Consider the following 55467-nt stretch of genomic DNA (forward strand, 5'->3'; position numbering starts at 1 on the left):
CTCACGTGGTCGACGCGCAGGATCTCTTCGCCGAGACGCGGCGGCTGGGGCGGCTGGGACGTCTGGACAGGGGCGTTGACAACAGTCGAATTTTGCATCGCGCTTACTCTCAATCGAGACGGAGCCGGGATTCCGCATAGGCGTACATCGGACGCCACAGCAGACGGTTGAACAAGGTGACGAACCGGGACATCACGGCGATGCCCAGGATGATCTTCGGGAAATCGCCGGCAGCGGTAGTCTGCGCGATGTACGCGCCGAGGCCGTGCGCGGCGACCTTCGTGTCGCCCCACTGGACGAACTCGGACACGATGCTCGCGTTCCACGCGCCGCCCGACGCGGTGATCGCGCCGGTCACGTAGTACGGGAAGATGCCGGGCAGCATCGCCTGCCGCCACCACTGCCAACCGCGAATCCGGAAATTCCTCGTCGCTTCCTTGTAGTCGTTCGGATAGGACATCGCGCCGGCAATCACGTTGAACAGGATGTACCACTGCGTACCGAGCACGATCAGCGGCGACAGCCAGATATCCGCGTTCAGATGGAAGCGGACGATCACGATCACGAACGCCGGAAACAGCAGGTTGGCCGGGAATGCGGCGAGGAACTGCGCGAGCGGCTGGATCTTCTCGGCCAGTGCGGGACGCAGCCCGATCAGCACGCCGACCGGCACCCAGATCACCGACGCGATCGCGATCAGCACCACCACGCGCAGCAACGTGATCAGCCCGAGCACCAGCACGTGAGCGACCTCGCCCATCGTCACGCCGGTCGCGACGAAGCTGACGACGCGCCACGCGACGTACGCAGTCAGCACGATCACGAATGCGCCCCACACGATGTCGCCGATGCGCGACGAACCACCGCCCGATGCGCCATGCGCGCCACTGCCGCCGAACGACGGCACGCGCAGCGGAATGCGCGCGGCCTGCGACAGCAGCCAGCCGGCCGGCACCAGCAGCTGATGAATCAACTGCGTGCGGCGCATCATGTCGAGCAGCCACGATTGCGGCGCGTCGCCCGACGCGGTGTTCTCCATCCGGAACTTGTCGGCCCACGCGACGAGCGGACGGAACAGCAGCTGATCGTACGCGAGAATCACGACCGACATCGCGACGATCACCCAGCCTACCGCGCCGAGGTTCTTGTCGGAGATCGCCTGCGCGAGATACGCGCCGATCCCCGGCAGCGTGATCGTCTGATTGCCGACGGTGATCGCCTCCGACGCGACGACGAAAAACCAGCCACCCGACATCGACATCATCATGTTCCAGATCAGCCCCGGCATCGAGAACGGCACCTCGAGCTTCCAGAACCGCTGCCACGACGTCAGGTGAAAGCCGCGCGACACCTCGCTCAGGTCGCGCGGCACCGTGCGCAGCGACTGGTAGAAGCTGAACGTCATGTTCCACGCCTGGCTCGTGAAGATCGCGAAGATCGCGGCCAGCTCCGCGCCGAGCACGCGCCCCGGGAACAGCGCGACGAAAAACGTGACCGTAAACGAGATGTAGCCGAGCACCGGCACCGACTGCAGGATGTCGAGGACCGGAATCAGCACCATGCCTGCGCGGCGGCTCTTGGCCGCGAGTGTGCCGTACACGAGCGTGAACACGAGCGACGCGATCATCGCGGCGAGCATCCGCAGCGTGGTGCGCAGCGCGTATTCGGGCAGATTCGACGGAGCGAGCGAGATCTTCTGCGTCTGCAGCACGGCGATCGGCGCCATCGTTTCGTGAAAGCCGACGAACACCATCGCCAGGATGCCGATGATCAGCGGAAACGCGACCGCGTCCCAGCGGTTAGGGAGCACACGCCACGCGGACGCGTTGGCCGTGCGGTTCGGATTGAAGAAACTGATGTCCATCGGTAGCGTCTTGGTCGAATTGAAAGTCGATGGGGCCGGCCGCGTGCCGATCGGCGCGTCAGCGGATGTGGGCCGTAACACGCGGCCGCGCGTGGGATGAACGATCGCCGCCAATCGGAAAAGGCAGCGCGACGCCGATGGCGTGCGCGCGATGACCGGCCGCACCGCGGGTTTCCGTTGCCGCGCGATTCGGCATGAGGGGCTCCGGACACATGATTCGGTGTCGCAGGCTATCTGGCGGGCATGACGCAAATGTGTCGTGTCACTTACAGGACATTGACGGGCCATCCGCCCGCGATCGTCGTCGCGCCGCCGCTCGCGCCCAGCCCGATACGGCGCCGCACCACCCGGAACGGGAATAAAACCCCGCCCGCACCGGTATCGCATGCGAAGGCGCCGGCTTATTCCCGGACGATCCGGCCGTCCGGTTCCGTCATACCAATGCGAGGCTCACATGTCTTCATCGAATCCCACTCGCCCGTCGCGCCGCAAGGCCCTGCAATGCATGGCGTTCGGCGGCCTCGGCACGCTGTTCGCGCTGTCGGGCGGCATCCTCACGCCATTCGATCTCGCGCTCGCGCAAAGCGGCTCCGCACTTCCCGTGAACGCGGGCCGGCCGCTGTTCGTGCAGATCAGCGACACGCACATCGGCTTCAACAAGGACGCGAATCCCGACGTCGCGGGCACGCTGCGGCAGACGATCGATCTCGTCAACGCGATGCCGGCGATGCCCGCGCTCGCGATCCATACCGGCGACATCACGCACCTGTCGAAGGCCGAGGAGTTCGACCATGCGTCGCAATTGCTGTCCGGCCTGCGCGTGCCGGAACTGCACACGGTGCCCGGCGAACACGATCTGACCGACGGTTCGGGCGCCGAATACTTCAGCCGGTTCGGCAAGGCCTCCGACAACCGCGGCTACTACAGCTTCGATCATGCAGGCGTGCACTTCGTCGCGCTCGTCAACGTGATGCACTTCAAGCCGAACGGGCTCGGCAGCTTCGGCGACGAACAGCTCGCGTGGCTCGCGCAGGATCTGAAGGGCCGGTCGTCGAGCACGCCGATCGTCGTGTTTTCGCACATGCCGATGTGGACGATCTACGAGCCGTGGGGCTGGGGCACCGGCGACGCGCCGCAGACGATGGCGCTGCTGCGCCGCTTCGGTTCGGTCACGGTGCTCAACGGGCACATCCATCAGATCGTGTCGAAGGTCGAGGGCAACGTGACGTTCCACACCGCGCGCTCGACCGCATTCCCGCAGCCGACCGCCGGCAACGGTCCGGGGCCGGTGCCGCTCACGGTGCCGCGCGACCGTCTGCCCGCGATGCTCGGCGTGACGACCGTCGACTTCGCCGGCCATCCGGTGGCCGCGTCGCTGCACGACACGACGATCGCCTGATTCCGATACGCGAGGACACAGACATGACCTTCCTCAAACTCCCGATGCGCACGGCCGCGCTGCTCGTCTGCGCGGCGGCCGCCGGCGCGCCGCTCGCCGCGTTCGCGCAGACCACGGCCGCCCCGCTGGTGACGATCCGCAACTTCATGTTTTCGCCGATGTCGACGACGATCAAGGCCGGCACGACGGTCACGTGGAAGAATCTCGACGCGGAACCGCACACGATCGTCAACGATGCGGGCGTCTTCCATTCGAAAGCGCTCGACCAGGACGAGACCTACTCGTTCCGCTTCGACAAGCCGGGCGTGTACAAGGTGTTCTGCGGAATCCATCCGTACATGAAGGAAACCATCACGGTGGAATGACGCGGCGCGCCGCACGGCGCGCGACGATCCGGCACCGCCCGGCGCCGATCGCCTACACTGGTTGCAACCGGCCGGCGCCCGCCGGCCGTCACCGACCGTGAGGAAAGCGATGACGGCAAGTCAACCCGCACATCCGAGACTGCCCGGGCAAGTCGTGCTGGTGCTTCAGGGCGGCGGCGCACTGGGTGCGTACCAGCTCGGCGTATTCGAGGCGATGGACGCGTCGGGCATCCAGCCCGACTGGGTCATCGGCACGTCGATCGGCGCGATCAACGCCGCGCTGATCGCCGGCAACGCGCCCGGGCGCCGGGCGCAGCGGATGGCGGAATTCTGGCGTCACGTGACCGAACGCGCCGCCGTCAACATGCCAGGCTTCCCGACGAGCTGGGACAAGATCGGCGCCGAACTCGCGGTCATCAGCGCCGGCATCCCGGGGTTCTTCCGGCCGAATCCGGCCGCATGGCTCGGGCCGCTCGCACGCGTCGGCGTCGAGCGCGCGTCGTACTACGTGGTCGAGCCGCTGCGCGACACGCTGGCGTCGCTGATCGACCTCGACCTGCTGAACGCGGGCCGCCCGCGGCTGACGGTCGGCGCGGTCAATGCGTGCACCGGCGCGATGCGCTATTTCGATTCGCGCGACCGGCCGCTCGGCATCGATCACGTGATGGGCTCGGGCGCGCTGCCGCCCGCGTTCCCGGCCGTGCGGATCGACGGCGCGCCGTACTGGGACGGCGGCATCTTTTCGAACACGCCGGTCGAGGTCGTGCTCGACGATGCGCCGCGCCGCAGCTCGATCATCTTCTCGGTGCAGATGTGGAATCCGGTCGGGCCGGAGCCGCAAAGCATCTGGCAGGTATCGGAGCGGCAAAAGGACATCCAGTACGCGAGCCGCACGGACAGCAACATCGCGCGGCAACAGCAGATTCACCGGCTGCGCCATGTGATCAAGGAACTGGTGATGCGGCTGCCGGAGGCGGAGCGCGCGTCGGCCGACGTGCAGGCGCTCGCCGCGTGGGGCTGCCAGACGACGATGCATGTGATCAAGCTCGCGGCGCCGCGGCTCGACGGCGACGATCAGTGGAAGGACATCGACTTCACGCCGGACGGGATCGCGGCGCGCCGCCAGGCCGGCTTCGACGCGACAATGCAGGCGATCGCCGCGCGGCCTTGGGAGTTGCCGCTCGATCCGACGGAGGGGCTGAGCGTGTGGAGCCCGGAAGAGAACCGGATCGGCGAGCGGCACAACTGAGCCGAACGTGCTTGGCGTTGCGATTCCGTGCCAGCTTACAGCGCACGCACGATGCCGCCGTCGACGCGAATGTTCTGCCCGGTGATGTAGCCGGCGCCTTCCGACAGCAGGAACGTCACGGTCTGCGCGATCTCCTGCGTCTTGCCGAAGCGGCCGACCGGAATGCGGGCGACGATCTCCGGCGTCTCCGGCCAGCTGTCGATGAAGCCGGGCAGCACCGAATTGATGCGGATGTTGTCCTTCGCATAGCGCTCGGCGTACAGGCGCGTGAACGAGCTGAGCGCCGCGCGCAGCGCCGACGACACCGGCATCGGCTGCTCGGGCGCGTCGGCCGCGAAGCTCGAAATGTTGACCACCGCGCCGCCGCCCTGCTTCAGGAACACCGGCGTCACGCGGCGCAGCACGCGCACGACGTTGAGCACGATCAGGTCGAGGCCTGCGTGCCACTTGTCGTCGTCGATCGACAACAGATCGCCCTTCGGCGGATGTCCGGTGTTGTTGACGACCGCATCGATGCGGCCGTACTTCGCGAGCGTCTCGTCCACGAAGCGCGCGATGTCGGCGTCGTCGGTGACGGACCCCGCGATACCGAACCCGCCCAGCTCCTTCGCGAGCTCGGCCGCGCTGCCCGACGGCGACATCAGCGCGACGCGATAACCGTTGTGCGCGAGATCCGTTGCGATCGCGGCGCCCATGCCCTTGCCCGCCGCCGTCACCAATGCCACTTTCTCTACAGTCATGCCGTTCTCCCGGATAGTCGGCCCGACGCCGTGAGCGTCGATCCAAAGCGCTACTGTAGGACTCTATAATCGGCTTGTCGAACGATGATTTCTCCATTCACCCTGTAGGATTTCTACTGCATGAAGGCTCTGTCGCGCACCCGCCGGTTCCCGCCGCTCAATGCGCTTCGCGCGTTCGAAGCCGCCGCGCGGCACCTGAATTTCCGGCTGGCCGCCGACGAACTCGGCGTGACGCAGGGCGCCGTCGCGCAGCAGGTGAGGCACCTGGAGGACGTCGTCGAAGTCCAGCTGTTCCGGCGGCTGCCGAGAGGGCTCGCACTGACGCGCGACGGGCTCGAGTATTTCTCGGCGGTCCAGCGCGCACTGCAGATCATCTCGGATGCGACGGACGCCCTCGGCGAGCGCCCCACGGTCCTTGCCGTCAGCACGACGCCGTCGTTCGCGTCGAAGTGGCTGATTCCGCGCCTGTCCGACTTCGGCCGGCTGCATCCGGACATCGAGGTGCGCGTGATCGCCGACGAACGGCTGGCCACGTTCCGCGCCGATGGCGTCGACATCGCGATCCGGTTGAGCAAGCCGCCGTTTCCGCCGGGCCTCGTCGCGCAGTTACTGTTTCCGCTCGACGTCTTCGCCGTCGCGAGTCCGGCACTGCTCGACGGCGGCTCGCCGATCCGCAAACCGGCGGACCTGTCGAAGCACGTGCTGCTGCACGACGCGCACGATCTGTGGCCGGAATTCATCGAGAAGCTCGGCGGAAAAGGTCGAGCGGACCCGACGAAAGGGCCGCGGTTCAGCCAGTCGCTGCTCGCGATCGATGCCGCGGTCGCCGGTCAGGGCATCGCGCTGACCAGCGAGCCGCTCGTCGAGCGCGACATCGCGGAAGGCCGGCTGCGGCGCGTGTTCGATTTCTCGTTTCCGATGTCGCTCGGGTTTTACGTCGTCTTTCCGCAGGCGAATGCGCATTCGGACGCGCTCGACGCGATGCGGCGGTGGCTGTTCGCGCAGTACGGAAAAGCGTGATCCGGCGAGAACGCAAGCGCTTCGCGCGTCTGATCGCGCCCCATTCAATCGCGGCGTGGTCCCGATGCCGATCGCGATCAACCCCACTCGCGGCAGTGCCATCACCCATATCGTCATTTTCCGATATATGATTCGCTCATCGACGATACCCGTTTGCACCGCTTTTCCGACTGAACACCACGTCTTTCCATGCCGACCGAACTCGACATCGACGCGATCCTGAAAGCGCTCTCGAACCCCGTGCGCCGGGAAATCCTCGTCTGGCTGAAAACGCCGGGCGCGCATTTCCCGGAGCAGACGCTGCCGTATGACCACGGCGTCTGCGCGGGGCAGATCGATGCGCGCTGCGGGCTGTCGCAGTCGACCGTCTCCGCGCACCTCGCCACGCTGCAGCGCGCGGGGCTCGTGACGTCGACGCGGATCGGCCAGTGGGCGTTCTTCCGGCGCAACGAGGCCGTCATCGACGCATTTCTCGACGCACTGCGTCGCGAACTCTGACCCAGGCCATGCGGGCCGAACGCCGCGCACGACGCGACGCCATCCCGCCTTTCGTGAAGAGGTTTTCTGCCATGCCCACCCTGTTCGACCCCGTGACCCTCGGCGACCTGACACTGCCGAACCGCATCGTGATGGCTCCGCTCACCCGTGCCCGCGCCGGCAGCGCGCGGGTGCCGAACGACCTGATGGCCCGTTACTACGCCGAACGCGCGTCGGCCGGCCTGATCATCAGCGAAGCGACGTCGGTCACGCCGCAAGGCGTCGGCTACGCGGACACGCCGGGCATCTGGTCCGACGAGCAGGTCGAAGGCTGGAAGCGCGTGACGCAGGCCGTGCACGCGGCCGGCGGCCGTATCGTGCTGCAGCTGTGGCACGTCGGCCGGATTTCCGACCCGATGTTCCTGAACGGCGACCTGCCGGTCGCGCCGAGCGCGATCGCCGCCGGCGGCCACGTGAGCCTCGTGCGCCCGCAGCGTCCGTACGTGACGCCGCGCGCGCTCGAACTCGATGAAATCCCGGGCATCGTCGCCGCGTACCGCCACGGCGCGGAAAACGCGAAGAAGGCCGGTTTCGACGGCGTCGAGATTCACGGCGCGAACGGCTATCTGCTCGACCAGTTCCTGCAGGACAGCACCAACCATCGCACCGACGCATACGGCGGCCCGATCGAGAACCGCGCTCGCCTGCTGCTCGAAGTGGTCGACGCGGCGATCGGCGTGTGGGGCGCGGGCCGTGTGGGCGTGCACCTCGCGCCGCGCGGCGACGCGCACACGATGGGCGATTCCGACCCGGCCGCGACGTTCGGCTATGTCGCGCGCGAACTGGGCCGCCGCAAGATCGCGTTCATCTTCACGCGCGAAGCCTATTCGGGCGACCAGCTGAGCCCGCGGCTGAAGCAAGCGTTCGGCGGCCCGCTGATCGCGAACGAGCAGTTCACGCTCGAATCGGCGCAGGCCACGCTCGCGAGCGGCGACGCCGATGCGATCGCATGGGGCAAGCTGTTCATCGCGAACCCGGACCTGCCGCGCCGCCTCGAACTCGGCGCACCGCTGAACAAGCCGGTGCCGGAAACGTTCTACGCGGAAGGCGAAACCGGTTATACCGACTACCCGGCGCTCAGCGACGCGGCCTGACGGCCGGCGCCACGTTCATGCGCGCACGTCCGCGCGCATGAACACGCGTTGCGTTTCGTCGAGCCCAAGTGCGACGTGGTGCGCGCGGATCGCGCGCAGCGTGTCGTCGAGCGACGCATCGTCGACGATGTGAAAGCCGAGGCGCGCGTAGTACCGCGCATTCCACGGCACGTCGCGGAACGTCGACAGCACGACCTGTGCAATGCCGTCTTGCGCGGCGCGCGTCATGATCCGCTCGATCAGGCGCGCGCCGATCCGCTGCCCCGCATGCGACGGCGCGACGTCAGTTCTTCCAGATACAGCCGGTGCGCGTCGAGCAGGCGGTAGAACGCGAAGCCGACGCACGTGCCTGCTTCGTCCGTCGCGACATATGCGCGGCCGTCGTCGATGCGCGCGAGCACGGCGGCCGCATCGGTCGGTTCGCCGTCGGCGACGCCGGGCATGCCGACGTCATGAAAGCGCCGGGCGGCGGCCATTTCGACGGCGGCCATCGCGGCCGCGTCTTCCCGCGTGGCGGGACGAATCCGGATCGATACTGTCATCGCGACAAGATAGGCAGGCAGAAACGGCCGTCACTATAATCGAAACTCCAGACCATTCGAACGTCCCGCCCCCGAGGTTCGCCATGACGCTGTCCGCGCTTGCCGTGTTCGCCCTCGCCCTGCTCGTCACCGCCGGCACGCCCGGCCCGAGCGTCGCCGCGCTCGTCGCGCGCGTGCTCACGAACGGCGTGCGAGACGTGCTGCCGTTCCTCGCGGCGATGTGGATCGGCGAAGCGCTGTGGCTCACGCTGGCCGTCGCCGGGCTGTCCGCGTTCGCGCGCACGTTCGAGACGGGCCTGCTCGTGCTGAAGCTGCTCGGCGTCGCGTATTTGCTGTTCCTCGCATGGAAGATGTGGACCGCGCCGACCGACACGCAAGCCGGCGAGCTGCCGCGCGGCCAGTCGCCGTGGCGGATGTTCGTCGCGGGCACGCTCGTGACGCTCGGCAACCCGAAGATCATGCTGTTCTATCTCGCGCTGCTGCCGACCATCGTCGATCTGACGCATGTCGGCATTCTCGCGTGGGCCGAGCTCGTCGGCACGATGCTCGCGATCCTGATCCTCGCCGACTGTTTCTGGTCACTCCTTGCTTCGCGTGCGCGCGCGTTCCTCACTTCGGCACGCGCGAAGCGGATCGCGAATCGCACGAGCGCAACTGCGATGGCGGGCGCGGCAGTGGCGATCGCGACGCGTTGAGTCGGCATCCGGCGCCGACTGGCACGGTCCTACCCGGCTCGGATTCTCCCTAACACCCCACCGACCTGCGCCTGCCGCCCGGCGCAGGCACATGCCGGTTGCACTCGACCAGCGCCCGCACGAGCGCCCAGTCATCGTCGTCGCAGAAATCGAGCAGCATCGCGCCGCACGGCGCACGCTGTTCACGCAACCGCTCCGCGAGCCGTGCATGAATCCCTTGCACCCGGCCATCGCCGCGCGCGACCACCGACGGATTCGCGCCCATCCCGGTCCCGCTGCAGAAATTGATCGCCCAGCGGCCGCTGTCCGGCGACGGCATGCCGGTCAGCAGCGCATCGATCACCCGCCACTTATAGTGAATCGAACCGGCGACGGGCACCCGGTACTCATCCTGGATCACGAATGCCGCATCGGGGTGATCGATCGTGAACGTCGCGTTATCGGGCCACGCGGTCAGATCGATACCGCGCGGCCGGCTGCTGCGGAAACGGCGCAGCAGCACCACCGCGCCGCGCACGTCGCCGAGCGCCGGCAGCGCACTGCCCGCATGCCAGCGCAGCCGCGGATGCCGCGCGCAGTGCGCATCGAACGTCGCGGCGAAACCGCGCGTGCATGCGTGCGCGGGCCATTCATCCTTCACGGACATCACGATGCATTCGCGCGGATGCGCATCGAGAAAGGCCGTGCAATCCGCGAGCACGTCGTCGAACGTCATGCCGAGCGCGATCCCGCCGTGATGAATGTCGAACGTATCGCTCCGGTGCCGGCAGCGAATGTCGAGCAGCCGCACGCCGTGCGCGAGCTGTGCCGCGAGCGGCGCGTGCTGCGTGCGCACGAGCGGATCGTCGACGGTATACGCACAGGTGTCATGGCTGCCCGGTAGGGTCAGCGTATGCAGCAGCCGCGCGTCGTCGAGCGCCGACATCCAGTCGGCCAGCGGCGCGGGTTCTTCGTGTCGCGAAGGGTTCATGTATCGATGACTGACAAGGAAAGAAAAACATGGGTGACCGCGTCGGATGTCGCGGCGCGGGCCGGCGTGTCGCGCTCCGCGGTGTCGCGCGCATTCTCGCCGACCGCGAGTATCGCGCCCGAAACGCGCGAACGCGTGATGGCGGCCGCGCACGCACTCGGCTATCAGGTCAACCTGATCGCGCGCGACATGATTACGCAGCGCAGCAGCATGATCGGCGTCGTGACGGCCGGCTTCGAGAATCCGTTCCGCGCGCGGCTGCTGTCGGACCTGATGGCCGCGCTCGGCCAGCGCGCGTTCACGCCGCTCGTGACCAACGCGGACGATCCGCATCAGGTTCGGCAATCGCTCGAGCGGCTGCTCAGCTACCGGATCGCGGGCCTCGTGATGACGTCGGCGTCGCCGCCGCTGTCGGTCGCACGGCAGTATCTCGACCACCGGATTCCGGTCGTGATGATCAATCGTGACGCGAACCTGCCCGGCGCGGACGTCGTGGTCAGCGACAACGCGGCGGGCGCCGCCGCCGCCGCGCAACGGCTGGTGCGGGCCGGCGCGCGCCGGCTCGCGTTCGTCGGGCCGCGTACCGCGAGCTACAGCGCCCGCTCGCGCGCGGTGGCGTTCGAGCGCGCACTGCAACGCGGCGACGCGTTCGGCGCGACGCTCGTCCGTTCGATCGATACGCGGTCCGACACGCACGCGTGCGGAATCGATGCCGCGCGGCAACTGTTCGCGGCGGACGAGCGTCCGGACGGCGTGTTCTGCTCGTCCGACCTGCTCGCGCTCGGTGTGATCGATGCCGCACGCGATGCATTCGGCCTGCGCGTGCCTGACGACCTGCGCGTGATCGGCTTCGACGACATCCCAGCCGCCGACTACCACGCATATCGGCTGACGACGCTGCGCCAGGACACGCAAGGGCTCGCGCGCGCGGCCGTCGATCTGCTCGCCGACCGCATCCATACGTTCGGCGGCGCGTCGCGCACGACGATCGTGCCGGTCACGCACGTGGTACGGCATAGCTGCGCGTGACGTGTCGCGTCACTTCAGCCCGCCGGCGAACCCGCGCAGCAGATAACGCTGCACGTAGCCGGCGACGGCGAGCGTGGGCAGCGACGCCAGCAGCCCCGCGCTCATCAGGTCGCCCCAGTCGATGCCGTTCTCGGTCACGTAGCCGGCGATGGCGAGCGGCAGCGTGAAGCGGCTCGGCGTCGACACGAACAACAGCGCGATCAGGAACTCGTTCCATGCGGCGATGAATACGAAGATGGCGGTCGCGATCAACCCCGGCGCGCACAGCGGCAGCACGATCTGCACGAGCCGCCGTGCGAGCCCCGCACCATCGATGCAAGCGGCCTCCTCGTATTCGGCGGGCACGTCGCGCACGAACGCGAGCAGCATCCAGATCGCCATCGGCAGCGCGTAGAGCTGATACGCGAGCGTGAGCCCGAGCGTCGAGTCGAGCAGATGCAACCGCTTCGCGAGCGCGAACAACGGCACCGCGATCGTGATCGGCGGCATCAGCTTCAATGCGAGCACGAGCATCAGGAACAGCAGATCGAGCCGCGCCGGAAAGCGCAACCGCACGAGCGCGTACGCGGCCGGGAACGCGAGTGTCAGCGCGAGCGCCGTCGTGCCGAATCCGACCAGCAGCGAATTGACGAGCGGCGCGCCGAGGCCGTTCGACCATACCGAAGCGAAATGCTCGAGCGTCGGCGCGGCCGGCCAGATTCGCAGTGGATGATCGAGGCGCTCGAGCGTCGGCATGAACGCCGCGCCGGCCATCCACAGGCACGGCAGCAGCAACAGCACGAGCGCGACGATGCGCAGCGTCCACGGCGCCCCGCGACCGAATACCGCGCTCATTCGCACGTGCGCGATGCGTGCCGACCGCGCGGTCATGCGCGCCGCTTGCGAACCGTCTGCCATACGTACCCCGAAACCAGCAGCGCGGACGCCGCGAGCATCAGCACCGATGCGGCACTCGCCGGCCCGACGTTGAAGAAGCGGAAGCCCGTGTCGTAGATGTAGGTCGACAGCGTCTGCGTCGCGTTGCCGGGGCCGCCGCCCGTCAGCGCATAGACCTTGTCGAACAGCTTGAACGTGTCGATCGAGCGCAGCAGCAGCGCGAGGCCGATCTGCGGCGCCGCGAGCGGCAGCGTGATGTCGCGCAGGCACTGCCATTCGCTCGCGCCGTCGGTGCGCGCGGCTTCATACAGCTCCTGCGGAATCGATTGCAGCCCGGCCAGCACGATCAGGAATGCCATCGGCGTCCATTGCCACACGTCGACGAGCGCGAGCGACCACAGCGCCAGATGCGGATCGGACAGCCAGCGCACGCCATCGAGTCCGAACGCGGCCAGCAGCGCATTCAGGAAGCCGTCGAAGTTGAGCCAGTTGCGCCAGATCGCGGAGCACACGAGCGTCGACAGCATCATCGGCAGGATCGCGAGCGGCAACGCGATGCGCCGCCCCGGAAACGCGCGCACGAACAGCAGCGCCAGACCGAAGCCGAGTGCGACCTCGACCAGCGACGCGACGATCGTGAAGCGCAGCGTGTTGCCGAAGCCGGCCGCGAACGCATCGTCGCCGAGCACCGCGCGATAGTTCGCGATCCCGACGAACGCGCGCCGGCCGGCCGCGTAGTCGACACGGCAGAACGAGTCGATCAGCACCTGCGCGACCGGATACAGCGCGAGCGCGGCCAGCACCAGCAACGCGGGCCCGAGCAGCGCGACGAACGGCAGGCTGCGGCCGAGCGCCTTCATGCGCGGAGCCCGGACGATGCGTGACGGCGGCTCTTCACTTGGCGGACGCAGCCATTGCCTGCGAGATCTTCTGCTGCGCCTGGCGAAGCGCGGCGTCCGGGGCGGACTGGCCGGTCAATGCGAGTTGCAGCTGATCGCCGAGAATGCTCTCGACCTGCTGCCAGTCCTTCACGCGCGGCCGCGCCCGGCCGGCCTCCAGCGCCTTCAGTTGATCGGGATACCAGCGGTACTGGCGCACCAGCGCCGGATCGTTGAACACGCTGCGGCGCGTCGGCGGAATGCCGATTCCGGCAAGGCGCGTTTGCGTGTCGCGCGAGCTCAGGTACGCGAGAAAGTCCTGCGCGAGCTTCGCGTGCGGTGCATCCTTCGGAATGCCCATCTGCCAGATGCCGAGCATCGGCGCCGGCCCTGCCGTCTGTCCGGGCGGCGGCTGCAGCGCGATCTGCCCGACCACGCGCGACTGCTTCGGATCGTCGAGCGCCGGAATCCATGCGGGCCACACTTCGATCGACTGCGCGGCGGTGCCGCGCTGCAGCGCGTCGCGCACTTCCGCGGCCCCGTACACGTCGACGTCCTTCGGCGCGTACGCCTTCAGCGCGACGAAGGTTTTCAGCGCGGCTTGCGACTCCCGCGAATCGATCGTCACGTTGCCGGCACGGTCGAATACGTCGCCGCCATACGCCCACAGGATCGGCAGGAAGCCGGTCACGACCGGGTTGCCCTTGGTGCCGCGGAACACGACGCCCGATACGCTCTTGTCCGCGCCGCCGACGGTCTGCGCGATCTTCAGCACGTCGTCCCAGTTGCGCGGCGGTTGCAGCTGGTACTTCGCGAGCAGATCCTTCCGGTACGCGAACATCTCGACGTTGCCGACGATCGGCAGCGCGTACAGCCCGCCCGCCGCGTTGCGGCCGAGCGCGACGGCGGACGGCACGAGATCGGCATCGGCCAGCGACGCGGGCAGCGGCTTCAGCCAGCCGTTGCCGATGAATTCGGGCGCCCACGTGTCGTCCATCATCACGAGGTCGTACGTGCCGGTGCCTTCGCGCATCGACAGCTTCAGCTTCTGGTACAGGTTCGCGTTCGGCAGCTTCAACAGCTCGATGTCGGTGCCCGGATGCAGCTTGGCGAAGCCGGCGACGGCGTCGGCCAGCCCCTTGCCGTAGATGTCGTCGCGGCCCGCGATGACGAGATCCGCCGCGAAGGCGTGCGAGGCGGCAACGGACAGCGCAACGGCGGCGGACAGCGCGCGCAGGCGGCTCAGCAGGGTCATGTGGTCTCTCTCGGTCGGCGTGTGGAGCGGAACGGTCATGCGTTGCACACGTGTGCAACGCCGGCGACACGTCGGGTCGCCTGAAGCGTCGCCATTGTTCACGCAAACCGTGAAGGTATTGTGGCAAGCCTGAAGCCGCGCAAAGTGACGCACGCGTTTCCGTCAATCCACGCCCGTTCAGTCAAGCATACGGACAATTTTTTTCAAGCCTCGCTTTCCCGCGAGCGGCCCGTGCCCCTGCATGCAAAGGCCGCACGCCGGCACACGACCGACTGGCGGGCACGAGCCGCGCCCGGCGCCCACCGTCAAAAGTTCACACGAATCCCGGCCATCACCGCGAGCTGCCGGCTCGAATTGCTGTTCGCGAGCACCGGGATCTGCGCATAGTTCGCCGCGTTGCCGTTCGCGTCGGTGCCGAGCCCCGTGCCGCTCGCGATCTGGCCAATCGCGACCGCGTACAGTGCGGTGCGCTTCGACAGGCTGTAGTTCGTGCCGACGTTCACCTGATGGAAGCGCGTCGTGCCGCGGCCGTCGGTATGCGCGGCGTTGAAGATGTACGCGACACCGCCTTGCAGCGCGGGCGTGAACATGTACGTGACGTTCAGCTCGCCGATGTCGAACGTGAACGCCTGCGTGCGAGGCTGCGCGCCGGTCGAGAAATAGCGGCTGTCGCCGAGGCGCGTGTGCGTGTAGGTGAGCGCGACCGTCGCCGCGCCGAGCGTCACCGAGCCGCCCGCGCCGAACGCACGCATCGCGCCGGCGTCCTGCAGCAGGCAGTACATCGCGCCGGGGTTGCTGCACGCGAAGTCGCCGATATAGCCGTTCGCGCCGCCAAGCGCCGCGTCGAGCGGATGATGCAGATCGAGATAGCCGACCGAGAACGCGACCGGCGCACGCGTGTAGGTCGCGGCGATCGCATAGCCGCGCTTCGCCGAAAAATCGCCGGCCTGGCCGCCGAAGCTGAACGTGCCGCCGAACGTCAGCCCGTTGAAGTCGGCGCTGGTGAACTTCACCGCGTTGTTGAAGTTGAATGCGGCGTTCAGGTTGTCGACGTCGCCGAGATGCGAGCCGTACGGCGTCGCCCAGTTGTTGCTCGACACGTACGCGCCGAGCATGTCCGTATACGAGTCGTACTGCCGGCCGAGACCGAGCGTGCCGATCCCTTCCTGACGCAGCCCGACCCAGGCCTGCCGGCTGAACGCGGTGCCGCCCTGCAGCGCCTGCCCGTTGGCGGACAGGAACTGCTGCTCGAGCGTAAATACCGCATCGAGGCCGCCGCCGAGCGGCTCGGCGCCCTGGAACCCGAAGCGCGACGGCACGAGATTGCCGCCGCCCATCTGCCACGCATGACCGCCGCCCGTGCTGCCGTCGGCGCGCGTGAACTGCTGGTTCGTCGAGTAGAGGATCCCGGTGTCCACCGTGCCGTACAGCGTGACGCTGCCGGCGGTTTGCGCGTGTGCGTGCATGCAACCCAGCGTGGCCGCGGCCGCGGCCAGTCGTCGTCCGATCTTCATGTCCCGCCCCTGTGTTGTCATCGATTCGCACTGCGAATCGACGGGTTGTCGATATGGGTGGCAGGACTTTATCCAGCGAAAATTCCGGACCTCTATCCCAAATCAGCAAACGGTGAAGCGGCGAACGAGCGGTGACGGCGCCGGCCGGCACCGTCGCGGCACGACGACGTCATTCGGGACGCAAGGTTTGCGACGGCAGTTCGCCGAACAGGTCGCGATATTCGCGCGCGAAATAGCCGAGATGCGTGAAGCCCCAGCTCGCGGCGGCCTCGCCGACGCCGAGCTGCTGCGCGGACGTCGTGCGCAGCAGGCGCCGCACCGCATTCAGCCGGATGGTCCGCAGATAGCCGACGGGTGTGACGTCGGCGACGCGCTGGAAGCTCGTCTGCAGCGTGCGGCGGCTGCAGCGCAGCGCACGGCACAGTTCGAGCACGGTGACGGGCTCCTCGGGCCGCTCGCGCAGATGCTTCTCGCAACGGCTGACGATATCGCTGTAGGTGGCGTGCGTGATGTCGCGGCGCTCGGCGCCGATGCCCTGGTCGAGCGCATCGAGGAACATGCCGAGCATCGCGTCGCGGAACATCCTGCGCGTGGCCGCGTATTCCAGGCAGCCGGGATTGCGCTGCGCGTCGTCGATCAGCGAGGACAGCCGCGCGCCGAGCGCTGCGCCCTGCGCATCCGGCAGACGCGTCACGTGCCGCAGCTTGCGTGCGCCGGCCGCGCCGAATTCGGCCTCGCACAGCTCGTCGACCATGTCCGATGCCGCGCTGATCCCGACGAGCCCCATCCCTTCGGGCGTATGGAATTCGAAATCCTCGCCCGCGCGCAGCGCGAGCAGCGCATAGCCGTCGACCGGCTGGCCCTGGAACGTGCCGGCGAGCGGCACCGACAGCGGCACCGCGAGCGACGTGCGCCCGCTCGGCGCGAGGCCGGTTTGCGCGACGCGCCGATTGGTCGTCTCGCGGAAGAAATGGAAATCGTCGTACAGCACCTGCGTGACGGTGCCGCGGAACCGGCCCGGCGTCATCTGGCGGTAGACCTGATGCCAACCCGCGATCGCGAGCCCGTGGTCGTGCACGTCTTCGTGTGAGCGTGACTGGAACAGCATCGGCATCTCCGGTAAAACCCTGAATCCACGTTGCGTACCGCGCGGCGTGCGCAACGGCACAGCTTACCCCCGCAAAATTCCGCGTAGTGCGGTTTCGAAGGCCGCACAGGCCGCCGACAGCGCGGCGGCCTGCTCGCCGGTCAGCCGCACGTAGCGGCGAAACGACGGCATCCGGTTCACGATCTCGCTGCCGCCGAACGGCACGACGGCGAGCATCCAGCGCCCGTCGCGCGCGGCGATCGTGCAGTCTGTCACGTGCAGCGGGCGCAGTGCATCGGCAAGCGCCGGCTGCACGACGATCGCCGACACGGCGCGCACGAACGCGGCGTCGCAGCCGGCCAACGGCTCGGCCGCGATGCCGGTGCGCCGCAGCAAGCCGGTGTGCACGATACGTGCGTGTCCTTGTCCGGCCGGACCCGGCGCCGCGACCGATACCTGCACGCTGACCGTATGCATCAGGAATTGGCGATCGACGCGTTCGGCAATGCGCACGCACGTGCCGTTCGGCAGCGCGGCTGCGGCTGCGGCTGCGCCGGTGCCCCCGTCCGGATCGCGGAGCGCGCCGAGGTCGGCAAGCACGCGCGCGGCGATCGCGCCGGGCCGGTAGCCGGGCGGCGGCGCATCGGGCGCCGCGCGCCACCGCGCGAGCACGGCCTTCACGATGCGACGTGCTCGTTGCGCAGCACGTCCTCGACCGGCACCGGCTTGAACGGATGCCGGCGCTGCACGACGACCGTCCAGAACAGCGCATACAGCGCGGTGAGCCCGAGCATCGCGCCGAACGGCACGTAGATGTCGCGCGCGTTCATGCCGGGCGGCGTGATGTACCAGATCGCGAGCACGATGCCGACGCTCGACACGATCTGCGGCAGCGGGAACCACGGCGAACGGTACGGACGCGGCAGGTCGGGCCGCCGGATGCGCAGCATTACGACGGACGCGGTGACGAGCAGGTACGCGGTGCCCCACGCGCAGGTCGCGGCGAGCACGAGGTGCAGGATGCTGTCGAGGTTGCCGTTGATCAGCCACGCGTGGAAGATCGGCACGATCGCCGACGCGACGATGCCGACCACCGGCGTCTTGAAGCGCGGATGCAGATACGCGAAGCAGCGCGGCAGCGCGCCGTCGATCGCCATCCCGTACAGGATGCGCGGCAGCCCGGCCATCAGCGTGTTGATCGTCGCCGCGCCCGCGCACAGGAACGCGATGCCGAACCAGATCCGGCCGAACGGCCCGAGCACCTGCAGCGCGAACGCGGGAATCGCGCCCGGCGTGTCGAGCAGGTGCGTGAGGCCGTCCGCGCTGACCGGCACGTTCGCGACCTGCCGGCGAATCGCGGCGCCGTACAGGAACATGCAGACCGCGACGCCGACGAGGCCGAGCGCCATCGCGCGCGGAATCGTGCGGCCCGGCGCCTTCATTTCCGGCGCGAGCGGCGTGACGAATTCGCAGCCGACGAACATGAACATCGCCATCCCGACCAGCGACAGCACGGCCGGCACCGTGGTGCCGACTTCCGAGCCGCCGAACCAGCCGTCGAGATGCACGGCGGGCGCGGCCGCGAGGCCGAGGATCCCGAAAATCATCAGCGACAGCCACATGCCGGCCGTCAGCACGATCTCGAGCTTGCTGAACACCTTGATGCCGATGATGTTGGTGATCGCGAACGTGACCACGAGGCCGACGCCGACGAGCCACGCGCTGTTGTGCTTCTCGAACGCGGCGTTCAGCGACTCGAAGTTCACGAGCGCCATGATCCCGCTCAGGATCGTCTCCGCGGTGCCGGCGAACACGTGCACGAGGAAATACGCGGAAATCGTGCCGGTGATCGCCCAGAAGCGGCCGAGCCCGCACGACAGGTAATCGTAAACCGAGCCGGCCGTCGGCAGCATCGCGGCGGCTTCGGAGAACGTCGTCGCCTGCGCCTGCATCATCACGAACGCGATGATCATCGCGACCGCGAACGCCCAGCCGCCCATTCCGAAGCCGGACGTCGCGGTGAGAATCACCGGACTCGCCATGATCAGGCCCACCGCGCTCGCCAGCGCCGTCGGAAAACCGACCGCGCCCGCCTTCAGCACCGTGCCGCCGCCCGCTTCAGCCGGCCCGCCGGCGGGCGTATCGCCCGCGGCGCCGGTCACTCCAGACCAACCCGACATCGTCGTCTCCTTCCTGTATCAGCCGAAGCGGCCACTGCGGTACCGGCCCCGGCGCCATGCTTCACGGTCGGCCAGGGCCGGCGCTCCCGCGCTACGCCACCCGGCCCCTGTCGGTCCAATCCTGCTCCGATGTCGAAAAAATACGCAGGCAAAATAACGCGGTCATAGCGCAAATCGGCAAACCGGCGATGGGCAGCGGGTTATCCCGCCCCACCGCCGGTTCGTCGTCATGCGTTCGCGGCGTCACGCCGTCATGCCGTCACGCGAACGGCACGGCCTCGAAGCCCGCGGCGAGCGCGTCGACGATGCGGTCGAGCTGGTCGCGCTCGATCACGAGCGGCGGCGACAGGATGATCTTCGTGCCGACCGGGCGCACCAGCACGCCATGTTCGCGCGCGACTTCGGCGACCGCGTTCGCATAACCGGACAGCGGATCGATCGGCTCGCGCGTCCGCTTGTTCGCGACGAGGTCGAGCGCGAGCATCAGCCCCTTGCCGCGTACCTCCCCGACCGCCGCGAAGCGTTCCGGGAACGACTGCAGCGCTTCGAGCAGATACGCCCCCTGCTTCGCCGCGTTCGCCGGCAGGTCTTCCTTCACGACGATATCGAGGCTCGCGATCGCGGCCGCGCACGCGACCGGGTGCCCGGCATACGTGTAGCCGTGCATGATCGCGCCGCCGAAATCGGCGTTCGCGACGAAGGCATCCTCGATCCGCGCGTTCACGGCCGTCGCGCCGAGCGGCACGTAGCCGGACGAAATCCCCTTCGCGAGACACATGATGTCCGGGCGCACGCCCCAGCCGCGGCTGCCGAACAGGCTGCCGCTGCGGCCGAAGCCCGTCACGACTTCGTCGGCGATCAGCAGCACGCCGTAGCGATCGCACACCTCGCGCACGAGCGGCCAGTAGTTGGCCGGCGGCACGATCACGCCGCCCGCGCCCTGCACCGGCTCGGCGATGAACGCGGCGACCGTGTCGGGGCTCTGGAACTGGATCTCGCGCTCCAGCATTTCCGCGCAGATGCGGCCGAGTTCCTCCGGATCCTGCGTGAACGGATTGCGATAGAGCCACGGCGTCTCCACGTGGAAGCAGCCGGGCAGGTTCGGCTCGTAGTTGCGGCGGAACACCGTGTTGCCGTTCACCGACGCGCCGCCGAAGTGCGTGCCGTGATAGCCCTGCTTCAGCGAAATGAATTTCGTGCGGTCGGCCTGGCCGCGCACCTTCCAGTACTGGCGCGCGATCTTCAGCGCGGTCTCGATCGAGTCGGAACCGCCGGAGCTGTACAGCACGCGGCGCATCCCTTCGGGCTCCATCATGTCGATCAGCTTCTTCGACAGCTCTTCGGCGCGCGGGTGCGAGATGCCGTCGAACAATTGGAAGTATTCGAGCTCGTCGAGCTGGCGCACGATCGCGTCCTTCACTTCGTGCCGGTTGTGCCCGACGTTGACGTTCCACAGGCCGGCGACGCCGTCGACGAGCCGCTTGCCGGTTTCGTCGAATACGTAGCAGCCGTCGCCGCGCACGATGCGGATCGGCTTGCGCTGTTTCATTTCGTTCGGGTGCAGCATCGGGTGCCAGAACTTCGCTTCGTTGTAGCTCATTGCAATCTCCACTTTCGGATCGGTTTTTGCGGTTTTTGCGGGGACTGGATCCGCCCGCGCATCAGTGCGCGATACACACGGATTTGGTTTCGGTGAAGCCTTCGATCGCGTACTGGCCGAACTCGCGGCCGATGCCCGATTGCTTGTAGCCGCCGAACGGCATCGACGGGTCGAGCGGAATGTGGCAGTTCACCCACACGGTGCCGGCCTCGATCTGCGGCACGAGGTTCATCACGCGCTTCAGGTCGTTACTCCAGATGCTGGCGGCGAGGCCGTACGGCGACGCGTTCGCGAGACGCACCGCGTCGGCCGCATCGTCGAACGGCACGACGACGATCACCGGGCCGAACACTTCGTCGCGCACGATCGCGCTGTCCGGATGCGGATCGGCGATCACGGCCGGCCGCACGTAGTAGCCGGGCAGATCGTCGGCCGGCGTGCCGCCCGCGAGGAACGTGAGGCCCGCGCGGCGCGCGCGCTCGATGTGCTCGACCACCTTGTCGCGATGGTGCGCGGACACCAGCGGGTTGATCTGCGCGGTCGTGTCGAGGCCCGCGCCGAGCTTCATCGACTGCGCGACGCCCGCGAGGCCGTCCGCGAGCTGCGCGAACCGGCTGCGGTGCACGTAGATGCGCGACGCGGCCGCGCACACCTGGCCCTGGTTGAAGAACGCGCCGGCGGCGACGCCGTCGAGCGCCTGCGCGACGTCGACGTCGTCGAGCATCACGATCGGGTTCTTGCCGCCGAGTTCGAGCGAGAAGCGCGTCATGTTCTGCACGGCGGCCGCGCCGACCAGCTTGCCGGTCGCGGTCGAGCCGGTAAACGAGATCTTCGCGATCGACGGATGGCTCGACAATGCAGCGCCGCAGATGCGGCCGCCGGTGACGACGTTGAACACGCCGGGCGGCACGCCGGCTTCGCGTGCGAGTTCGGCGAGGCGCAGTGCGGTCAGCGGCGTTTCCGGCGACGGCTTCAGCACGATCGTGCAGCCGGCCGCGAGCGCCGGAATCAGCTTCCACACCGCGATCATCAGCGGGAAATTCCACGGCACGATCGCCGCGACCACGCCCACCGGTTCCTTGCGCGTATAGGCCGTATAGCGCGCGCCAGGCGGAAACGGAATCGACACATCGAGCGTCTGGCCGGTGATCTTGGTCGCCCAGCCGGCCATGTAGCGCACGTATTCGACGCTCGCGCCGACTTCGATCGCGCGCGACACGTGAATCGACTTGCCCTGGTTCAGCGTTTCGAGCTGCGCGAGCGTTTCGGCGTCGGCTTCGATCAGGTCGGCGAGCTTCAGCAGGATGCGCTCGCGGTCGGCCGGGCGCAGCCCGCTCCATACGCGCGCGTCGAATGCATGCTTCGCGCTCGCGACTGCGCGCTCGACGTCTTCCGCGTCGGCATCCGGAACCGTCGCAAGGCGTTCGCCCGTCGCCGGGTCGTACACGTCGAGTCGAGCAGCCGAGTGCGCGCGCTGCATTTCTCCATCGACGAAAAGGCCGAAATCACGTGCGACGAAGCTGCGCACGGTGTCGCTGACGGCGACGTAGTTCGTGGTGCTCATGGGCGTCTCGATAGTTGTCGTGGCGGGGCCGCGTGCGCTTCGGCATGCGGGTTCCGGACCACTGTATCGACGGGGCGATGCGCGCCGTGAGCGCAAATTGGCAGCGCGTCGGGGACCGGCACGCGGGCGGCACGGATGCAGGGCCGGCCACGGACGAACGCCACGTTATCGTCGGATCAATAACGCGGCGCGAGTGCGGGGTGCGGGAAAAATTACAGGAACAACGCGCCGACCAGTTCGGTGCGATTCGATACGCCGAGCTTGCGGTACATGCGCATCAGGTGCGTCTTGATCGTCGGCTGGCCGAGCGCGAGATCGCGGGCGATTTCCTTGTTCGAGCGGCCGTTGCGCACGAGGCGCGCGATCTGCTCCTCGCGATAGGTCAGCCGCTCTTCGCAATCGATTCGGTGAATCCCGCGCCGCGCGCGCAGCAGCGGCGCCAGCGCGGCTTCGGCGACCGGCTGCAGGCGCGCCAGCGCGTCGATCTCGGCCGGCGCGAAGCGTCCGGCCGTGCCGTTGCGGCCCGCTTCCCCGTTGCCGAAGCGCAGCAGCGAAAACGCGCCGACCGTGCGGCCCGCATCGTCGCGCAGCCAGATTTCGACGACGTCGGCCACGTCGTGGCGGCGCAGGAAACGGGTCCAGTACGCGGACGCGTCGCGCCTTTCGTCAGGCAACTGGGAAGCGAGCGTCACGACCGCGCGTTCGCCCGCCGCGCAACGCGACGGATGCAGCGGATCGAGCATCCGGTAGCGCGCGATGTACGTGCGATGCATCGACTCCGGCATCCCGAACAGCTCGAAATCCGCTGGCTCGCCGCTCTGGTCGAGCCGGTAGAACACGATCGCCGACGGGCTCGCGAACGCGTCCAACGCATCGACGCATGCGCGCAGCGCGCGCTGCCAGTCGGCGGATTCGTGGTCGGCGGAAACGAATGGGGTCGGCATGGCGAAAGCGGCCGGCGGCCGAACGCGTCGAAGTTCGGGCCAGCGTACCCGCGCCGGAGTGGGCCGGTGAGCACAAATCGGCAATTCGTCTTTGGGTCGCGGGTCGTGGATCGCAGGTCGCAGGTCGCAGGTCGCGGGTCGCGGGTCGCGGGTCGCGGATTGCGGGTCGCGGGCTGCCGGCCGCATCGCGACGACGGCTCAGCAGCGTGTGCGCCACCCTCCCGGTCAGGATCCGTATCGGCGCACGTTTGAGCGTACGTTTCAGTGCGCGTTTGCGGCGAACGTGTCGCAGGCGCTCACCTCGCCCGACTCCATCCCGCGCCGCAGCCAGTACACGCGCTGCTCGCTGGAGCCGTGCGTGAAGCTCTCCGGCACGACATAGCCCTGGCCTTGCTGCTGCAGCCGGTCGTCGCCGATCGCGGCCGCCGCCTTCAGCCCCTGCTCGAAATCGCCGGGTTCCATCAGATGCTGATTCGCTCGCTGCGCATTGTTCGCCCACACGCCGGCGAAGCAGTCGGCCTGCAGTTCCATCCGCACCGACAGCGCGTTCGAGCGCGCTTCGCTCGAACGCCGGCGCGCGGCGTCGACCTTGTCGGAAATACCGAGCAGGTTCTGCACGTGATGGCCGACTTCATGCGCGATCACGTACGCCTGCGCGAAGTCACCACCCGCGCCGAACCGCTTGCGCAACTCGTCGTAGAAACCCAGGTCGATGTACACCTTGCGGTCGGCCGGACAGTAGAACGGGCCCATCGCAGTCTGGCCGGTGCCGCAAGCGGTCGGCGTCGAGTTCGTGAACATCACGAGCTTCGGCGGCTCGTACTGCGCGTGCAACTGCGTGTTGAAGACGCCCGACCACGTGCGCTCGATATTGCCGAGCACCTTGCGCGTGAAGACCGCGCCGGGATCGTTCGCCGGCGCGCCCTGGCGTTGCGTCGGCGCGGGCTGTGCCTGCTGCTGCCGGCCTTGCAGCGCCGATGCGCCTTCGAGCACGACGCGCGGGTCGATCCCGAAGAAATACGACGCGGCGAGCGCAACCACGATCGTGCCGATGCCGATGGTCGCGCGCCCGCCGCCGAACCCGCCGCCGCCGCGGCGATCCTCGACGTTCACGCTTTCTCTTTCGTCGTCCAGCCTCATTGCCGGCCCCTCCCTGATCTTGTCGATGGTCCGGCCGCGCGATGCGCAACCGGGCGATCCGCCGCCGCGACGTTCGCCGCCGGCACACGCGCTCGTCCGCGACGGGCGCACGCTCGCGCCGATCTGGCCGCCGGCCGCTCTTCGCTAGCGCGGCGGAATCGTCCGGCTGGCGCGCCGCGCGACGATGCGCGGGCTCGCCCGCGCTATTTTGCCGGGCTTTTCCGACTTATCGCAAAAATACGGAGGATAGAGCGATTCGGCCTCGAACATCGTCAGCCTTTGCAAAATGGAGCGCCGCATTCATCCTTTCGGCGGATACCGGCGCACGCCGGCGGCGCCTAAAGTGACCGGGACCGCCCCTTCCGGAGAACGACATGACGCATCCTCGACCCCGCACGATCGCGATCACCGGCGCAGGCACCGGAATCGGGGCCGCGTGCGCGCGCCGCTTCGCCGCGCGCGGCGACCGCGTCGTGCTGCTCGGCCGGCGGCGGGCGCCGCTCGACGCGCTCGCCGCGGAGCTTGGCGGCCTCGCGCTCGCCGGCGACGCCGCGAGCGCGGCCGACTGGGCCCGCTTCCTGCCTGAGATCGCCGGACGATTCGGCCCCATCGATTCGCTGATCGCTTGCGCGGGCGGCCACGGCCTCGGCCGCGCGGCCGAAACCGGCGACGCGCAATGGCGCGATGCAATGCATGCGAATCTCGACACCGCGTTCGTCAGCGCTCGCGCGTGCCTGCCGGACCTGATCGCGCAGCGCGGCAGCATCGTGCTCGTCGCGTCGATCGCCGCGTTCGCGGCCGGTCCCGGCGTGTGCGGCTATACGGTCGGCAAGCACGCGCTGCTCGGGCTCGCACGGTCGCTCGCCCGCGACTACGGCCCGCACGGCGTACGCGCGAACGCGGTATGCCCGGGCTGGGTCCGCACGCCGATGGCCGATGCGGAAATGGCGCCGCTGATGTCCGCGTACGGCGACACGCTCGACGCCGCGTACGCGCGCGTCAGCGCCGACGTGCCGCTGCGGCGCGCGGCCGATCCCGACGAGATCGCGGCCGTGTGCGCGTTCCTCGCATCGCCGGATGCGTCGTTCGTCACCGGCGCGACGCTCGTCGCCGACGGCGGCGCGACGGTCGTCGACGTGCCGACGCTCGCGTTCGACAAACTATGACCATCATGCCGGCGGGACGACGTATCCGTACGGCGCGTCGTTGCGCGCGATCGCGCGACGTTCGGTGCGTGTCGTCCCGCTGGCCGCTCGCCAGCGCCGGACGTGCGCGCGCTGCGCTATTTTTCCGCCCCGCAAATCCGCTAACATCGACCGATCCCCGCCATCGCGCGGCACCGCCTCACCGTTCGGACTTCGATGAACATCCGGTTTCTTGAAACCTTCGTCTGGCTCGCGAAGCTGGAAAACTTCCGGCTCACCGCCGAGAAACTGCATACGACGCAGGCGGCCGTGTCGAGCCGCATCGCGTCGCTGGAAGAGGCGTTCGACGTGCGGCTGTTCGACCGCAACACGCGCTCGGCCACGCTCACGCCCGCAGGCCGCCGGATGCTCGCGTACGCGGAGCGGATCGTGCGGCTCGACAGCGAGATGCGGCGCGACATCGACGCCGCGAGCGACGCCGGCCTGATCCGGATCGGCGTGATCGAGTCGATCGTACATAGCTGGTTTCCGGCGCTGATGGCGCAACTGCGCGAGCGCTATCCGCGCCTCGACGTCGAGATCACGAGCGACACCACGCTGCATCTCGTCCGCCTGATGAGCACCGACGGCGTCGATCTGATCCTGCAGACCGATCCGGTGCCGGGCCCGGACTTCACGAACCTGCCGCTGTGCGAATTCCCGGTGCGCTGGGTCGCGAGCCCTCGGCTGGGGCTCGGCGGCGAACGGCTCGACGTCGCGCGGCTCGCCGCATACCCGATCATCAGCTTCTCGCGCCATTCGGGGCCGCATGCGACGATCGAGCGGCTGTTCGCGGCCGTCGAGCGGCCGGCCAGCATCAACTGCATCACGTCGGTCGCCGCGATGATCCGGCTCGTGGCCGACGGCTTCGGCGTCGCCGCGCTGCCGCCCGCGATCATCGGCCGCGAGTTGCACGAAGGCGCGCTCGAACTGCTCGACGTCGAACCCGAATTCCCGGCGCTGCCGCTCGTCGCGTCGTATCGCACGCAGGGGCTGCCGGTCGCCGCGCGCATCGCGGAACTGGCGAGCGAAGTCGCGCGCGCGATGTCGGCGGCTAGTCACGCGACGCCCGCGGCGCCAGCAGCGGCCGATGCCGCCGCCATCGACGGCGCGCACGGGCGCCCTGGGACCAAGGCCAAGGCCAAGACCGGAACCAGCACCACGACCGCTGCGGCAAAGCGCTCCGCGACATCCGCACCGCCCGCTGCCGCTGCGAAGCGCCGTCCGCGCCGCTCATAAGAAAACCTGTTCACCGCGAATTTGTTTTCTTGTTGGACGGGCGCGGCCCGTCTTCGGGACACTGCAGTTCCTGACAATCGCGTCGCAAGGAACCCGCAATGACCCGCCCTTCCCTTCCGCACGGCCAGCTCTGCGTCTGGACGGACATCGATCCCGCGCACGAAGCCGATTTCAACGCGTGGTACGACCGCGAGCACATGCAGGAGCGTGTCGCGATTCCCGGCTTCACGCATGCGCGACGGTTTCGCGCGACCGACGGCGGCCCGCGCAAATATCTCGCGCTGTACGTGACCGATACGCTCGACGTGTTCCGCAGCGACGCGTACCGGCGCGCGTTCACGCAGCAGACCGCGTGGTCGCTCGCGAACTTCGAACGGATGACGGGCACGCAGCGGCGCGTCGGCGACCTGACGATCGACGCCGGCGACGGCGAAGGCATCCATCTCGCGCTGTTCGTGCTGCCGCCGGAGCGCATCGACGTGCCGCATCTGCGCGAGCGCTTCGACGTGGCGCTGCGCGAACCGGGCATCCATGCGGCGCGGCTGTTCCGTACCGCGCCTGAACTGTCGGCGCCGATCGGCGCCGATGCGGCCGCACGCCCCGCCGCCGACGCGCTCGTGCTGATCGAAGGCAGCGATGCCGCGGCCACGCGCCGCATCGCGGCCGCGATCGCCGGTCACGACGACGTGCGCACGTTCGACCTGCTGTGGCGCGCGGCCGCGCCGCTGTCCGCGGCCCGTCGCGATGCCGAAGCAAAGCCGGCGGCCTCGGCCGAACTACCCGCCTGAACCGGAACCTGAACCGGCCCGCGCGCCGACCTCGGCCGCCGCGCGACGCCTCCGCATCAGGCGCCGCTCGCCATCCCGTCATCCTTCACGACATGCCCGACACCATGAGTACTCTCGCCCAGCCCGCCGCCCACGCGCCCCGCCGCGTCCGCAACAGCCGACTCGCGACAGCGAGCATGATCGGCACGTCGCTCGAGTGGTACGACTTCACGATCTACAACACGCTCGCCGCGCTGGTCTTCAACCATCTGTTCTTCCCGTCGGTCGATCCGCTGGCCGGCACGATCCTCGCGTTCTCGACGTACGCGGTCGGCTACGTGTCGCGTCCGCTCGGCGGTTTCGTGTTCGGCAATCTCGGCGACCGCATCGGCCGCCGCGCGGTGCTGATGCTCACGCTCGTGCTGATGGGCGTGACGACCGCGCTGATGGGCGCGCTGCCGACCTATGCGCAGGCCGGCATCCTGAGCCCGATCCTGCTCGTCGCGCTGCGCTTCGTGCAGGGCGTCGCGCTCGGCGGCGAATGGGCCGGCGCGGTGTTGCTGTCGGTCGAACACGGCGACCAGAAGCGGCGCGGATTGTCCGCATCGTGGACGCAGATCGGCCCGTCGTTCGGCACGCTGCTCGGCACCGGCTGCATCGCGCTCGTGACGCTGTCCACCACGTCCGGCGACTTCCTGTCGTGGGGCTGGCGCGTGCCGTTCGCAGCGAGCGCGCTGCTCGTCGTGTTCGGTTTCTGGGTGAGGCGCGGCGTCGACGAAACGCCGCAGTTCGAGCAGCTCGCCGAATCGCATGCGACCGCCGACGTGCCCGTCGCCGAAGTGCTGAAGTGCCATTGGCGGCGCCTGCTGATCGCCGGCGGCGCGCGAATCGGCTCCGACGTGCTGTATGCGCTGATCGTGGTGTTCACGCTGACCTACGTGACGACCGTGCTGCACCTGTCGCGCCCCGTCGCGCTGACTGCCGTGATGATCGGCACGGCGTGCAACGCGCTCGCAGTGCCGTTCTTCGGTGCGCTGTCGGACCGCTTCGGGCGACGCCCCGTCTACGTCGCCGGCGCGATCGCCGGCATCGTGTGGGCGTTCGTGTTCTTCGCGCTGCTCGATTCGGCGCGGCCGGCGGCGATCGTCGCCGCGGTGGCGATCGGCCTGGTGATCCATGCGGTGATGTACGGCCCGCAAGGCGCGTTCGTCACCGAGCAATTCCCGACGCGCGTGCGTTACGCGGGCTCGTCGCTGGCGTACACGCTTGCCGGCATCGTCGGCGGCGGCTTCGCGCCGCTCGTGATCGCGACGCTGTTCCGCCAGACCGGAACGACGACGGCCGTGTCGCTGTACGTGAGCGCCGCGCTCGTCGTAACGTCGGTCGCGCTGCTGGCGGCCCGCGAGACCGCGCATCGGCCGCTCGCCGATTGAGCGCTTCCGCGCCGACCGGTCCTCGGTCATTTTCATTTGCACTTCAAACGGATACCTGCATGCAAGCCCTGTCGTTCAACGTGATGTCACTGCAAGGCGCGCCGGCCCATGTCGACGTCGAGGTCGAACGCGTCGTGATCGCCGGCTGGGCGGGCCGCGACCCGGTGGCGATCCGCGCACATATCGACGAACTCGCGGCACTCGGCGTCGCGCCGCCATCGACCACGCCGTGCTTCTATCGCGTGTCGGCTGCGCTGCTCACGCAGGCGCCATCGATCGACGCGCTCGGCGCGCGCTCGGGCGGCGAGATCGAATGCGTGCTGATCGATAGCGCGCTCGGCACGCTGGTCACGATCGGCTCCGATCATACGGATCGGGAAGTCGAGGCCTACGGCGTCGCGGTGTCGAAACAGGTGTGCGCGAAGCCGCTCGGCCGCGATGCGTGGCGCCATGCGGACGTCGCCGGTCACTGGGACGCACTGGAGATGCGTTCGTGGCTGATCAAGCGCGGCGGCGAACGCGTCGCCTATCAGCACGGCGCGGTCAGCGGGCTGCTGGCTCCGGATGCGCTGTGGCAGCGCTTCGATGATCGGCGCACGATGCCCGCACGCTGCGCGATGTTCGGCGGCACCGTTGCCGTGCACGGTGCGATCGCGGCGATGGACGACGGCGACGCGTTCGAAATGGAATTGCACGATCCGGTGCTCGGCCGCAGCCTGCGGCATCGGTATGCGGTCGGCGTGCTGCCCGTCGTGGCGTGACGAACGGCGGCAGGCGCGCGGGCAATCGACGCGATGAACCGCATCCGCACGCGCGGCGCATTTTCGCCGTTCGCGGCACCGCTCGCCGCGCCGTTTGCCGTCACGGCAAGCAACCGAGCCCGACCAGCGTCCGCTCCACCGCCGTATCGAGCGGCGTCAGCGGCTCGCGGCCCAGCACCGCCGTCAATCGCGCGTTGTCCATCCGGAGCGGCTCGCGCCACAGATAGCGCATTTCGAGGATCTCGCGCATCGTCGCGACGAACGGCGCGGCAGCCCACACGAGCCACCACGGGAACCGCCGCAGCGCGGGCCGCAGTCCGTGGCGCTGCGCGATGCGGCGCACGGCTTGCGCCATTTGCATGCCGTCCGCGTCCCAGTGGCCGCGCAGATGGAAACGCGCAAACGGCTCCAGCGTCGCACGCCGCTCGACCAGCTCGACCATCGTGCGCGCAACGTCCGGCAGGTACGCCCATTGGTGGCCGATGCCGGGCCGGCCCGGCACGTTGATGGCCGTAACCGGCCGCCCGGCCTTCACGAGCCCCTGCCCGAACCAGTTGTTGCCCGCGTGCGCGCCGAAGAAATCGCCGGCCCGCACGATGATCGTCCGCACGCCGTGTGCCGTCGCCGCCTGCAATCGCCGCTCCATCTCGACGCGGATCGCGCCCTTGCGCGTCACCGGATGCTGCGGCGCGTCTTCGTGCAACACCGGAAACGCGTCGGGTCCGAAGTTGTAGATTGTCCCGGGCAGCACGACGCTGGCCTGCGACACCGTCGCCGCCGCGATCGTGTTGTCGAGCATCGGCAGCACCTGCGTCGACCAGTTCCGGTAGCCGGGCGGGTTCACCGCATGCACGATCACACTGCAGCCGCACGCCGCGCGCACCACCGCTTCGCGATCGAGCGCGTCGCCGCGTATCCATTCGATGCCGTCGCGCTCGACCGCGTGCGTGTCGAGCCCGCGCTTGAGTGCGCGCACCTGCCAGCCGGCATCGCGCAACTGACGCGCGACCTCGCCGCCGATGCCCCCGCTCGCGCCGAGCACGAGTGCCTGTCGTTGCGTCCCGCCCGCGTTTGCCGCCATTGCCGTTCTCCGTGAATAAACCATTGTCAGCACGCATTGTGGCCGTCGGCGACCTGACAATAAATTGCCGAACACACTTGATCGGCTATACATTTATGTATGACCACCGATCTGAACTGGGAACGCTACCGGACCTTTCTGGCCGTGCTGACGGAAGGCTCGCTGTCGGGCGCCGCGCGCGCGCTCGGCATCACGCAGCCGACGGCCGGCCGCCACATCGCGGCGCTCGAGGCCGCGTTCGGGCAGACGCTATTCACGCGCTCGCCGTCGGGGTTGCTGCCGACCGAGGCGGCCGTTGCGCTGCGCGGCCATGCGGAGGCGCTGCGCAGCGCGGCCGCCGCGTTCGAGCGGGCGGCCGCGAGCCACGGCGCGGGCGTGCGCGGCACCGTGCGGATTTCGGCGAGCGACGTGATCGCGGTCGAGGTGCTGCCGCCGATGCTCACGCAACTGCGGCGCGACCATCCGGGGCTCGTGATCGAGCTCGTACCGACCGACCGCATCCAGGACGTACTCAATCGCGAAGCCGACATCGCGGTGCGGATGGCGCCGCCCGCGCAGGAGGCGCTCGTCGCGCGGCGCGTCGGCGGGATCGGCGTCGGGCTGCATGCGCGCGACGACTATCTCGCGCGCAACGGCACGCCGGCAACCATCGACGAACTCGCGCATCACGCGCTGATCGGTTTCGACACGGTGACGCCGTTCATTCGTTCAGCGGGGCGCGCGATGCCGTTCTGGACGCGCGATGCGTTCGCGCTGCGCACCGACAGCAATCTCGCGCATCTCGCGATGATTCGCGCCGGCTACGGAATCGGCTTCTGCCAGAACCGGCTCGCGCAACGCGATGCGCGGCTCGTGCGCGTGCTGCCGGACGGACCGGCGACGATACTGGAAACGTGGGTCGTCATGCACGAGGATCTGCGCACGAACCCGCGCTGCCGGGCCGTGTTCGATGCGCTGGCAAACGGTCTGCGCGCCTACGCCGACGGGACGGCCGAGTAGGCCGTTCGATCCGCCGCGTACGTCGATCTTCGCGGCGCACGACTCGCACTACTCATAGATCTTGCCGGCGAACAGGATGTCGGCGATGCGGCGCCACGGGTTGTCAGGCAGGTCGTAGCCATGCAGCCCCTCCTCCGACGCTTCGGCCCACTCGACCATTGCGTCCAGAAACGCGCCGATCGTGCGATTTTCCCAGCCGAGCGCGGCAATCGCATGCGGCGACAGCGGTGCGTCGGCCTCGAGCCGGCGCTCCGTGTGCCAGTCGTGACCCAGCACGCGAAGGAAGTGAATCAGCGAGCGCTCGTCGACCACCCGCTCGAGCGCGTGCTGCAGCCGCTCATCCATTTGGGTTTTCAGTTCGTCGTTCATGCGTATCGTCCCCCGCCGGTTCCGCGGACCCGTGCCGACCGCGCGGCACGGCTTCACATCAGCAACTGCCGCGACAGCACCTCGCGCGCCTGCGTGACCGTGTCGCGCTCGCCCGGCATCGGCGGCGTCAGCGAGAACACCGCGTCGGGCAGCGCCGGCAGCCGGTATTTCGCGCCGAGCCGCACGAGGCCGTCGCCGATCGCCGACGCGCACAGGCAGCCGACGCCGAGCCCCGCCGCCAGCATCGATTGCAACCCCGCGACGCCCGACGCGCTGTGCACCAGCACGTACGGCGCATGCTGTTCGTCGAGCGAGCGCACCGCGATCTGATGCATCATGCAGTCGTCCGGCAGCAGCACGAGCGGCAACGGCTCGGGCAGCTGCTCGGCGAGCGCCGGCGACGCGACCCACGACAGCGGCTCGCGCCGCAGCACCCAGCGCGTATCCGCCGACGCGGGCCGGAACGGGCCTCTCGACAGATTCATCACGACGCCGAGATCGATCTGCCCGCGCGCATGCGCGGCTTCGATGTCCGCGCTCTTCATCGCGCTCACGTGCAGGCTCAGTTGCGGGTAGCACTCCCGCAGCCGCGCGAGCAGGCCCGCGACTTCGTGCGTCCGGTAGTAGTCGGTGATCGCGACGCGCAACTCGCCCTTGATCGCCTGCCCGCGCAATTCGTCGAACGCGGCCTCGTTCAGCGCCACGATGCGCCGCGCGTGCTGCAGCAGACGCGCGCCGGCCGGCGTCGGCTCGACGCCGCGCTTGCTGCGCACGAACAGCGGCACGCCGGCGCGCGATTCGAGCTTGCGCACCTGCTCGCTGACCGTCGACTGTGACAGATGCAGCAGCGGCGCGGCCGCCGTCAGGCTGCCCGCATCGGCCACCGCCGCGAACGTGCGTAATTGATCCAGATCGAAACCGCGCATCGCGCCCTCTATCCATCGAATAACCCGATAGATTATACCACTAATTCCAGCTTTTCCGAATCGTCAACGATCCGCACAATATCGGTTCAACCGCCGCCCGGACGCCGTCGCGACCGGGGTCGGCATGCGTTGCCTATGTTGCGACCTCATTCTTTCGGATCTTCGCTCATGACCGACAACACTCTCGCCCGTTGCGCGCCGGCCGGCGCGGCGGCCGCGGCACCGCCGCGCAGCCATCACGGCTGGGCGCTCGTGGTCCTGCTGGTCGGCGCCATTCTGCCGCCGCTCGACTACTTCATCGTGAATCTCGCGCTGCCGGCCATCCGCGACGGCATCGGCGCGCGGCCGGCCGAGCTGCAGCTCGTCGTGTCGGCCTATGCATGCGCGAACGCGGTGGTGCAGATCACCGGCGGCCGCCTCGGCGATCTGTACGGCCGCAAGCGGATGTTCATGGTCGGGATGGCCGGCTTCGTCGTCGCGTCCGCGCTGTGCGGGCTCGCCGGCAGCGGCGCGGTGCTGGTCGGCGGCCGCGTGCTGCAGGGCCTGTTCGCCGCGATCCTCGCGCCGCAGGTGCTCGCGACGATCCGCAGCGTATTCAGCCCGCAGGAACAGGTGCGCGTGATGGGTTTCTACGGCTTCGTGTTCGGGCTCGCGGCCGTGATCGGCCAGCTCGGCGGCGGCGCGCTGATCAGCCTGCATCCGTTCGGGCTCGGCTGGCGCGCGATCTTCCTGGTCAACGTGCCGATCGGCCTGCTCGCGCTGCTCGGCAGCTGGCGCTTCATCCCGGAAAGCCGGCCGCCGCGCGGCCAGCGCATCGACGTGCCCGGAACCGTGCTGCTGTCGCTGTTCCTGCTGATGCTCGTCTACCCGCTCACGCATGGACGCGAGGCCGGCTGGCCGCTGTGGATGGTCGCGTGCGTCGTCGGCGCGCTGCCCGTGCTCGGCGTGCTGCTGGCTGTCGAAGCGCGCCGGCTCGCGGGCGGCCGCGATCCGCTGCTCGACGTGCGGCTGCTGCGCAACCCGGTCGTCGCGCTCGGACTCGCGCTCGCATTCCTGTTCTACATGCTGAGTGCGTTCTTCCTGACCTACGGGATCTATCTGCAGGGCTGCCTGGACTGGTCGCCGCTCGCGTCGGGGCTCGCGATTCTGCCGCTCGGCGTCGGCTTCCTCGCGAGCCCGCTGCTGATGCCGCGCCTCGTCGGCCGCTTTGGCGGCTATCGCGTGCTCACGCTCGGCTTCGCGATGCTCGCGGCCGGCGTCGCGACCGCCGGCGCGCTGGCCGGCGAACACGCGCCCGGCCCGGGCTTCTACGCGGGCATCGCGGCGATCGGTATCGGACAAGGCCTCGTGCTGCCGTCGGTCGTGCGGATCGTGCTCGCGGAAGTCGATGCGGCGCGCGCCGGCGTCGCGTCCGGCATGGTCACTGCGCTGTTGCAGATCGGCGCGGCAGTCGGCGCGGCGACGCTCGGCGGTTTGTTCTTTGCGCGGCTCGGGGCACAGCCGGATGCGCTCGACTACGTGCACGGGTTCCGGACGACGATGGCGGCGCTGACGGCCGTGCTGCTCGTGTGCGTCGCGTTGTCGGCCGCGCTGGGACCGCTGCACCGGCGGATGCGGGCCGGCGTGTGATGCTGCCGGGTTGGAAGCGCATGGGCGGTGGCGTAACCCGGCGGCGTAACAGGAACGGCACATTGAGCGGCCGCTCGCCGGCGGAGGGATTACCTCAGCGATGCCGCGTGCGTTGCGCGTGCCGCGCTTCCCACTCGGCCAGCTCGACGCGATAGCGCGCCAGCGCTTCGTCGTACAGGTCGAACACGCACGGCGAGCAACCGCTGTTGCAGCAGTCTTCCAGTTCGGGTTGTTCGGGCGGGGTCGGACGCGGATCGTCCAGCGGCGTATCGGTGTCCGCGGAGGCAGGCTTGGTCACGGCTTCGGTCACATAATGTCGAATTCCAAGTATACGGTGACGGTCAGCGGCATGCATTCATGCACCTCGCGTCCACCGTCGACCGACCGGAGCCGCATCATGTCCGACGCAGTGAATCCGCCGCAAGTCTGGGCGCCGTTCGGCGCGTTCTCGATGGCCGTGATCCAGGGCGGCGGCCGGATCGTGCATCTGAAGGGGCAGGTCGCGCTCGATCGGGACGGACACGTCGTCGGCCCCGGCGACATGCGAGCGCAGGGTGCGGCAGACGCTCGCCAACATTCGCGACGTGCTCGCCGCGCTCGGCGGACAGATGCAGGACGTGATCTCGCTGGTCCACTACGCGACCGACATCGACGCGTTCATGCAGACCGGCGACGTTCGCAACACGTTCTTCGCCGAACCATATCCCGTGACGACGACCCTGCAGATCGAACGGCTGTACCGTCCCGATCTGCTGATCGAAATCGCGGCAATCGCCGAAATTCCGCTGGCGCGGTTGCGGACGGCTTCGCGTCGCACATGCGCCGGCCGGCGCGCTTTCGTTACCCCACGCGCCCGCTTACCGGAATCGACGCGCCGGTGATCGCCTGCGCGTCGGCCGACAGCAGGAAGCCGATCGTCGCCGCGAGCTGTTCGGGCCGGACCCAGCGCGAGAAGTCCGCATCGGGCATGTCCTTGCGGTTGGGCGGCGTGTCGATGATGCTCGGCAGCAGCGCGTTCACAGTCACGCCGCGGTCGAGCAACTCCGCCGCAAGCGCTTCGGTGAGCCGCGCGACGCCCGCCTTCGCGGCCGCATACGCGCCCATCCCCGCACCGGCCTTGAACGCCGCACCGGCGCCGATGTTGACGATGCGGCCGGCCGGGCTCGCCACCAGATACGGCAGCGCGGCCTTCGACGCGTTCAGCGCCGTCTTCACGTTCAGTTCGTACATGCGGTCCCACGTGGCCGCATCGCCGTCGGCGACCGTCTGCCACACGAATGCGCCCGCGATGTTCAGCAGCGCATCGACCCGGCCGAATTCGCGATTCACCGTGTCGAGCGCGCGCACGGCCGCCTGCGGATCGACCAGATCGATGCCGCCGATGCGTAGCGCATCGGCCGGCACGCCGGGCAGCGCGTGCGCGTCCGGTGCCGCGCCGCGGCCGATCAGCGCGACGCGCGCGCCGCGCTGGCCGAGCCACGCAGCCGTCGCGATGCCGAGATGGCCGAATCCGCCGGTGATCGCGACTGCCTTGCCTTTCAGGTCATGTTCCATCGATATGCTCTCCTGGGTCGAATGGGTACCGGATGATACGGCGTTCGGACGCGGTGCGGCCGCGACACCGACAGACTCGGCCGGCGTTTCGACAGCGTAGCGCCGTTCGCGCATCCGGGCGAACCGCGGCGAACGAGCGGGCCGCCGCGAATCCGGCAAGCCGAGGCACCGGCGCCGCGAGCGAGCCCGCGCCCGTCCGCACGCCGGCGGCAGCGCGGGCATAATGCACGACGCCGCCACGCTGCGCGGCGCAACGGACACCGCGATGTCGCCGGTCTTTCGAATGCGCTGCGCCGGTTGCAAAACGAAACCCGAACCTCAACCCGTCCATCCCATGCAAGTACTCGTCGTAGGCACCGGCAAGCTCGCAACCGAACTGCTCGCCTGTCACCGGCTCGACCCGGCAATCTGTCACGTGGCGGCCTGGCCGGGCCGCGCGGCGGCCGAGGCCGCCGAGGCCGCACATGGCGACGCCGGCCCGCGCGACGCGCGTTCCATCGTCGTGCACGCCGGATCGGGCCGCGAACTGCCCGCCGCGATCGAATTCTGCCGTGCGACGGGTTCGCCGCTCGTCGAGCTGTCCACCGGCTCCGCGCTCGAAACCGGGTCGCACGGCTTTCCCGTCGTGCTGTGTCCGAACACGAACATCCTGATGCTCAAGTTCATGAGCATGCTGGAAACCAGCGGCCATCTGTTTCGCGATTGCCGCATCAGCGTGACGGAGTCGCACCAGGCCGGCAAGAAGTCCGTGCCCGGCACCGCGGTCGGCATCGCCGGTTCGCTCGGCGTGCCGGCGCACGACATTCGCTCCGTACGCGATCCCGCGGAGCAGCGCGACGCGCTGCAGATTCCCGACGATCAGCTCGGCCGCCATGCATTCCACCGGATCCGCATCGAAGACGGCGCATGCAGCCTGCAGTTCGAATCGCGCGTGTATGGCGCGTCGCCCTACGCGGACGGCGTGTCGCGAATCGTCGAAGCCGTGCTGCAGCACGAGCTCGAGCCGCGCCGCTACTCGATCGTCGAGTTCATTCACAACGGCTGGCTGTAGAAGCGACGCGGCGCGGGCCGAACCGCCAACGCGCCGTCACGGGCACTCGCGCGCCCGCCGCCCGTGTGCGCGCCCGCGTCGGCTATCCCGTCACCCGCGGCCCAGCAGGGCGCCGCTCTCCGGCAGCGTCGCGCCGCCGTCGACCACGATCGTCTGCCCGGTGATGTACGCAGCATCGGCCGATGCGAGAAACAGCATTGCATTCGCGATCTCTTCCGGCTCGCCCAACCGCGCGAGCGGAATGTCGCGCGCGATCTGCTCGGCCACGGACGCGTCGCCGAGATTGCCGGCTGCCGGCGTGCGGATCATCCCCGGCTCCACACCGTTGACCGTCACGTTGCGGCGCGCGAGTTCGAGCGCCGCCGCGCGAATGAAGCCGTTCACGCCGGCCTTCGACGCCGCGTAGTGCGCAAGCCCCGGATACGCGACGCGCGGCCCTGTCACCGACGACGTGACGAGCAGCCGCCCCGCCCCCGCGCGCTCGAAAGCCGGCAGCGCCGCCTGCGCGAGCCAGAACGGCGCGGACAGGTTGACGGACAACGTGCGTTCGAGCGTCGGCTCGTCGATCCGCGCGAACGGAGTGAGCGGGAAATACGCGGCGTTATGGACGACGACGTCGAGCCGCCCGCCGTCGCGCTCGACCGCCGCGACGAGCGCGACGAGTTCGTCGCGGCTGGCGGCGTCCACGCGATAGGCGCGCGCGTCGGCGCCCGCACGGGTCAACGCATCCGCTTGCGCGACCGCGGCGTCGCCGTTCAGGTCGGCGATCGCGACGAACGCATCGGATTCCGCGAAACGGCGCGCGATCGCCGCGCCGATTCCCTGCGCAGCGCCCGTGATCAACACGACACGCCCGCTGAAATCCGCGCGCAGCCGTCCGCTGCCCGGCACGGCGTTCATCGTTGCGCCTCGACGCCGAGCGGATACACGGTTTCGTTCAGCATCTGCAGATGCGCGCCGACGGGGAAGTTCGCCAGCGTGCCGAAATCGCCGTCCCGATAGCCGAAAATCTTGCCGTCCGTCTTGCGCTGCGCGAGGTCGATCAGCACGACCCCGAGCGTCGGCACCACCTTCTCGCGCCACACGAACAGATACAGTTGTTCGGCGATCCTGAAGTAATGACAGCGGTCCACGTCGGCCAGCCCGCCTTCGACGCCCTGCAGACACTGCCATGCGTAGAAGTTCTCGTTCAGGTAGACGTGCTCGTAGCATTCGGTCGGGCTGTAGCGGTACATCGTCCGCTTGCCGACCAGTTCGCGCGTGGGCCAGTGCAGCGGCCCGGGCTGCGCATGGCCGCCGAGCGTGCCGTGCCGGAACGTCGCGTCGACGCCCGTCAGCGGCAAGCCGCGCACGACGCGCGTGAACGCGTCGACATGCGTGTCGGCTTCGGTCGGCAGCGTGCCGATCACCGACGTCCACACGCCGTTGCCGACGTCGATCACGAGACTGACCGACGTCGCGCGGGCGGCCGGGTCGAGGTAGTCGACGAAATACAGCCCGTCGCGCAGCCGCGTCACGCGGCACGGCGCATGGCCGACCGTGTCGGTCGTCGCGTCGCGCCATTGCAGCGCGCCCGCGTCGAACGTGTAGACACGCCATGCGCCCGATGCATCGTCGAGGGCGAGCGAGCGCCCCGCGAGCGCGTTCACGGGCGCGAGGATGTTGGCGTCCGGCGCGAAGCCGTCCGCGAGCGCGCCCACCTGAATGAATACCGGATCCTGTCGTTCCACCTGCCGTCTCCCGTGCAGCTTCAGGCCCGGCGGGCCGTGTACGCTGCTCATGTGCACATGGTGCGGGCTGCGCGCGCCGCGCGGTATCGGCCAAACGGATGAAGGGCGCGCGGCGCCGGAAAGCGCTAAAGTGCACGTGATCCGCGCCGCTGCCGGCGCGAGGAGCGCCCATGCATCGTGTCACCCATTACCGACGCACCGACGAAGGGATCGAGGCGATCAGCCTCGAGTCCGATCGCACGTTTCCGCGGCATGCGCACGACGAATTCGGGATCGGCGTGATCGTCAGCGGCGCGCATCGGTCGTGGAGCGGCCGCGGGCAGGTCGACGCGCTGGCCGGCGACGCGATCATGGTCAATCCCGGCGAAATGCACGACGGCATGCCGATCGGCGCGGATACGGTCCGGCGCTGGCGGATGCTGTACCTCGCGCCCGCACTGGTCGCGAGCGTCGCGGCGGAAGAAGGCTTGCGCGGTGTCGAGCTTGCGCATCCGGCCGTGCGCGACGCCCGGCTTGCCGCCGCGTTCGGCCGGCTGCATGCGCGGATCGTCGCGGGACACTCGCCGCCGCTCGCCCGCGACGAGGCGCTGGTGATGCTGGTCGCCGGGCTGCTCGCGCGGCATGCGAACCGCGCGCTACCCGCAGCCGGTGTCGCCCCGGCGATCCGCGCGGCGCGCGAGCGGCTCGATGCGGCGCCCGCCGCGCCCGTTTCGCTCGCGGAACTCGCCGGTCTGAGCGGCGTGAGCCGGTTCCAGCTGCTGCGCGGGTTCGCGCGCGAACTCGGCATTACGCCGCACGCGTATCTGGTGCAGTCGCGCACGCGGCTGGCTCGCGCACTGCTCGCGAGCGGGCGGCCGATCGCGGATGCCGCGGCCGAAGCCGGTTTTGCGGACCAGAGCCACCTGACGCGTGCGTTCGCACGTCAGTTCGGGATCACGCCAGGGCGATTCACGCAGGGCCGCTGACAGGCTGTGCAGTCGCGGCACGGCGCCGGTCGCACGACCGCGACAAGCGTTGCGGATCGACGGTGACGATCGATGATGCCGGCGCACCCGAGCATCGGGAGATACCGGCTGCGGCGCACTTCTGCCCGCTCCACTCGGCCACGCGCCGCTGCAATTTCGTTCAAGACGTCCGCGGCACCGCACCCGATGATGCGGCGTATGAAGACACGACTGATCGGCTATCTCTATCTCGCCGCCGCGATGGCGGGCGTCGGCAGCACCGTCATCGCGAGCCGCCTCGCGGCCGGCGGTCTGCCGCCGTTCGCGGCCACGGCGCTGCGCTTCCTGATCGCGACACCATTGCTGTTCGCGCTGATGCGCGCGCAGCGGATGCGATGGCCGCGCATCTCCGCACGCGACGCAGTGCTGCTGATCGTCCAGGCGGCAGCCGGCGGTCTCGGCTATACGGTGCTGCTGATCAGCGGCACGAAGCTGTCGTCGCCGGTCGATGCGGGCGTGATGCTGGGCACGCTGCCGGCGATGTCGACGCTGATCGCGGCGGTCGTGCTGCGCGAGCGGCAGACGCCTCGCGACTGGGGCGCGGCCGCGCTTGCCACCGCCGGCGTGCTGTTCGTCACGTTCGCGCCCGGCCACGCGATGCCGTCGCTGCGCACGCTCGCCGGCGACGCGCTCGTGCTGGCTGCCGTCGCATGCGAAGCCGTGTTCATCCTGCTGAACCGGCGGCTGTCGGCGCCGTTGCCGCCACTCGCGCTGTCGACCGCGATGTCGGGCCTCGGCTTCATGCTCGCACTGGTGCCCGCCATGTTCGAATGGCACGCAGTCGTGACGGGATGGACCGTCGGCGCCGTATCCGCGATCGCGTACTACGCGCTCGTGCCGACCGTGCTCGGCTACGTGTGCTGGTATGCGGGCTCGGCACGCACGAGCGGCACGGAAGCCGCGCTGTTCACGGCGGTCGCGCCCGTCTCGGCCGTGCTGTTCGCCGTTGCGCTGTTCGGCGAGACACTGGGCGGCACGCGGCTGCTCGGCATCGCGCTCGTCGTCGCGGGCATGCTGATGGGCGCGATGCGCCGCCAGGGGCCGCGGGCGCGCGCAAGCGAAGGAGAGCCGAAGTCGCGCGCGCGGCCGGCGGCGCGGTCGGCCGCTACCGACTGAGACTTTACCGGCCTGGTCTGGCTTAAACGTACAAGCGGCACGAGCGACGACTGTAGGAATGTGTCCGCGCGCGGCAAAACCGTTGCGCACCGTCGTGCAAGATGCAATATTCGCGTGGCCGGGCCATTTGACAACCACCGAACAATAATTCGCATCGCCATGAACAAGAAGGAAGCCAAAACGAGGATCGCGGCGCTGCTGTCCGCGGGCTCCAGGAAAGCCGACGTGCTGGCCGAGCTGGCCGGACAGGGGCTCAAGGACTCCGTGCTCGCACGTCTGATCGCGTCGCATGCGGACCCCGAGCTGTGCAGGAGGAACAAGCTGCACACCCGCGTCCTCGTCGGGCTCGGCATCGCGCAGCTGTTGATCAGTATCGGACTGGCATACCTGCTGTTGGTGGACACCCTCAGCAAGGGCGCGTCGCTGCTGTTCCTCGCCGTGACCGTGCCGTTGTCGCTGCTGTTCATCTGGGGCTTCGCCACGCATCGCGTCGGCGCGTATCACGCGTTCATCATCCTGTCGCTGCTGCAACTGCCGAAGACCATTGCCGATCTCGCGCACGATCCGTCGTCCGCGGTGCCGAGCCTCGCCGTGACGATCGTCCTCGTCGGCTACGTCTGGTTCGTCCGCAACCGGATGTTTCCCGATTTCGGCTGGTTCACGCCGCGCAAGATCGACGGCCGTTACGCATTCGTGGAAACCGCCTGACGTCGACGGTGTTCACGCCGCCCCGCGCCGCGAACGACAAAAAAGGCGCCGGCCCGCCCCGCGATTGCGGGACGGGCCGGCGCCTTCTGCATGCCGGAACCCGGCGGCTTACTTGGCCTTTTCAGCCGAGTCGCTGATCGCCTGGCCGCCCTTCGAAATGTCCTGCCCCACGCCTGCAACGGTATTGCAACCGGCGAGCGCGGCGGTCACCACCAGCAGCACTGCAGCAATCGTACGCGTCATTCTCGTTCTCCTTTCGAATCAACAAGCCCGACCGGGCGAATCGTGTGCGGCGTGGCGCCCTGCGGCGCGCAGGACACGGGGCCTGACCTGATTATACGGAGACGGCTGCCGCGCGCCAGTAGTGGCGGATGCGGCGTTGCCCGCGCTCGCGCAGCAGATCGCGCAGATTTTCCTTGACTTCCCCCATTCGCGAACTAATATACGCACCGCGTATATTTCTCCGAAGGGTGCCGCCAATGACCGTTCCCCAGCAAGCCTTCCTGCGCGACGCGATGCGCCGCCTCAACATGACCCGCGAAGCGTTCGCGAGCCGCATCGGCGTGAGCCGCCGCGCGCTGGATACGTGGCTGCTGCCCGACGATTCGCAGGAATCGCGTGGAATGCCCGAGATCGTCGAGCGTTTCGTGTCGGAAATCGTCGAGCGTTCACCGGACGGCGGCAACTATACGCAAAGCGTAGACAAGCAGGGCCTTGCGAAACAATTCCTGTTCGAAGGCAAGCCGCAGCTGATCTCGGTCGACCAGTTCTCGCGGGACTCGGTCGAGGCGCTGTTCCGCGTCGCCGACGTGATGCAGCCGATCGCGCGGCGCCACAAGATTTCGCGCGTGCTCGAAGGCGCGGTGCTCGGCAACCTGTTCTTCGAGGCCAGCACGCGCACCCGCGTGTCGTTCGGCGCGGCTTTCTGCCGGCTCGGCGGCTCGGTGTGCGACACGACGGGCTTCACGTTCTCGTCGATGGCGAAGGGCGAATCGATCTACGACACGAGCCGCGTGATGGCGGGCTACGTCGACGCGCTGGTGATCCGCCATCCGGAGAAAGGCTCGGTTGCCGAATTCGCGCGCGCGACCAACCTGCCGGTGATCAACGGCGGCGACGGCCCGGGCGAACACCCGAGCCAGGCACTCCTCGATCTCTATACGATCCAGCGCGAATTCTCACGGCTCGGCAAGATCGTCGACGGTGCGCACATCGCGCTCGTCGGCGACCTGAAATACGGCCGGACCGTGCACTCGCTCGTCAAGCTGCTCGCGCTGTACCGCGGGCTGAAGTTCACGCTCGTGTCGCCGCCGACGCTTGAAATGCCCGCGTACATCATCGACCAGATCGCGACGAACGGCCACGTGATCGAGCAGACGAACGATCTCGCGACCGGCCTGCTCGGCGCGGATGTCGTCTACGCGACGCGGATCCAGAAGGAGCGCTTCACGGACGAGTCGTTCGAAGGCTATACGCCCGATTTCCAGATCAACCAGGCGCTCGTCGACTCCGTCTGCAAGCCCGACACGCTGATCATGCACCCGCTGCCGCGCGACAGCCGGCCCGGCGCGAACGATCTGTCGGTCGACCTGAACCGCGACCCGCGTCTCGCGATCTTCCGGCAGACCGACAACGGCATTCCGGTGCGGATGGCGATCTTCGCGGTACTGCTCGGCGTGGAGAACCTCGTCCAGCATTCGATGCGCGACGCGACGTGGCGCCCGCCGGCGTACCTCGGGCCCGAAGACGCCGTGTTTCACGGGATCGACTGATCCGCGCCCGATGTCGCGCGGCTGAACGCGAGTTTGCTTCAGCTCGGCAGCCGCGCTCGTAAGTCACCCACTCGACGCGCCGGCCTGCACGGCGCGTTGTCATTTTCCGCGCCGACAACGCGCCGGCAGCCGCACCGGAGGCAGCGGGCCCAAGGGGCCGATCACACGCAGGCCCGCTGCTTCGAACGGCGCGACGTCGTCGTTCGGCCATTCTCGCGCCCTGCCGGCCCTCAAAAAGCGTCCGTAACATTCGTCAACGTTCGCCTCATCAATGCGAACAAGAACGCTTCTCATTCAATCAAAAATTACATAGAATGCCGCCTGAAAACAAATCGTAATAATTCCCGGCGGCGTGCACATTTCCGTAGCGCGCCGTCGCCGGGACCACACCGCGAGGTCGAAGCGCATGACGAAGTCCCGCCCTGACGAGCTGAAGCTCGGCAAGTTCACCACCCTGTGCAGCGTGCTGGCCGCGAGCCCCGCGTTCGCCGACGGCACGACGCCGCCGGCCCCGGTCAGCACCGAAGGCCATCTCGCGCCGATCGAGATCCAGGGCAAGACCGAGCACAGCTACAAGGCCGACTTCTCCGCGTCCGCGAAATTCACCGCGCCGCTCGTCGACACGCCGAAGTCGGTCACGGTGATCCCGCAGGAGCTGATCCGGAACAGCGGCGCGGCAACGCTGACCGAAGCGCTGCGCACCGTGCCCGGCATCACGTTCGGCGCCGGCGAAGGCGGCAACCCGCTCGGCGATCGCCCGTTCATCCGCGGCTACGACACGCAGGGCAGCATGTTCGTCGACGGGATGCGCGACACGGGCGCGACCACGCGCGAGATCTTCAACACCGAGCGCGTCGAAGTCACCAAGGGCTCCGACGGCGCATATGGCGGCCGCGGCGGCGCGGGCGGCAGCATCAACCTGATCACGAAGGCGCCGCACCTCGGCACGACCGCCGCCGCGAGCGCGGGCCTCGGCACCGACCGCTATCGCCGCTTCACCGCCGACGGCAACTGGCAGTTCGCCGATCACGCCGCGTTCCGCCTGAACCTGATGAGCCACAACAACGACGTCGCCGGCCGCGACGCGGTCAACAACGAGCGCTGGGGCGTCGCGCCGTCGATCGCGTTCGGCCTCGGCACGCCGACGCGCGTGACCGCGAGCTACTACCACCTGTCGACCGACGACATGCCCGACGGCGGCATTCCGTACTTCTATACGGCGTCGAACAAGCCCGCGAACGTCGGCACGATCTACCCGGCGCCCGTCGACCGCCACAACTTCTACGGCCTGATCGACCGCGATTTCCGCAAGACCACGTCGGACATCAGCACGATCAAGATCGAGCACGACATCACGCCGAACCTGACGGTGCGCAACACGACGCGCTACACGGAATCGACGCAGGATTACATCTGGACGCAGCCGGACGACAGCCAGGGCAACGTGGTCAACGGCAAGGTCTGGCGCCGCAACAACAACCGCAACAGCTCGATCAACAGCCTCGCGAACCTGACCGAGCTGTTCGGCGAATTCCGCACCGGGCCGTTCAAGCACAGCTTCACGACCGGCATCGAACTGTCGCGCGAATGGGGCAAGCGCGATTCGTACACGGTCGCGACCGACAACGGCAAGATCTGCCAGAAGGGCATCGGCGCGGCGTCGGGCTACAACTGCACGAGCCTGTGGTCGCCGAACCCGAGCGATCCCTGGGCCGGCTCGATCACGCGCAACAACGACTACGCGCATGCGCGCACCACGACGAAGTCGATCTACGGTTTCGACACGATCGAACTCGCGCCGCGCTGGCAGGTGAACGCCGGCGTGCGCGTCGACGATTACTCGACCCGCTTCACCGATACCCGTGCGAACGGCGGCAAGACGTACACGCGCGACGATACGCTCGTGAACTGGCAGGCCGGCCTCGTGTTCAAGCCCGCGCAGAACGGCAGCATCTACGCGTCGTATGCGACGTCGTCGACGCCGGCTGGCATGCTGCTCGGCGAAGGCAGCGAAACGCAGTCGCTGACGCCGGGCCGCGGCGGCGTCGGCCCGAACGCCGATCAGCTTTCGCCGGAAAAGAACCGCAGTATCGAGCTGGGCACGAAGTGGAACGTGCTGAACGACAAGCTGTCGCTGACGGCCGCGCTGTTCCAGATCGACACGACGAATGCGCGCGTGACGCTGCCGAACAACGAGTACGCGATGGTCGGCAACAAGCGCGTGCAGGGTCTCGAACTCGGTGTCGCCGGGCAAATCACCAAGCAATGGCAGGTGTTCGGCGGCTACACGTACATGAAGAGCGCGCTGCGCGACAACGGCAAGGATGCCGCGAACAACGGCCACCGGTTCCCGAACACGCCGAAGCACAGCCTGACGATGTGGTCGAACTACGACGTGACGCCGAAGTTCACCGTCGGCGGCGGTGCGTTCTACATGTCCGAAGTGTTCGGCGACCCCGCGAACCTGCGTGCGGTGCCGTCGTACTGGCGCTTCGACGCGATGGCGCAATACCGGATCAACAAGAAGCTCGATCTGCAGCTGAACGTGAACAACCTGTTCAACCGCACGTATTTCGATCAGGCGTATCCGTCGCACTACGCGTCGATCGCGCCGGGGCGCTCGGCGTTCGTCACGCTGAACGCGCGTTACTGATCGATGGAGGCCGTCTCGCTGAAGGCGCTCGCGTCGGTATCGCCGCGCGAGTTCGCCGACATCCTGGCCGGGCCGCCCGAGCGCGCCGCCGCGTGGGTCGCGGCGGCTGCCGAACACGGCATCGTCGATGCGCAGGCCGTCTACGGCCAGTATCTGCTCGACGGGCATGGTGTCGCGCGCGATCCGGGCGCCGCGTTCGGCTGGTTCGGGCACGCGGCGCGCGCCGGCCATCCGATGGCGATGAACATGCTCGGGCGCTGCTACGAGCTCGGCTGGGGCACGGCCGCGTGCGCGCCGGTAGCGGTGTACTGGTATCGGCTCGCCGCGCAGGCGGAGCTCGACTGGGGCATGTACAACTATGCGACGGCGCTCGCGCTCGGCAATGGTGTCGACGAGAACCGCGCCGAGGCGCTCGACTGGCTTCGCCGTGCGGCCGCGCTCGGCCATGCGAAATCGATCAACCTGATCGGCGGCTTCTACGAGGACGGCTGGGTCGTGGCGGCCGACGCCGACGCCGCGTTCGATCACTATCGCCGCGCAGCCGAGGGCGGCGACTTTCGCGGCCAGTTCAACTATGCGCGGCTGCTCGCCGAACGCGGACGCATCGACGAAGCACTCGCGTGGCTCGCGCGCGTGCCGGCCGCGGCGACGCCTGCGTTCATCGCGAAGATGCGTGCATATCTCGCGGCGTCGCCGATCGGCGCGATGCGCGCGGCGGCGGCGCAGTTGCCTTCTCTTCAGACGGAATTCGAATCGTGATGCTTCATGTCCCCGGCGTGTTGACCAACGCGCAGGTCGCGCAATGCCGCGCATTGCTCGACGGCGCGGACTGGGTCGACGGCAACGCGACGTCCGGCGCGCAGTCGGCGCTCGCGAAGCGCAATCGGCAGTTGCCGGAAGGGTCGCCGGTTGCGCGAGCGGTCGGCGACGCGATCCAGGATGCGCTGGCGCAACACGCATTGTTCTTTTCGGCGGCGTTGCCGTTGAAGGTGTTTCCGCCGCTGTTCAACCGCTATGCAGGCGGCGAGACGTTCGGCACGCACGTCGACAACGCGATCCGGCTGCTGCGCGGCACGGATTTTCGCGTACGCAGCGATCTGTCGGCGACGTTGTTTCTCGCGGAACCGGATGCGTACGACGGCGGTGAGCTATGCGTCGAGGATACGTACGGCGTGCATCGCGCGAAGCTGCCGGCCGGCGATCTCGTGCTGTATCCGGCGTCGAGCCTGCATCGGGTGACGCCTGTGACCCGCGGCGAACGCGTGGCGTCGTTCTTCTGGATTCAGAGCATGGTCCGCGACGACGGCGATCGCACGCTGCTGTTCCAGCTCGATACGCAGATTCAGGCGCTTTCCGCCGAGAAAGGGGCGAAGGATCCGATGGTCATTTCGTTGACGGGGATTTACCACAATCTGTTGAGGAAGTGGGCGGATGCGTAGCGTGAACCCGTAACGCCGCGCCCGGACGGGAAAGTTTGTCGAACGGGTTCGGCGTCGCTTGCATCGGATCGCCGCACGCGTCTGAAACGACCAAGATCGGACGGCCGGCTCATATCATGATGCCGAACGCTCCTGTTTCCAGATCCGGGTTCCACGCTCGCGCGCTCGAATAATTCCGGCTCGTGGAGGCCACCGGTGAAAGCGTGATCGTTACCGTCCACTGCGGGCGCGGGCCGAAATCCGGTCTTGCCGCGCCCGCGAATCCCGGCCGTTGGACATATTGCGCGGGTCGGTCATGCGCTACGAGCGCTACGACGATCCTTTCGATCCGGTCGCGGACGATGATTGGCAGGCTTCGCGGCGATCGTGCCGGATACGCATGCATTGGAGTGGTGCATGACGGGCGGTCCGTCGCTAGCAAGAAGGCCTGAGTCGGGCCCGAAGCGCAATCGATCGCGCGCGACGAACGCGCGCTCGCCGCGTGCGCGGTCTCCGCATGGGAAAGGCAAACCATCCACTGACATTCTTTCCGACGACCGCACCCGTCGGTAACATCCGCACTTGCCGATCCCCGCCCGCTCCCGCACAATCGGATCACCTGCCTCCGTCCCCCCGCGCCGATGTCCTATGCGTCACTCGCCACCGGCGTCCTGCTCGCCGGCGGTCTCGGTCAACGTTTCGACCCGAGCGGTCTGCACAGCAAGCTGCTCGCGCTGCTTCCCGACGGCACGCCGGTTGCGGTCGCGGCCGCGCGTCATCTGGCCGCGGCCACCGCGGACGTGATCGCCGTCGTGCGGCCCGGCGCCGAAAAACTGGCGATGCTGCTGAACGAAGCCGGCTGTCACGTCGTCTACGCGCCCGACGCGGAGCGCGGCATGGGCGCGAGCCTGGCGGCGGGCGTACGCGCGACACCGGACGCGACCGGCTGGCTGGTCGCGCTCGGCGACATGCCGTGGATCGCGGCGTCCACGTACGAAGCGCTCACGCGCGCGCTGGACGCCGACGACGCGTCGATCGTCGCGCCCGTGCATCGCGGCGTGCGCGGCCATCCGGTCGGTTTCGCCGCGCAGCATTATGAAGCGCTCGCCACGCTCGACGGCGATACGGGTGCACGCGCGTTGCTCGCGAGCGCGCCGGTGACGCTGCTCGACGTCGACGATCCCGGCATCCTGCGCGACGTCGACACGCCGGCGGATCTGCGCTGATATCGGCACACACCCGCCAGGCAGCGCGTCGAACGCACACGTTTGCCGCCAGTCCCGGCGCGATACGTGCAGACATCCGAATATCGCCCGGAATCCCGGCCCTGCCGTCACAATCCCGCTGCAAACGCTCGCCCGATTGCCTATAACGGAGACGAGGCGCGCCTGCCGCGCCACCGTCGTCACGCATTGTGCGAGCTCTCCATGGACCACACGACCCCGATGCCCGAGCCCCCCGCCGATCCGAACCGCGATCCGGAAGACGACCCGTTGTCGCCACCCGCGCCGGGCCATCCTCACGACAACCCGCAGCAGCCCGACGGGCCGCCGAGCAAGGATCCCATATAGCCGGACGGCCGCGCGCCGCATTCATCCGTTTCGAAACGGATCCGGCACCCGACGCGACGCGCGGCCGCCGCTGGCGCACGCGCGTCTGCTAGCGCGCGGTATACCCGCCGTCGATCGCCAGCGACACGCCGCTGATCATCGACGCCGCATCGCTGAGCAGGAACAGGATCGGCTCGACGACCTCGTCCGGCTCCGCGAAGCGCCCGAGCGGAATCGCCGCGAGCATCGGCGCGCGCTTCTCCGGCGCGCTCCACGCGAATTGCGCCATCGGCGTCAGCGTGACGGTCGGGTTCACGCTGTTCACGCGAATGCCGTGCGCACCGAGTTCGATGCACAGCACCCGCGTGATCGCGTCGAGCGCTGCCTTCGACGCGCAATAGCTCAGATGCGCGGGCAAGCCGACCAGCGCGGCCTGGCTCGATACGTTGACGATGCTGCCGCGCGCATGCGCGGCGCCGCGTGCATCGCGCGCAATCATCTTCCGCGCGACGGCCCGCGCGACGAGCGCGGCGCCACGCGCATTGACGGCCATCACGCGATCGAACTGCTCGGCGCTGATTTCCAGCGCCGGTTCGAGCGATGCGATACCCGCGCAATTGACGAGCGCGTCGAACGCGTCATACGCGGCGAGCGCCGCATCGATCGCCGCTTCGCCGCCGCCGACATCGAAGCGCAACGTATCGCACGCGATCTCGCGAGCAAGCCCGTCGAGCGCGGCCGCATCGCGCGCAGCCGCGACGACGTGCGCGCCCGCACCGGCCAGCGCGACCGCGCACGCGCGCCCGATCCCGCTCGACGCGCCGGTGACGAGCACCCGTGAACCGCTGAAATCGAATCGTGTCTTCATGATGACGCTCGCAATTCGTGCATGATCGGCCTGAGCGCCGGATACAGCGCCGTGTAAAGCGCGAAGCGCGCCGCATACGCATTCGCACGCGCTTGATCCGGCCGCGCGCGTTCGACGAGCGTGACCCAGCCGCCCTGCGCGTCGTCGTGCGACACCAGCCCCGCGCCGACGCCCGCGAGCAGCGCGGCGCCCATCGCGGCTTCGACGTCCTGCTCGATCGTCCATACCGGAAAACCGGTCACGTCCGCGACGATCTGCATCCACAGCGAAGAATGCGCGGCCCCGCCGACGACGATCAATCGATCGTCGAGCGCCGCCGCGCCGCGCCGGCCGGCTTCGATGTTGTGCCGCAGCGCGAACGCGACGCCTTCGAGCACCGCGCGATACAGGTGCGCACGCGTATGCGCGAGACTCAGCCCGACGAACGCGCCGCTCGCCTTCGCATCCCACACGGGGCTGCGTTCGCCCATCAGATACGGCAGGAACAGCACACCATCCGCTCCGGGCGGCACGCGCTCGGCCCCTTCCTCCAGCAGCACGTGCGGATCGCCGTGCGGCAGCAATCGCGCCGCATCGATTTCCGCATGACAGAACTGGTCGCGAAACCACGCGACCGATGCGCCGGCCGTGATCGCGCCGCCGAACACGTACGAATCGCGCTGCCCGTGGAACACGTGCGGCATGCTGACGAGCCCGTGGCGCGCATCGACGTGCTGGGTCACATAGCCCCAGCACATGCTCGTGCCGATCATCGCGACATGCTGGCCGGTGCGCGTCGCGCCGGCCGCGAAGGTCGCGACGGCCGCGTCGACACCACCCGCGACGATCGGCGTGCCGGCCGGCAGGCCGAGCTGCCCGGTCCATTGCGACAGCAAGCCGCCGACGACGTCGGTCGATTCGACCAGCCGCTCGGGCATCATCGTCGCCGGAATGCCGAGCATGTCGAGCGCGTCGTCGGACCACTCGCGGCGCGCGACGTCGTACACGCCGCCGATGTTGCCGGCCGAACTGTGGTCCACGGCGACTTCGCCGGTCAGCAGGTAGATCACGTACGCGTTCGGCGGCAGGAAATAGCGCACGTTCGCCCATACGTCCGGCCGCTGCTCGCGCAGCCACAGCATCTTGGTGAAGCCGTAGTAGCTGTCGACGCCGTTGCCCGTGATCACGCGCAGCCGCTCGACGTTCACGTTTGCGTTCACCCAGTCGACTTCCGCGGTTGCGCGCCGGTCCATCCAGATCAGGCACGGATGAAGCGGCCGCATGTCGCTGTCGACGGGAACGCCGGAGCCGCCGTACAGGCTGCTCACGCACACGGCGCGGATCGCGTCGGCCGGCACGCCGTGCTCGCGCGCGTCGCGCACGCAGCCGCCGATGCATTCGAGCACCGCGTCGAACCATACCTGCGGCCATTGTTCGGCCCACAGCGGGCGCGGCGTGTCGGGCTGGTAGCCGGCCGAGCGGCGCGCGACGATCGTGCCGCGCCGATCGACGAGCAGCGCCTTGGTGCTCTGCGTGCCGATGTCGACGCCTATGACGTATTCCATGTTCTCTCCGGTGACGCACGTGCGCCGGCCATCAGCGGGCCGGCTTCAGCAGCACCTTGATCGATTCGGACGACTTCGCGATGCGGATCGCTTCGTCCCAATCCTCCAGCGCGAAACCGTGCGTGACGATGCCCTTCGACGTGACGAGCCCGCGCGCGAGCAGGTCGATCGCGACCGGATAACAGTATGGCCCCAGGTGCGCGCCTCGTACGTCGAGCTCCTTGCGGTCGCCTATGATCGACCAGTCGGCGGTCGTGTCGTCGCCGAACACGCTGAATTCGACGAAGCGGCCGAGCTTGCGGATCAGGTCGAGACCCTGGTTCACGCCGACCGGCACGCCGGTCGTCTCGATGTACACGTCGCAGCCGTAGCCGCCGGTCAGCGCGCGCACGATCTCGCGTGCGTCGTCGCGCTTCGGGTTGATCGTCACGTCAGCGCCGTATTGCCGCGCCAGGTCGAGCCGTTCGTCGATCAGGTCGATCACGACCAGCTTTTTCGGCGTCTTCAGGTGCGCGACCTGCGTCATCATCAGCCCGAGCGGCCCCGCGCCGGCGATCACGACGACATCGTCGAGCTGGACGTCGCCGCGGTTCACGGTATGAATCGCGCACGACAGCGGCTCGATGATCGCCGCATCCTCGAGCGACACGCCGAGCGGGATCTTGTGGACGATCGCGGTCGGCGGAATGCGCATGTATTCGGCCATCCCGCCATCGGCGACCTCGCGCTGGAAACCGAAGATGTTGTGCACCTCGCACATCCAGTACTGTCCCGACTTGCAGTAGCGGCACTTGCCGCACGGCACGATCTGCTCGGCGATCACGCGGTCGCCCGGTGCGACGCCGAAATGGTCGGCCGCGCCGTCGCCGAGCGCTTCCACGTAGCCGAAGAATTCGTGGCCCGGAATCACCGGCGCCTTCACCCACGGGCTCGGGCCGCCCCAGAACATCTTCGCGCCCGTATAGCACTTGCAGTCGCTCGCGCAGATTCCGCATGCGGCGATGCGGATCACGAGCTCGTTCGGGCCCGCATGCGGCTTCGCGACCTGTTCGACGCGGTAATCCTCGGGGCCGTGGCAAACCACCGCGGTCATGCGCGGCTGGGCTTCGGGTGTCGTCATGTTTGTCTCGTTCGTTGGTGATTCGGATATTTGACGAACGGCGCGTTATCGCGACCGTTCGCGGCTGATGTAGATCGCGAGCAGGATGATTCCGCCCTTGATCACGTTCTGCACGTACGGGTTCACGCCGATCATGTTGAGCCCGTTGTTCAGCACGCCGAGCAGCAGCGCGCCGACGAGCGTGCCGAGAATCGCGCCGCGGCCGCCGGAGATCGACGTGCCGCCCATCACGACGGCCGCGATCGCGTCGAGCTCGAAGCCGATGCCCGCGTTCGGCTGTCCGCTCATCAGGCGCCCGGTCAGCACGATCGCCGCGATCGCCGACGTGAGCCCGGCGAGCGTGTACACGATCAGCTTCACGCGCGCGACGCGCACGCCGGTGAGCCGCGTCGCCTGCTCGTTGCCGCCGATCGCATACACGTAGCGGCCGAACGGCATCCGGTCGAGCAGCAGCCATGCGATCGCATAGACGACGAGCATGATCAGCACCGGCGCCTGGATGCCGAGCACCTTGCCGCTGCCGAAGAACGCGACCCAGTCGGGCAGCCCGTCGATCGGATAGCCGCCGGTATAGATCAGCGCGAGGCCGCGCGCGATGCCCATCGTCGCGAGCGTGACGATGATCGGCGGCATCCCGGCGAACGCGACGAACACGCCGTTCACGAAGCCGAACCCGAAGCCCACCGCGATGCCGATCGCGAGCGCGGCCGCGGCATTGACGCCCGCGACCATCAGTCCGGCCGCGAGCGTGCCGGACAGCGCCATCACCGAGCCGACCGACAGGTCGATCCCGCCGGTCAGGATCACGCAGGTCATGCCGACCGCGATGATCGCGTTGATCGATACCTGGCGCAGCACGTTCTCGAGGTTCGCGGCGGACAGGAAGCTCGGGCTCGCGATCATCATCGCGATGCAGACGACGATCAGCCCCACCAGCGGATAGAACAGCGTCGAGCGCCGCAACTGCGTCCACATTGCGCGCGGCGGCGGCGCATCGGCGGGCGCGGCTGCGAGCGTCGTGGAAGGCGGGGAAGAAGAATCAGGCAGGTTCATGGGTCGCTCCTCGCGTGCCGGCCGTGGCATGCACCATGACCGTGTCGGGATCGATCTCGTCGCCTTCGAGCGTCGCCTCGATGCGGCCCTGCCGGAACACGGCGACGCGGTCGCACATGCCGACGATCTCCGGCAATTCGGACGAGATCATGATGATGGCGTAGCCGCGCGCGGTCAGTTCGCGCATCAGCCCGTAGATTTCGGCTTTCGCGCCGACGTCGATGCCGCGCGTCGGTTCGTCGAAGATCAGCACCGTCGCGTGATGGTTGAGCCAGCGTGCAATCACGACCTTCTGCTGGTTGCCGCCGGACAGCGTCGCGACTTCGGTATGGATCGACGGCGCCTTCACGCCGACGCGCCGCATCACGTCGTGCGTCGTGCGCGCCTCGCCGCGCCGGTCGATCAGCCAGCGCATCGACCGGTACTTGCCGAGGTTGTTCAGCGAGATGTTGTCGCGGATCGAGAACGACGTGACGAGCCCTTCCGTCTTGCGGCTTTCCGGCAGCAGGCCGATGCCCGCGCGCAGCGCATCGGCCGGATCGGCGAGCTTCGCCGCCGCGCCGCGCACGCGCACGTCCTTGCGGTGCGCACGCGTCGCGCCGATCACCGCGAGCGCGGTCTCGGTGCGGCCGGAGCCGACGAGGCCCGCGAAACCGAGGATCTCGCCTTCATGCAGCGCGAAGCGGTTGACCGGGCCGTCGCGCTCGATCTGCAGCGCGTCGACTTCGAGCACGGCGCGCGCATCGGCGCGCCGCGCCGGCTTCGGCGGGAAGCTGCTCTCGAGCCGGCGGCCGACCATCATCCGCACCAGCTGCTCGACGTCCGTGCGCGCGACGTCGGTGGTCGCGACATACTGGCCGTCGCGCAGCACCGTGATGCGATCGCACACCGCGAAAATCTCGTCGAGATGATGCGAGATGAAGATCATCGCGACGCCTTGCCGCTTCAGCTCGCGCATGATCGCGAACAGATGTTCGGCCTCGGCCGGCGTCAGCGTGGCGGTCGGCTCGTCGAGAATCAGGATCCGCGCGTCGAGCGACAGCGCCTTGCCGATCTCGACGAACTGCTGCTGCGCGACCGACAGCGTGCGCAGCGGCGCATCGAGATCGATCGACACGCCGAGCCGCGCGAAGATGCCGGCCGCCGTGCGCCGCATCCGCGCGCGGTCGCGCACGCCCCAGCGCGTGCGCAGCTCGCGGCCGAGAAACAGGTTGTCGACGGCATCGAGATGCGGAATCAGGCTGAATTCCTGAAACACGATGCCGACGCCGGCCGCGACCGCGTCGTGATAGCTCGCGAACTGCCGCGCGGCGCCGTCGATCTCGATCGTGCCGGCATCCGGTCGATGGATTCCGCAGAGGATCTTCATCAGCGTCGACTTGCCGGCGCCGTTCTC

53 protein-coding genes and 3 pseudogenes (1 of these 56 only partly in view) are annotated in these 55467 nt (G+C 68.5%); 27 read left to right on the top strand and 29 right to left on the bottom strand.

Annotation, left to right across the window (positions count from 1 at the left end):
• Positions 1-109: 109 nt before the first annotated feature.
• On the bottom strand, positions 110-1864 hold the full coding sequence (locus tag BSE24067_RS19745; RefSeq protein WP_151067117.1) for an ABC transporter permease: 1755 nt from the start codon (positions 1862-1864) through the stop codon (positions 110-112).
• A gap of 454 nt (positions 1865-2318) precedes the next feature.
• On the opposite strand from BSE24067_RS19745, the gene BSE24067_RS19750 reads away from it, so the two are divergent.
• The 3 genes from BSE24067_RS19750 (at position 2319) to BSE24067_RS19760 (ending at position 4877) form a co-directional block, all read left to right on the top strand.
• Positions 2319-3263 carry a metallophosphoesterase family protein gene (locus tag BSE24067_RS19750; protein ID WP_151067118.1) on the top strand — a complete coding sequence of 315 codons (945 nt, stop codon included), beginning with the start codon at positions 2319-2321 and terminating at the stop codon, positions 3261-3263.
• Between the two features lie 23 nt (positions 3264-3286).
• Positions 3287-3628 carry a cupredoxin domain-containing protein gene (locus tag BSE24067_RS19755; RefSeq protein ID WP_151067119.1) on the top strand — a complete coding sequence of 114 codons (342 nt, stop codon included), beginning with the start codon at positions 3287-3289 and terminating at the stop codon, positions 3626-3628.
• A gap of 109 nt (positions 3629-3737) precedes the next feature.
• Positions 3738-4877: a patatin-like phospholipase family protein gene (locus BSE24067_RS19760; protein ID WP_151067120.1), complete on the top strand. Its 1140-nt coding sequence runs from the start codon at positions 3738-3740 to the stop codon at positions 4875-4877.
• Positions 4878-4912: 35 nt separating this feature from the next.
• On the opposite strand, the gene BSE24067_RS19765 is transcribed toward BSE24067_RS19760, so the two are convergent.
• Positions 4913-5617: an SDR family oxidoreductase gene (locus BSE24067_RS19765; protein WP_151067121.1), complete on the bottom strand. Its 705-nt coding sequence runs from the start codon at positions 5615-5617 to the stop codon at positions 4913-4915.
• 120 nt (positions 5618-5737) lie between these two features.
• On the opposite strand from BSE24067_RS19765, the gene gcvA reads away from it, so the two are divergent.
• The 3 genes from gcvA to BSE24067_RS19780 all read left to right on the top strand — a co-directional run bounded on the left by gcvA (position 5738) and on the right by BSE24067_RS19780 (position 8268).
• Positions 5738-6637, top strand: a complete 900-nt coding sequence (gene gcvA, locus BSE24067_RS19770) for a transcriptional regulator GcvA (RefSeq protein ID WP_151067122.1) — start codon at positions 5738-5740, stop codon at positions 6635-6637.
• Positions 6638-6826: 189 nt separating this feature from the next.
• Complete coding sequence (locus BSE24067_RS19775) at positions 6827-7135, top strand: ArsR/SmtB family transcription factor (protein WP_059449595.1); 309 nt, start codon at positions 6827-6829, stop codon at positions 7133-7135.
• 71 nt (positions 7136-7206) lie between these two features.
• Positions 7207-8268: an alkene reductase gene (locus BSE24067_RS19780; RefSeq protein WP_151067123.1), complete on the top strand. Its 1062-nt coding sequence runs from the start codon at positions 7207-7209 to the stop codon at positions 8266-8268.
• Positions 8269-8283: 15 nt separating this feature from the next.
• Here the strand turns inward: BSE24067_RS19780 and BSE24067_RS19785 are convergent.
• Positions 8284-8810: pseudogene (locus BSE24067_RS19785) on the bottom strand (GNAT family N-acetyltransferase).
• A gap of 83 nt (positions 8811-8893) precedes the next feature.
• Between BSE24067_RS19785 and BSE24067_RS19790 the strand changes: the two are divergent.
• Positions 8894-9505 carry a LysE family translocator gene (locus tag BSE24067_RS19790; RefSeq protein ID WP_151067124.1) on the top strand — a complete coding sequence of 204 codons (612 nt, stop codon included), beginning with the start codon at positions 8894-8896 and terminating at the stop codon, positions 9503-9505.
• Between the two features lie 49 nt (positions 9506-9554).
• Here BSE24067_RS19790 and BSE24067_RS19795 read toward each other — a convergent pair whose 3' ends face one another.
• Positions 9555-10475: a phosphatidylinositol-specific phospholipase C gene (locus BSE24067_RS19795; RefSeq protein ID WP_170297535.1), complete on the bottom strand. Its 921-nt coding sequence runs from the start codon at positions 10473-10475 to the stop codon at positions 9555-9557.
• 6 nt (positions 10476-10481) lie between these two features.
• On the opposite strand from BSE24067_RS19795, the gene BSE24067_RS19800 reads away from it, so the two are divergent.
• The gene (locus tag BSE24067_RS19800; RefSeq protein ID WP_151067125.1) at positions 10482-11504 is read left to right on the top strand and encodes a LacI family DNA-binding transcriptional regulator; all 1023 of its coding nucleotides are present in this window, start codon (positions 10482-10484) and stop codon (positions 11502-11504) included.
• 9 nt (positions 11505-11513) lie between these two features.
• On the opposite strand, the gene BSE24067_RS19805 is transcribed toward BSE24067_RS19800, so the two are convergent.
• The 12 genes from BSE24067_RS19805 to BSE24067_RS19860 all read right to left on the bottom strand — a co-directional run bounded on the left by BSE24067_RS19805 (position 11514) and on the right by BSE24067_RS19860 (position 24842).
• Positions 11514-12374 carry a carbohydrate ABC transporter permease gene (locus BSE24067_RS19805; RefSeq protein ID WP_151067126.1) on the bottom strand — a complete coding sequence of 287 codons (861 nt, stop codon included), beginning with the start codon at positions 12372-12374 and terminating at the stop codon, positions 11514-11516.
• Positions 12371-13240 (bottom strand): carbohydrate ABC transporter permease, encoded by an 870-nt coding sequence (locus BSE24067_RS19810; RefSeq protein WP_151067127.1) that lies wholly within the window; start codon positions 13238-13240, stop codon positions 12371-12373. The genes BSE24067_RS19805 and BSE24067_RS19810 overlap by 4 nt, the downstream gene beginning before the upstream one ends.
• Before the next feature lie 34 nt (positions 13241-13274).
• Complete coding sequence (locus BSE24067_RS19815) at positions 13275-14513, bottom strand: ABC transporter substrate-binding protein (RefSeq protein WP_151067128.1); 1239 nt, start codon at positions 14511-14513, stop codon at positions 13275-13277.
• A 305-nt stretch (positions 14514-14818) separates the two neighbouring features.
• Complete coding sequence (locus tag BSE24067_RS19820; protein WP_151067129.1) at positions 14819-16027, bottom strand: porin; 1209 nt, start codon at positions 16025-16027, stop codon at positions 14819-14821.
• A 169-nt stretch (positions 16028-16196) separates the two neighbouring features.
• Complete coding sequence (locus BSE24067_RS19825; RefSeq protein ID WP_151067130.1) at positions 16197-17135, bottom strand: helix-turn-helix domain-containing protein; 939 nt, start codon at positions 17133-17135, stop codon at positions 16197-16199.
• Between the two features lie 63 nt (positions 17136-17198).
• Entirely contained in the window at positions 17199-17795 is a 597-nt protein-coding gene (locus tag BSE24067_RS19830; RefSeq protein ID WP_151067131.1) for a DUF3156 family protein, read from the bottom strand.
• Positions 17792-19294, bottom strand: coding sequence for an APC family permease (locus BSE24067_RS19835; RefSeq protein WP_151067132.1), 1503 nt, complete (start codon positions 19292-19294; stop codon positions 17792-17794). Before BSE24067_RS19835 ends, BSE24067_RS19830 begins: the two co-directional genes overlap by 4 nt.
• 259 nt (positions 19295-19553) lie before the next feature.
• Positions 19554-20894 carry an aspartate aminotransferase family protein gene (locus BSE24067_RS19840; protein WP_151067133.1) on the bottom strand — a complete coding sequence of 447 codons (1341 nt, stop codon included), beginning with the start codon at positions 20892-20894 and terminating at the stop codon, positions 19554-19556.
• 61 nt (positions 20895-20955) lie between these two features.
• A complete protein-coding gene (locus BSE24067_RS19845; RefSeq protein ID WP_151067134.1) occupies positions 20956-22458 on the bottom strand; it encodes an aldehyde dehydrogenase family protein in 1503 nt (500 codons plus the stop codon).
• A 212-nt stretch (positions 22459-22670) separates the two neighbouring features.
• Complete coding sequence (locus BSE24067_RS19850) at positions 22671-23402, bottom strand: helix-turn-helix transcriptional regulator (protein WP_151067135.1); 732 nt, start codon at positions 23400-23402, stop codon at positions 22671-22673.
• 261 nt (positions 23403-23663) lie between these two features.
• Entirely contained in the window at positions 23664-24542 is an 879-nt protein-coding gene (gene ypfJ / locus BSE24067_RS19855; protein WP_151067136.1) for a KPN_02809 family neutral zinc metallopeptidase, read from the bottom strand.
• Between the two features lie 144 nt (positions 24543-24686).
• On the bottom strand, positions 24687-24842 hold the full coding sequence (locus BSE24067_RS19860) for a hypothetical protein (RefSeq protein WP_170297536.1): 156 nt from the start codon (positions 24840-24842) through the stop codon (positions 24687-24689).
• A 74-nt stretch (positions 24843-24916) separates the two neighbouring features.
• Between BSE24067_RS19860 and BSE24067_RS19865 the strand changes: the two genes are divergently transcribed.
• The 5 genes from BSE24067_RS19865 to BSE24067_RS19885 all read left to right on the top strand — a co-directional run bounded on the left by BSE24067_RS19865 (position 24917) and on the right by BSE24067_RS19885 (position 29926).
• Positions 24917-25708, top strand: a complete 792-nt coding sequence (locus BSE24067_RS19865) for an SDR family NAD(P)-dependent oxidoreductase (protein WP_174904832.1) — start codon at positions 24917-24919, stop codon at positions 25706-25708.
• A gap of 195 nt (positions 25709-25903) precedes the next feature.
• Positions 25904-26965: a LysR family transcriptional regulator gene (locus tag BSE24067_RS19870; RefSeq protein ID WP_151065734.1), complete on the top strand. Its 1062-nt coding sequence runs from the start codon at positions 25904-25906 to the stop codon at positions 26963-26965.
• Between the two features lie 98 nt (positions 26966-27063).
• On the top strand, positions 27064-27753 hold the full coding sequence (locus BSE24067_RS19875; RefSeq protein ID WP_151065735.1) for a DUF4286 family protein: 690 nt from the start codon (positions 27064-27066) through the stop codon (positions 27751-27753).
• A gap of 92 nt (positions 27754-27845) precedes the next feature.
• Positions 27846-29165: an MFS transporter gene (locus BSE24067_RS19880; protein ID WP_151065736.1), complete on the top strand. Its 1320-nt coding sequence runs from the start codon at positions 27846-27848 to the stop codon at positions 29163-29165.
• Between the two features lie 59 nt (positions 29166-29224).
• A complete protein-coding gene (locus tag BSE24067_RS19885; RefSeq protein WP_151065737.1) occupies positions 29225-29926 on the top strand; it encodes a DUF2848 domain-containing protein in 702 nt (233 codons plus the stop codon).
• Positions 29927-30026: 100 nt separating this feature from the next.
• Here the strand turns inward: BSE24067_RS19885 and BSE24067_RS19890 are convergent, their stop codons facing one another.
• Positions 30027-31007, bottom strand: coding sequence for an NAD-dependent epimerase/dehydratase family protein (locus tag BSE24067_RS19890; RefSeq protein WP_151065738.1), 981 nt, complete (start codon positions 31005-31007; stop codon positions 30027-30029).
• Between the two features lie 99 nt (positions 31008-31106).
• Between BSE24067_RS19890 and BSE24067_RS19895 the strand changes: the two genes are divergently transcribed.
• A complete protein-coding gene (locus BSE24067_RS19895) occupies positions 31107-32006 on the top strand; it encodes a LysR family transcriptional regulator (protein ID WP_151065739.1) in 900 nt (299 codons plus the stop codon).
• A 48-nt stretch (positions 32007-32054) separates the two neighbouring features.
• Here BSE24067_RS19895 and BSE24067_RS19900 read toward each other — a convergent pair whose 3' ends face one another.
• Both BSE24067_RS19900 and BSE24067_RS19905 read right to left on the bottom strand, forming a co-directional pair.
• Positions 32055-32375, bottom strand: coding sequence for a DUF7660 family protein (locus BSE24067_RS19900; RefSeq protein WP_151065740.1), 321 nt, complete (start codon positions 32373-32375; stop codon positions 32055-32057).
• 53 nt (positions 32376-32428) lie between these two features.
• Positions 32429-33301: a LysR family transcriptional regulator gene (locus tag BSE24067_RS19905; protein ID WP_151065741.1), complete on the bottom strand. Its 873-nt coding sequence runs from the start codon at positions 33299-33301 to the stop codon at positions 32429-32431.
• A gap of 168 nt (positions 33302-33469) precedes the next feature.
• Between BSE24067_RS19905 and BSE24067_RS19910 the strand changes: the two genes are divergently transcribed.
• On the top strand, positions 33470-34930 hold the full coding sequence (locus tag BSE24067_RS19910) for an MFS transporter (RefSeq protein WP_151065742.1): 1461 nt from the start codon (positions 33470-33472) through the stop codon (positions 34928-34930).
• A gap of 94 nt (positions 34931-35024) precedes the next feature.
• Here BSE24067_RS19910 and BSE24067_RS19915 read toward each other — a convergent pair whose 3' ends face one another.
• Positions 35025-35240: an oxidoreductase-like domain-containing protein gene (locus BSE24067_RS19915; protein ID WP_249043819.1), complete on the bottom strand. Its 216-nt coding sequence runs from the start codon at positions 35238-35240 to the stop codon at positions 35025-35027.
• A gap of 87 nt (positions 35241-35327) precedes the next feature.
• On the opposite strand from BSE24067_RS19915, the pseudogene BSE24067_RS19920 reads away from it, so the two are divergent.
• A pseudogene (locus BSE24067_RS19920) lies at positions 35328-35811 on the top strand (RidA family protein).
• Here the strand turns inward: BSE24067_RS19920 and BSE24067_RS19925 are convergent.
• Complete coding sequence (locus BSE24067_RS19925) at positions 35771-36484, bottom strand: SDR family NAD(P)-dependent oxidoreductase (protein WP_151065743.1); 714 nt, start codon at positions 36482-36484, stop codon at positions 35771-35773. The pseudogene BSE24067_RS19920 and the gene BSE24067_RS19925 overlap by 41 nt on opposite strands.
• 334 nt (positions 36485-36818) lie before the next feature.
• Between BSE24067_RS19925 and BSE24067_RS19930 the strand changes: the two genes are divergently transcribed.
• Positions 36819-37535 (top strand): dihydrodipicolinate reductase C-terminal domain-containing protein, encoded by a 717-nt coding sequence (locus BSE24067_RS19930; protein WP_151065744.1) that lies wholly within the window; start codon positions 36819-36821, stop codon positions 37533-37535.
• Positions 37536-37625: 90 nt separating this feature from the next.
• Here the strand turns inward: BSE24067_RS19930 and BSE24067_RS19935 are convergent, their stop codons facing one another.
• Together BSE24067_RS19935 and BSE24067_RS19940 are read right to left on the bottom strand one after the other, a co-directional pair.
• On the bottom strand, positions 37626-38435 hold the full coding sequence (locus BSE24067_RS19935) for an SDR family oxidoreductase (protein ID WP_151065745.1): 810 nt from the start codon (positions 38433-38435) through the stop codon (positions 37626-37628).
• Positions 38432-39265 carry a molybdenum cofactor biosynthesis F family protein gene (locus tag BSE24067_RS19940; RefSeq protein ID WP_151065771.1) on the bottom strand — a complete coding sequence of 278 codons (834 nt, stop codon included), beginning with the start codon at positions 39263-39265 and terminating at the stop codon, positions 38432-38434. Before BSE24067_RS19940 ends, BSE24067_RS19935 begins: the two co-directional genes overlap by 4 nt.
• 170 nt (positions 39266-39435) lie before the next feature.
• Between BSE24067_RS19940 and BSE24067_RS19945 the strand changes: the two genes are divergently transcribed.
• The 3 genes from BSE24067_RS19945 (at position 39436) to BSE24067_RS19955 (ending at position 42093) form a co-directional block, all read left to right on the top strand.
• Positions 39436-40230, top strand: coding sequence for an AraC family transcriptional regulator (locus BSE24067_RS19945; RefSeq protein ID WP_151065746.1), 795 nt, complete (start codon positions 39436-39438; stop codon positions 40228-40230).
• A gap of 198 nt (positions 40231-40428) precedes the next feature.
• Positions 40429-41385 (top strand): DMT family transporter, encoded by a 957-nt coding sequence (locus BSE24067_RS19950; protein WP_151065747.1) that lies wholly within the window; start codon positions 40429-40431, stop codon positions 41383-41385.
• Between the two features lie 159 nt (positions 41386-41544).
• On the top strand, positions 41545-42093 hold the full coding sequence (locus BSE24067_RS19955) for a permease (RefSeq protein ID WP_151065748.1): 549 nt from the start codon (positions 41545-41547) through the stop codon (positions 42091-42093).
• 108 nt (positions 42094-42201) lie between these two features.
• On the opposite strand, the gene BSE24067_RS19960 is transcribed toward BSE24067_RS19955, so the two are convergent.
• On the bottom strand, positions 42202-42336 hold the full coding sequence (locus BSE24067_RS19960) for an entericidin A/B family lipoprotein (RefSeq protein ID WP_011659177.1): 135 nt from the start codon (positions 42334-42336) through the stop codon (positions 42202-42204).
• Positions 42337-42572: 236 nt separating this feature from the next.
• Here BSE24067_RS19960 and BSE24067_RS19965 point away from each other — a divergent pair, with 236 nt between their 5' ends.
• From BSE24067_RS19965 to BSE24067_RS19990, 7 genes and pseudogenes are all read left to right on the top strand, one after another.
• Complete coding sequence (locus BSE24067_RS19965; RefSeq protein WP_151065749.1) at positions 42573-43865, top strand: aspartate carbamoyltransferase; 1293 nt, start codon at positions 42573-42575, stop codon at positions 43863-43865.
• A 406-nt stretch (positions 43866-44271) separates the two neighbouring features.
• Positions 44272-46518, top strand: coding sequence for a TonB-dependent receptor (locus BSE24067_RS19970; RefSeq protein WP_151065750.1), 2247 nt, complete (start codon positions 44272-44274; stop codon positions 46516-46518).
• Between the two features lie 3 nt (positions 46519-46521).
• Positions 46522-47277, top strand: coding sequence for a tetratricopeptide repeat protein (locus BSE24067_RS19975; RefSeq protein ID WP_151065751.1), 756 nt, complete (start codon positions 46522-46524; stop codon positions 47275-47277).
• Positions 47274-47957, top strand: coding sequence for a Fe2+-dependent dioxygenase (locus tag BSE24067_RS19980; RefSeq protein ID WP_151065752.1), 684 nt, complete (start codon positions 47274-47276; stop codon positions 47955-47957). Before BSE24067_RS19975 ends, BSE24067_RS19980 begins: the two co-directional genes overlap by 4 nt.
• A 116-nt stretch (positions 47958-48073) precedes the next feature.
• Positions 48074-48357 (top strand): annotated as a pseudogene (locus tag BSE24067_RS32595) (type II toxin-antitoxin system Phd/YefM family antitoxin).
• 220 nt (positions 48358-48577) lie between these two features.
• Positions 48578-49162, top strand: a complete 585-nt coding sequence (locus BSE24067_RS19985; protein ID WP_151065753.1) for a nucleotidyltransferase family protein — start codon at positions 48578-48580, stop codon at positions 49160-49162.
• 201 nt (positions 49163-49363) lie between these two features.
• Positions 49364-49507 (top strand): hypothetical protein, encoded by a 144-nt coding sequence (locus BSE24067_RS19990; protein ID WP_170297501.1) that lies wholly within the window; start codon positions 49364-49366, stop codon positions 49505-49507.
• 88 nt (positions 49508-49595) lie between these two features.
• Here BSE24067_RS19990 and BSE24067_RS19995 read toward each other — a convergent pair whose 3' ends face one another.
• The 5 genes in view from BSE24067_RS19995 to BSE24067_RS20015 are tightly spaced (at most 45 nt apart) and all read right to left on the bottom strand, a layout consistent with a single transcriptional unit that may run on beyond the window.
• Entirely contained in the window at positions 49596-50354 is a 759-nt protein-coding gene (locus BSE24067_RS19995) for an SDR family oxidoreductase (protein WP_151065754.1), read from the bottom strand.
• Positions 50351-51898 carry an FGGY-family carbohydrate kinase gene (locus tag BSE24067_RS20000; RefSeq protein WP_151065755.1) on the bottom strand — a complete coding sequence of 516 codons (1548 nt, stop codon included), beginning with the start codon at positions 51896-51898 and terminating at the stop codon, positions 50351-50353. Before BSE24067_RS20000 ends, BSE24067_RS19995 begins: the two co-directional genes overlap by 4 nt.
• A 31-nt stretch (positions 51899-51929) precedes the next feature.
• Positions 51930-53018: an alcohol dehydrogenase catalytic domain-containing protein gene (locus BSE24067_RS20005; RefSeq protein ID WP_151065756.1), complete on the bottom strand. Its 1089-nt coding sequence runs from the start codon at positions 53016-53018 to the stop codon at positions 51930-51932.
• A 45-nt stretch (positions 53019-53063) separates the two neighbouring features.
• Positions 53064-54071, bottom strand: coding sequence for an ABC transporter permease (locus BSE24067_RS20010; RefSeq protein WP_151065757.1), 1008 nt, complete (start codon positions 54069-54071; stop codon positions 53064-53066).
• On the bottom strand, positions 54058-55467 hold the 3' portion of the coding sequence (locus BSE24067_RS20015; RefSeq protein WP_151065758.1) for a sugar ABC transporter ATP-binding protein. It continues 111 nt past the right edge of the window; the window shows 1410 of its 1521 coding nt (coding positions 112-1521); the start codon falls outside the window, past its right edge; its stop codon occupies positions 54058-54060. The genes BSE24067_RS20010 and BSE24067_RS20015 overlap by 14 nt, the downstream gene beginning before the upstream one ends.

Source organism: Burkholderia latens (assembly GCF_902499045.1).
Taxonomy (GTDB): domain Bacteria; phylum Pseudomonadota; class Gammaproteobacteria; order Burkholderiales; family Burkholderiaceae; genus Burkholderia; species Burkholderia latens.

What these genes read in the sequence shown, in the direction of transcription:
- BSE24067_RS19995 (WP_151065754.1), bottom strand. Translation starts at nt 50,354, where the DNA reads ATGAAGACACGATTCGATTTCAGCGGTTCACGGGTGCTCGTCACCGGC.
- BSE24067_RS19825 (WP_151067130.1), bottom strand. Translation starts at nt 17,135, where the DNA reads ATGCTGTTCCAGTCACGCTCACACGAAGACGTGCACGACCACGGGCTC.
- BSE24067_RS19870 (WP_151065734.1), top strand. Translation starts at nt 25,904, where the DNA reads ATGAACATCCGGTTTCTTGAAACCTTCGTCTGGCTCGCGAAGCTGGAA.
- BSE24067_RS19990 (WP_170297501.1), top strand. Translation starts at nt 49,364, where the DNA reads ATGGACCACACGACCCCGATGCCCGAGCCCCCCGCCGATCCGAACCGC.
- BSE24067_RS19905 (WP_151065741.1), bottom strand. Translation starts at nt 33,301, where the DNA reads ATGCGCGGTTTCGATCTGGATCAATTACGCACGTTCGCGGCGGTGGCC.
- BSE24067_RS19780 (WP_151067123.1), top strand. Translation starts at nt 7,207, where the DNA reads ATGCCCACCCTGTTCGACCCCGTGACCCTCGGCGACCTGACACTGCCG.
- BSE24067_RS19975 (WP_151065751.1), top strand. Translation starts at nt 46,522, where the DNA reads ATGGAGGCCGTCTCGCTGAAGGCGCTCGCGTCGGTATCGCCGCGCGAG.
- BSE24067_RS20005 (WP_151065756.1), bottom strand. Translation starts at nt 53,018, where the DNA reads ATGACGACACCCGAAGCCCAGCCGCGCATGACCGCGGTGGTTTGCCAC.
- BSE24067_RS20010 (WP_151065757.1), bottom strand. Translation starts at nt 54,071, where the DNA reads ATGAACCTGCCTGATTCTTCTTCCCCGCCTTCCACGACGCTCGCAGCC.
- BSE24067_RS19910 (WP_151065742.1), top strand. Translation starts at nt 33,470, where the DNA reads ATGACCGACAACACTCTCGCCCGTTGCGCGCCGGCCGGCGCGGCGGCC.
- BSE24067_RS19930 (WP_151065744.1), top strand. Translation starts at nt 36,819, where the DNA reads ATGCAAGTACTCGTCGTAGGCACCGGCAAGCTCGCAACCGAACTGCTC.
- BSE24067_RS19965 (WP_151065749.1), top strand. Translation starts at nt 42,573, where the DNA reads ATGACCGTTCCCCAGCAAGCCTTCCTGCGCGACGCGATGCGCCGCCTC.
- BSE24067_RS19925 (WP_151065743.1), bottom strand. Translation starts at nt 36,484, where the DNA reads ATGGAACATGACCTGAAAGGCAAGGCAGTCGCGATCACCGGCGGATTC.
- BSE24067_RS19985 (WP_151065753.1), top strand. Translation starts at nt 48,578, where the DNA reads ATGTCCTATGCGTCACTCGCCACCGGCGTCCTGCTCGCCGGCGGTCTC.
- BSE24067_RS19765 (WP_151067121.1), bottom strand. Translation starts at nt 5,617, where the DNA reads ATGACTGTAGAGAAAGTGGCATTGGTGACGGCGGCGGGCAAGGGCATG.
- BSE24067_RS19935 (WP_151065745.1), bottom strand. Translation starts at nt 38,435, where the DNA reads ATGAACGCCGTGCCGGGCAGCGGACGGCTGCGCGCGGATTTCAGCGGG.
- BSE24067_RS19790 (WP_151067124.1), top strand. Translation starts at nt 8,894, where the DNA reads ATGACGCTGTCCGCGCTTGCCGTGTTCGCCCTCGCCCTGCTCGTCACC.
- ypfJ (WP_151067136.1), bottom strand. Translation starts at nt 24,542, where the DNA reads ATGAGGCTGGACGACGAAAGAGAAAGCGTGAACGTCGAGGATCGCCGC.
- BSE24067_RS19840 (WP_151067133.1), bottom strand. Translation starts at nt 20,894, where the DNA reads ATGAGCTACAACGAAGCGAAGTTCTGGCACCCGATGCTGCACCCGAAC.
- BSE24067_RS19875 (WP_151065735.1), top strand. Translation starts at nt 27,064, where the DNA reads ATGACCCGCCCTTCCCTTCCGCACGGCCAGCTCTGCGTCTGGACGGAC.
- BSE24067_RS19890 (WP_151065738.1), bottom strand. Translation starts at nt 31,007, where the DNA reads ATGGCGGCAAACGCGGGCGGGACGCAACGACAGGCACTCGTGCTCGGC.
- BSE24067_RS19775 (WP_059449595.1), top strand. Translation starts at nt 6,827, where the DNA reads ATGCCGACCGAACTCGACATCGACGCGATCCTGAAAGCGCTCTCGAAC.
- gcvA (WP_151067122.1), top strand. Translation starts at nt 5,738, where the DNA reads ATGAAGGCTCTGTCGCGCACCCGCCGGTTCCCGCCGCTCAATGCGCTT.
- BSE24067_RS19750 (WP_151067118.1), top strand. Translation starts at nt 2,319, where the DNA reads ATGTCTTCATCGAATCCCACTCGCCCGTCGCGCCGCAAGGCCCTGCAA.
- BSE24067_RS20000 (WP_151065755.1), bottom strand. Translation starts at nt 51,898, where the DNA reads ATGGAATACGTCATAGGCGTCGACATCGGCACGCAGAGCACCAAGGCG.
- BSE24067_RS19745 (WP_151067117.1), bottom strand. Translation starts at nt 1,864, where the DNA reads ATGGACATCAGTTTCTTCAATCCGAACCGCACGGCCAACGCGTCCGCG.
- BSE24067_RS19760 (WP_151067120.1), top strand. Translation starts at nt 3,738, where the DNA reads ATGACGGCAAGTCAACCCGCACATCCGAGACTGCCCGGGCAAGTCGTG.
- BSE24067_RS19955 (WP_151065748.1), top strand. Translation starts at nt 41,545, where the DNA reads ATGAACAAGAAGGAAGCCAAAACGAGGATCGCGGCGCTGCTGTCCGCG.
- BSE24067_RS19895 (WP_151065739.1), top strand. Translation starts at nt 31,107, where the DNA reads ATGACCACCGATCTGAACTGGGAACGCTACCGGACCTTTCTGGCCGTG.
- BSE24067_RS19810 (WP_151067127.1), bottom strand. Translation starts at nt 13,240, where the DNA reads ATGAAGGCGCTCGGCCGCAGCCTGCCGTTCGTCGCGCTGCTCGGGCCC.
- BSE24067_RS19900 (WP_151065740.1), bottom strand. Translation starts at nt 32,375, where the DNA reads ATGAACGACGAACTGAAAACCCAAATGGATGAGCGGCTGCAGCACGCG.
- BSE24067_RS19960 (WP_011659177.1), bottom strand. Translation starts at nt 42,336, where the DNA reads ATGACGCGTACGATTGCTGCAGTGCTGCTGGTGGTGACCGCCGCGCTC.
- BSE24067_RS19885 (WP_151065737.1), top strand. Translation starts at nt 29,225, where the DNA reads ATGCAAGCCCTGTCGTTCAACGTGATGTCACTGCAAGGCGCGCCGGCC.
- BSE24067_RS19835 (WP_151067132.1), bottom strand. Translation starts at nt 19,294, where the DNA reads ATGTCGGGTTGGTCTGGAGTGACCGGCGCCGCGGGCGATACGCCCGCC.
- BSE24067_RS19795 (WP_170297535.1), bottom strand. Translation starts at nt 10,475, where the DNA reads ATGAACCCTTCGCGACACGAAGAACCCGCGCCGCTGGCCGACTGGATG.
- BSE24067_RS19805 (WP_151067126.1), bottom strand. Translation starts at nt 12,374, where the DNA reads ATGACCGCGCGGTCGGCACGCATCGCGCACGTGCGAATGAGCGCGGTA.
- BSE24067_RS19850 (WP_151067135.1), bottom strand. Translation starts at nt 23,402, where the DNA reads ATGCCGACCCCATTCGTTTCCGCCGACCACGAATCCGCCGACTGGCAG.
- BSE24067_RS19945 (WP_151065746.1), top strand. Translation starts at nt 39,436, where the DNA reads ATGCATCGTGTCACCCATTACCGACGCACCGACGAAGGGATCGAGGCG.
- BSE24067_RS19815 (WP_151067128.1), bottom strand. Translation starts at nt 14,513, where the DNA reads ATGACCCTGCTGAGCCGCCTGCGCGCGCTGTCCGCCGCCGTTGCGCTG.
- BSE24067_RS19820 (WP_151067129.1), bottom strand. Translation starts at nt 16,027, where the DNA reads ATGAAGATCGGACGACGACTGGCCGCGGCCGCGGCCACGCTGGGTTGC.
- BSE24067_RS19950 (WP_151065747.1), top strand. Translation starts at nt 40,429, where the DNA reads ATGAAGACACGACTGATCGGCTATCTCTATCTCGCCGCCGCGATGGCG.
- BSE24067_RS19970 (WP_151065750.1), top strand. Translation starts at nt 44,272, where the DNA reads ATGACGAAGTCCCGCCCTGACGAGCTGAAGCTCGGCAAGTTCACCACC.
- BSE24067_RS19880 (WP_151065736.1), top strand. Translation starts at nt 27,846, where the DNA reads ATGCCCGACACCATGAGTACTCTCGCCCAGCCCGCCGCCCACGCGCCC.
- BSE24067_RS19755 (WP_151067119.1), top strand. Translation starts at nt 3,287, where the DNA reads ATGACCTTCCTCAAACTCCCGATGCGCACGGCCGCGCTGCTCGTCTGC.
- BSE24067_RS19845 (WP_151067134.1), bottom strand. Translation starts at nt 22,458, where the DNA reads ATGAGCACCACGAACTACGTCGCCGTCAGCGACACCGTGCGCAGCTTC.
- BSE24067_RS19800 (WP_151067125.1), top strand. Translation starts at nt 10,482, where the DNA reads ATGACTGACAAGGAAAGAAAAACATGGGTGACCGCGTCGGATGTCGCG.
- BSE24067_RS19865 (WP_174904832.1), top strand. Translation starts at nt 24,917, where the DNA reads ATGACGCATCCTCGACCCCGCACGATCGCGATCACCGGCGCAGGCACC.
- BSE24067_RS19860 (WP_170297536.1), bottom strand. Translation starts at nt 24,842, where the DNA reads ATGCGGCGCTCCATTTTGCAAAGGCTGACGATGTTCGAGGCCGAATCG.